This is a genomic window from Parasphingorhabdus sp. (assembly GCF_039982395.1).
In the GTDB taxonomy this organism is placed as follows: domain Bacteria; phylum Pseudomonadota; class Alphaproteobacteria; order Sphingomonadales; family Sphingomonadaceae; genus Parasphingorhabdus.
The window spans coordinates 57,672-115,342 of the sequence record NZ_JBDWYO010000007.1; the positions used below are offsets into that span (position 1 = coordinate 57,672).

The following is a 57,671-nucleotide window of genomic DNA, read 5'->3' on the forward strand; positions in this document are numbered from 1 at the left end:
CGAAGTCCTGGCCAGCGCCGAACGCGCCGCGCTGGAAATCGAATCGCGCAAATTTGCCGACCTGCAAGGCTATCAGGTGGACTGGGACAGTATCGGTCGACTCGATGATATGGCCTTCGTCAACGGCATCGCGCAAATTGCGCCTTTCGACGCAGCGTCAAAACAGGCCTTGCTGGAAGTCCAGGGCCTCGCCAACCGCGCCGAGCTGATTATCCAGCTGTTGCAGTTTTTCGGCCGGCAAGACGGCGACGATGACCGGGTCACCTTGCAGTGATGACCGAAACACACACGATCGATCCCGAGCTGTTGAAAATATTGGTCTGCCCGGTCACGCGCACGTCCCTTGCTTATAATGCGGAAGCGCAAGAACTAGTCAGCAAGGCCGCTGGTCTGGCCTATCCGATCCGCAATGGCATAGCGGTGATGCTGATCGAAGAGGCCCGCACATTGTAAAAAAGCCGGTTTAAGCGCTGGAATCACCAGAGCCTCGTCCGGCTTCAACCACAATATTTGGAGCACAATATAGCGATCGTTGGCTCCAGAAATTCGGAATCCAACGTGAAATCCAGAATCTTATCAACAATCGCCGGCCGAATGTTACCGTAACACACAATGTAACCCCATAATATCGCTACAAAAAACGTACATAGAGAGATAAGAAATCGGTTTTTACACCCAATTTGGATGTTCTTTTTTGCCAAATGTCACCCCGTATCTTATGATCAAGCCATGACCAGACCGCCGTGCGATCAGTTAAACGACAACGAGAAAGAAGCTCTGCGCTTGCTGTTGCTGGGCCATGACGCGAAGACCGCGGCCCGCGAAGTCGATGTAACTCCCAATATCATCAATGAACGTTTGCGTTCCGCGCGACAGAAGCTGCAGGTCACAAGCAGCAAGGCGGCGGCGCGCATGCTGGCTGATCACGAAGGCATTGCTCCCAAATTTGTTGTACCCAAGAATATTGGGATTGTTCCAAAGCCCAATTCCGACGCAGTTTACCCCTTGCCTGGACAACAGGCAGCGTCGCCGGACCAGGATAGGGTCAGGGAAATGCAAACGGCTTATCAGTCTTATGCCAATGCCCCCAACCCGCTCCTCTCGGTGCCGCTCCGCAAGCAGGGAGGAATGGGTAATGGTCTAAACAAGGGCGCAAGAATCTGGGCAATCGCCGACCTTTCGGTCAAGCTTGCCTTTGCATTCGCCTTTGTCTGTCTCGCAGCAATGCTGGTGAGCCGGTTCATCACCCAAATTTAATCTCTGTCAATTTTGACCACTAGTTGGTGCCGGTGTCGCCCGGTGCTTGGAGATTCGCATGTTGAATGAACGTATCAAAGCTGCCCGCCCTATCGTAAAAAAGCTGCACGAAGTCGAAAAATCCCTGAATCTAACCATGGTACAAATGGGCGAATTGATGAGCAATATTGCTGCCGCCCGACTTGCCCCTGGCACCCGCTTTTCCCTCGATTCAGGTATGGACGCTTCCGAAAAACTAATTGCCGCTGCAGCCAAAACAGCGCGCTGCTATCGCGAAGTGGTGGAAGCCCATGCGCATCTGGCAGAAGACCGTGACGATGCCGGACTTCGGGCGGTGAGCTGGGGTGATGTTTTTGAATGCCCACCCTCGGAAGCAACGGCAGATGAAGAAAAACCAAACCCGCTTCACGTTGTAAAAAGCGCATAGGCAATAGGGCAAGGGTTGACCGCACCCCTGTTATTTGGTCCGGTTATCCAATGTCCCGAATAGAATTTTTCTTCTCTCTCTTGCTGGTCGTTTGTCTCTATTCAGCCATCAAGGGAGGGCAACCCGAAAGACGGGCCGTGATGATCTTGATCATTGCAACGGCGATGACAATCATCGCGGCCTCTCCTTGGGATATTAGATTTGCCAACCCTGAAGTCGGCATTTTCCTTGTAGATTTAGCAATATTGGCAGCATTTCTCGTGCTGGCGGTATATGCAGAAAGATATTGGACCTTATGGATATGCGCGATGCAGGTCATTCAAGTTTTGTCGCATCTTCCGATAATATTCATCCCGGAACTGCTTCCCCAAGCCTATTTCATAATAGTGGCGATATGGGCCTATCCGATGCTGATGGTGTTGGCGCTCGGCACGTACCGCCACCAACAACGTCTTCGTCAGTTCGGGGCCGACAAATCCTGGAGCGACTTTTCCGTCTCGCAAAAATAGACGCCGCACCCGCAATCGCCGAAGAACTCATAAGAGAATTTGGTTCTCTCGGCGCCGTATTACACTCTTCCCCCCGAGCGTTCGAGACCAGCCCTGCCCGCGCCTTACTGTCATTGGTGCGCGAAGCGATGCTGGTCTCGGCCAGGGATGAGATGCTGGACCGCACCAACCTGTCCAAAGCCTCTGATGTCATCGAATATCTCGTCGTCGCCATGGCGCGGCTAACGGTGGAAGAGGTGCGAGTGTTGTTCCTCGATAGCAAAAACCGCCTCCTCAATGACGAGGTTGTCAGCAGAGGCACAATTTGCGAAGCGCCTATCTATCCCAGGGAAATCTTAAAACGCGCGCTGCAGCTCGACGCCACGGCGCTTATCCTTGCCCATAATCATCCATCGGGTGATCCGAAACCCAGCGAGACCGATATCGAGGCCACGCGAAGACTTACAAAAGCCGGCGCAGAACTCGGACTCACTGTCCACGATCACATCATCGTTGGCAAAGAAGGCTGGATCAGTCTTCGCGATTGGGCATCATTCGACTGACTGCCCATAGATCAATAGATCAGAAGCTCGCTTTCAAACCATCGACCACAAATTGTACGGCCAATGCGCCCAATAAGACGCCCAGTACGCGAGTGATGACCGCTTCGACCCTGCCGCCCAGCACCCGCATCAACGGCCCCGCGGCGAGCAAGCCAATCAACGTGAGCAACAACACCGCACCCAGAGCGCCCAGAATGATGAGGGCATTGTCGAGACCATCATGTTGCGATGTCAGCAGCATGACCGCGGCAATTGATCCCGGGCCAGCAATCATCGGCATGGCCATCGGGAAGATCGAGACATCCTCTATCTCGGGCTGTTCGATTATCTCCTGCGCCCGGTCTTCACGGCGTTCCGTGCGCTTCTCAAACACCATTTCAAGTGCAATGAGGAACAGCATGATACCACCGGCAATGCGGAAACTATCAAGACTGATGCCCAACGCACCCAGCATTTGTTCACCGAAAAGAGCGAAGCCCAGCAAGATGATCGAGGCAACCAAAATGGCCCGAATGGCCATGATCCGTCGATCCCGGTCGGGCACATTATTCGTGAGACTGCCGTAGATTGGCGCACAGCCCGGTGGATCGATCACCACGAAGAAGGTGACGAAGGCAGAGATGAAAAGCTCGATCATTTGGTGGGTGCAGCAATCCGATATTCATGAACGCGACTGAAACTGCCGTCATCATTTGCCAAATCGACATAGACGAGACGCGAGCCGTCGGTTTCAAAGGCCGCGTTCCAAACCAAGCTACCGTCTGCGGATGTGCTGCGTTTGCCCTTTGCGGTCAATCCAGTCGGCTGAGCAACATCAGCTACCCCTCTCTTCTTGCAGGATGCGACTTCGGTTTCGACATAGTCGGGTTCCGCGAGAGCTTTGTCGAGCGGGATGCCGTCATCAAATATCCATTTCCACTTCACATCTTTGTTCGGCTGGCGTTTGCCGAAATCTTCCTGATGCCAGATGGTGGTAAAATGACCGGTGGTGCCCTTTGCGCTTTGCCAAGCGCCGGTGGCGACACCGATGCTGCCATCGCAGGACATATAGATTTTGTGCGGCTGCCAATCGACCGCCTGCGCTGGATCCGCTTTGCCTTTCAGCCACTGCTGCGCGTTGACCAATGCGGGCGTGAACATGATCGCATCATCTGCTGCGGTTTCACGGAACGCGGTCCACTGACCCTCTTCCTGCGCCAGACGCGCGAAAGACAGTTCCGCTTTGACGATAGCGCTGGGATTGGCGACCGGTTTTCCGATCACCCGGTTATAGCGTTCGCGGTTGTTAAGACTGCCCCCGCCACTGGCGCAACCTGCCAGCAATATTGTAATTCCGATTGCGGCAAATATTCGCATTACAGACCCTTTGGTTTCTCCAGCCCGGCGCGCGCAGATGCAGCGACCAGAGTGTTACGCAGTAGCACTGCAATGGTCATCGGGCCAACCCCTCCTGGGACCGGCGTAATCGCGCGGACATGATCGAGCGCTTCGGCTGTCGCAACATCGCCGACGAGACGCCCTCTTTCCTTGCCCGGCTCGGGAGCAAGGCGGTTGATACCAACGTCAATCACCACGGCGCCCGGCTTCAGCCAGTCGCCCTTGACCATCTCGGCACGGCCGACAGCGGCGACCACAATATCGGCGCGACGTACGACATCGGGAAGATCCCGCGTGCGGCTGTGGGCCATGGTTACGGTGCAATTTTCGCTGAGCAGCAGCTGCGCCATCGGTTTGCCGACCAATATCGAACGGCCGACCACAACAGCATTCAAGCCGCTCAGGTCACCCAAACTATCTTTCAGCAGCATCAGGCTGCCAAGCGGCGTGCACGGGGTTAGCGCTTCTTCGCCATTGGCCAGCCGCCCGGCGTTGATCACATGGAGACCGTCGACATCTTTGTCCGGATCGATCGCCATGACGACGGCTTTTTCATCGAGACCATCGGGCAGAGGCAATTGCACCAATATGCCGTCTACGGTCTCGTCAGCGTTTAGTTGCTGCACCAAGGCGAGCAGATCGGCTTGCGCGACGTCGGCAGGCAGCCGGTGTTCGAAGCTTTTCATCCCGGCAGCGATGGTCGCTTTATGTTTGGACGCCACATAGACCTGACTGGCAGGATCTTCGCCCACCAGAACCACGGCCAGACCGGGCGCGCGGCCCGCTTGTTTCTGAAAAGAGGGAACCGCATCCTTGATGCGTTCGCGGAGACCGGCGGCGAATGCCTTGCCGTCGATAATCTGTGCTGTGGTCAAGTGAGGAGAGCCTGAGCCAGAGGAGGCAGAATCGCATCCTGCAGGATGATGATACCGATGATCACAACCATTGGAGTCAGGTCAATTGCGCCAAAATCCGGCATGATCTTGCGGATCGGACGATAGATGGGTGCCGTGAGCGCTTCAAGCGTCGTCCAGATGGCGTTGACAATATCATTTTGCAGATTGATCACGTTGAACGCGAGCAACCAACTCATGATTGCCTGCACAATGATGACGGTAATTGCTATGTTGAGCAAGATTGCGATGATCTGAAGAATTGCGAATGCCATGGACGGACCCTTTATCGATAATCTGATATAGCGGCTAGTGGTTTGTCACCGGCAACGTCAGAAATTTGCTGTACCATCAATATAACACAGCCTAGCAATTATTCAACCGGTTGGAAATCATCCTTGACCAGCGTACCCGCGCCTCTGCTGGTGAAAATCTCCAGCAGCATCGCATGCGGAATACGGCCATCGAGAACAACGGCGGCATCGACGCCTTCTTCCACCGCTTTCACACAGGTTTCCAGCTTTGGAATCATCCCGCCAGAGATGGTGCCTTCGTCCACCAGAGCCTGAATTTTTGTCGGATCGAGATCGGTCAACAACTCGCCATGCTTATCCAGCACACCCGGAACATCGGTAAGCAGGAACAAACGGGCCGCGCGCAAAGCGGAAGCCACCGCACCGGCCATTGTATCGGCGTTGATATTATAGGTGGCACCGTCATCACCCACGCCAATCGGCGCGATGACCGGGATCATGCCGGCGGCGGAAATCTTGTCGACCACGCTCCGATCCACCGCCTTGGGTTCTCCCACATAGCCGAGATCGATGATCCGCTCGATATTGCTATCGGGATCGCGCTCGGTGCGGCGCAATTTCGTTGCTTTGACAAAGCCGCCATCTTTTCCGGAAATGCCAATCGCGCTACCGCCCGCCTGTCCGATCCAGCTGACCAGCTCCTTGTTGATCGCGCCGGACAAAACCATCTCGGCAATTTCAGCGGTTTCCTTGGTGGTCACCCGCAAGCCATCGACAAATTTGCTTTCGACGCCGACCCGTTCGAGCATCGCGCCGATTTGCGGTCCGCCACCATGGACGACAACCGGGTTGATCCCGACCGCCTTCAACAGCACGATATCTTGCGCAAAATTCTTGGCCAAAGCGGCATCGCCCATCGCGTGGCCGCCATATTTGACGACAAAGGTCTTCCCCGCATAGCGCTGCATATAAGGCAGTGCGTCGGTGAGAGTCTCTGCTTTGGCAAGCATCGCTGGATCGGGTGCGTGATCGGTCATGAGCGCCTTTCAGTCTAGCCGCAGGGCAAAAGCAAGTATTTATTCAGCTTTTGGACAGTGCTTGTACTTTTGCAAGCGTTCCGGACACATGGCCGTCCGGTTTTGTTGCACTGTGAACGAAGACAATTTTGCCTTGCTGGTCGATAACATAGCTGGTCCGATTGGTCATTACGAGACCGGGAGCCATGCGAACCTGATAGCCATCGATGATCTTCTCATCTGCCCGGGCAACCGCGAATTTATCGCGGCATTCGGAGACAGAGAATTTTTTCAATCCCTCGATATCGTCACCTGACATGCCGATCACGGTGGCCCCGGCCGCAGTGAAGTCTGCGGTGGCTTCGGCAAACATATTGGCTTCGATCGTGCAACCTGCGGTAAAAACCTTTGGGAAGAAATAGAGCACGACCGGGCCGTCTTTCAGCTTGTCGGACAGCGAAAATTGAAAGGCCTCACCAGCAAGGGCGCCGGTTGTTGTGAAATCTGGCGCGCTGGCGCCAACCGCTAGCGGTTCGGCATTGTCGCTGCGCGTGTAGTAGACAAAGGCACCGCCACCGACGATAGCCACGGTCAGCAATATCAATATCCACTTGTTCATATATTCATTCCTGTTCGAGCTCTGCTTTCAAAGCGTAAAGCTGATCCAGCGCCTCTCTTGGGGATAAGGCATCCACGTCTATCTCCCCCAGCGCCACGCGCAGACTATCCGATTTTTCTTCGACATCCGCAAGGCTTGCCGCGAAGAGAGGCAAATCACCCAATCCAGCCGCAAGACCGCCGGTTTCCGCCTTGCCCGCTTCCAATTTGTCGAGAACGGACTTGGCCCGATTCAGGACCGGCTTAGGGATGCCAGCCAGTTTGGCCACAGCCAGACCATAGCTGCGGTCTGCCGGCCCTTTGGCCAGTTCGTGGAGCAGAACGAGGTCGCCCTTCCATTCACGCGCGCGCACATGGTGCAGCGACAAAGCGTCTAGCCGGTCCGCAAGCCGAGTCAGCTCGTGATAATGGGTCGCGAACAGGCAACGACAGCGATTGGTCTCGTGCACCGCCTCGACCACGGCCCAGGCCAGCGCGAGGCCATCATAGGTCGACGTACCCCGGCCCACTTCATCCAAGATAACGAAACTTTTCTCGGTCGCCTGTGACAGGATTGCCGCGGTTTCCACCATCTCGACCATGAAGGTTGATCGGCCCTGAGCAAGATTGTCAGACGCGCCAACCCGGCTGAACAAGCGGTCCACCAGACTGAGTTTTGCTGACGAGGCCGGCACAAAACCACCCGCCTGTGCAAGAATGACGATCAGCGCATTTTGTCGCAAAAAGGTCGACTTACCGCCCATATTGGGACCGGAAACCAACCACAATCGTTCGTCCTGCCGTAGCGTGCAATCATTGGCGACAAAGGGATCCCCTTTGGCCGACAGTGCGGCTTCGACAACCGGATGACGGCCGGCTTGAATATCCAGAATATTGCCATCGACGAATTCCGGCCGGGCCCACTGGCCTTCAGCCCCACGCTCGGCAAGCGCGGCGGCAACATCGATACGGGCCAGCGCGTCGGCACTTTCGCCAATCGCCTGTTTGCGGGCGAGCACCTTGTCGACCAGCTCTTCGAAATGCACGGCCTCGGCAGCCAGAGCATGCGCCCCGGCTTGCGACACCCGGACGGCTTCTTCGTGAAGATCGGTAGAATTGAAACGCACGACACCGGCAAGCGTTTGACGATGGGTAAAACCGGAATCTTCCGCCATCAGACCATCACCATGGCGGGCGGGCACTTCGATGAAATAGCCGAGCACCGCATTATGCTTGATCTTCAGCGTGTTGATGCCGGTTGCTTCGCGATAGCGCGCTTCCAGAGTCGCAATCGCCTTACGTCCATCGGAACCGGCGCTGCGCAGCTCGTCGAGCGCAGGATCGAAACCCTGGGCAATATAGCCGCCGTGGGTCATATCGGTCGGCGGCGCATCGACAAGCGCCTGGTCCAGCAAATCGACCAGCGCGGCATGCCCATCCAGCGCGGGCAGAATATTGTTCAGCAATTCGGGCAATGCAGCCATCGTGGTCAAACGCTCACGCAAAATCCGAGCACCGCTTAAGCCGTCGCGAATTTGGCCGAGATCCCGCGGGCTACCCCGTCCTGCCGATACCCGGCCCAAAGCCCGGCCAATATCCGGCAGCGCGCGAAGCTCCGTGCGCACATCATCGCGCACCGCCGAGCCTTCATGGAACCACTGCACCAGTCCCAGGCGCTGGTTGATTTGCTTTTCGTCGAACAGGGGCGCCGACAGATCGCGCGCCAACAACCGCGCACCAGCCGGTGTTACCGTGCGATCGATAGCGTGAAGCAGGCTGCCTTCGCGGGTGCCGGCCATGGTCCGGTCGATCTCGAGACTGGCACGAGTCGGGCCATCGATGGACAGAAACTCCCGCGTTTCCCGTCGCTTTGGCGGGTGAAGATATGGCGTATTGCCTTGAGAAACATGATCGACATAAGCAACCAGACCGCTTGCGGTCGCGAGTTCGGCTCTCGAAAATTCGCCCATGCCATCGAGCGTCGCCACCCCAAAATGGTCCTGCAGGCGCTTTTCCGCTCCGGTGCTTTCGAAATTGCCTTTGTCCCAGCTGGTTGCATTGGTCAGACGTGGCAACAGCGCTGGCGGACAAATGATTTCCGACGGAGCCAGCCGGGCCAGTTCCGCATCCAGCGCATCATCCGCAATCGTCGCCAGTTCAAAATTACCGGTCGAAATATCCACCGCTGCGAGTCCGATCTCGCCCTGCACCTGGGCCAGCGCGACCAGCATATTGTCGCTGCGGGCGTCGAGCAGGGTATCCTCTGTGAGCGTCCCGGCAGTTACATAACGGATGATATCCCGCGCCACCAAAGCCTTATAGCCGCCGCGGGCCTTTGCTTCTGCGGGCGTTTCGGTCTGTTCGGCGATCGCCACTTTGAAGCCGGCCCGGATCAGTTTTGCCAGATAGCTTTCCGCAGAATGGGCTGGCACTCCGCACATCGGGATCTGCTCTCCCGCATTTTTCCCGCGCGAGGTCAGAGCAATGTCGAGCGCCGCCGAGGCCTGTTTGGCATCTTCGAAAAAAAGCTCAAAAAAGTCACCCATGCGATAGAAAAGCAGGCAGTCATCCGCCTTTTCCTTGAGCGCAAAATATTGCTCCATCATCGGCGTGACTTTGGCCGGCGTCGACGCGGTGTCCATCGCCTTGCTTTTCACTTTGTCCTGAGTCCGGCTTGCCATGGCCGAGCGATAGCCGAGTGCAGCGATACTTAAAAGAGTTGCTGGCCATCCCGTTGAAATTTACTTGATATTGCGGCTCCGTGACAAAGCGAGTAGGTGTGTCATCGGGACGTGCACACCGATCGGCGCAATAGAGCCGACCCTAATATGCGGAGAAATGAATTGGCCGACAAGAACGACAATAATCTGGAGTTTTCCGAACGGGAAGCTCTACTTTTCCACTCCCATGGCCGTCCCGGAAAGATCGAGATAGTCGCCTCGAAACCGATGGCGACCCAACGCGATCTCAGTCTCGCTTATTCTCCGGGTGTCGCCGTTCCCGTTCGAGCGATTGCCGAAGACCCTTCAACAGCATATGACTATACCGCCAAAGGCAATCTGGTTGCCGTCATTTCCAACGGCACAGCGATCCTTGGCCTTGGCAGTCTGGGCGCACTGGCTTCCAAGCCGGTGATGGAAGGCAAGGCCGTCCTGTTCAAGCGTTTCGCCGATGTTGACGGGATCGATATCGAGCTCGACACCGAGGATACAGAAGCCTTTATCAATGCTGTCCAAATCATGGAGCCCAGCTTTGGTGGCATCAATCTGGAAGATATCGGCGCTCCTGCCTGCTTCATCATCGAGCAGACGTTGCGCGACCGGATGAACATCCCGGTCTTTCATGATGACCAACATGGCACCGCGATCATCGCCGCTGCCGGAATCATCAATGCCTGCCTGCTGACCGATCGCAAGATCGAAGACATTAAAGTCGTTGTGAACGGCGCCGGTGCTGCTGCCATTGCATGCGCTTCGCTGATAAAAAGCCTGGGCGTTCCGCATGACAATCTGACCATGTGCGACCGGAAGGGCGTGATCTATCGTGGTCGTGACGGGGTCGATCAGTGGAAATCAGCCCATGCGATTGATACAGATTCGCGCACATTGACCGAAGCACTGGCCGGTGCAGACGTTTTCCTTGGCCTGTCCGCAGCGGGCGCTCTGAAACCGGAAATGGTCAAAGACATGGCCGCCAAGCCGATTATTTTCGCAATGGCGAATCCGGATCCTGAAATTACACCGCCCGACGCCAAAGCGGCACGGCCCGATGCGATTGTGGCGACTGGCCGTTCCGACTATCCCAACCAGGTCAACAATGTCCTCGGCTTCCCGTTCATTTTCCGGGGCGCACTCGACGTGCGGGCAACCCGGATCAACGAAGAGATGAAAGTCGCGGCGGCACAAGCCATTGCCGAACTCGCTCGCGAGCAGGTGCCCGAAGAAGTAGCGATGGCCTATGGCGGCAGCGCTCCGACCTTCGGCGTAGATTACATCATTCCGGCTCCTTTCGATCCGCGATTGATGGACGTGGTTTCCGCAGCCGTTGCCAAGGCCGCAATGGATAGCGGTGTTGCCCAGAAACCGATTGAAGATCTCGACGCCTATCGTCAGGATTTGAAGGCGCGCCTCAATCCGACGACATCGGTACTGACGCAAGCCTATCAGGCCTGCCGCCTGTCGCCGAAACGCGTTATCTTTGCCGAAGCCGAAGAAGATGTCGTGCTGCGCGCGGCGATCCAGTTCCAGGACGGCGGCTATGGCACGCCGGTTCTGGTTGGTCGCGACGAACGCGTCCGGGCCAAACTTAAAGAACTGGGCGTAAGCGATCCGGAGAGCTTCGAAGTTCACAACAGCCGCAACAGCCCGTTGGTGCCCGACATGGTGAACATGTTGTATGAACGCCTCCACCGCCGCGGCTTCATGGAACGTGACATCAAGCGCATGGTCAACCAGGATCGGAATATTTTCGGTTCTGCGCTGCTTGCGATGGATCAGGGCGATGCGATGATCACCGGCGTCACCCGTCCCTATTCGCAGTCTTTCCGCGATGTTGCCAAAGTGATTGATGTCGAAAAAGGCCGCACCGCGTTCGGCATTCACGTCATGGTTGGCCAGCATCACACCGTTTTCATGGCGGATACCACGGTCAACGAACGGCCCTCTGCGCATGAACTCGCGGATATTGCGGAACAAACCGCTGCCGTTGCCCGCAAAATGGGACACGAGCCGCGTGTCGCCTTCCTCAGCTATTCAACCTTTGGTAATCCCGAAGGACGCTGGCTTGATAATCTTCGGGAAGCTGTGGCGCTGCTCGATGAACGGCGCGTCCCTTTCGAATATGAAGGCGAAATGGCACCGGATGTCGCGTTGAATCCGAAATTGATGGCCAACTATCCCTTTAGCCGTCTGTCACAGCCCGCAAATGTGCTGGTCATGCCAGGTCTGCAATCGGCCAATCTATCAGCCAAATTGCTGCGCGAATTGGGTGGTGATTCGGTTATCGGACCGATGCTGGTCGGCTTGGAAAAATCAGTGCAGATTGCGACCATGGCGTCCACAGCATCGGAGCTGGTCACGCTGGCGGTGCTCGCGGGTAGCGGCATAGCCAAATAAGGCTGCCACTGGGTAGATTGAAGTTAGATTTAGCCTGGGCCCAAAAAGCCCGGGCTAAATATTATGAACGTTACGGCCTTGTGGGGTCGTTGCTTCGGCCTTGCGCCCCTGGTGCACCCACCGCGCCAATATTGCCGAACAATTCTTCAAAGAAAGAACGGTCACGGCCCAATGTCGGCGTTTTGTCTCCCTCGGGGCTGATGCTGGCCACCAGCTCCAATCCCGTGCGATCGACCGCGGTCACATTTCCGGCGGCATCAAATTGCACGCGCATGACTTGCTGATCGCGGGGACGTGGATTTCTGAAACCATATTGGCGGGTATCGCGCGACAGATAATACCAAGTATTTTCGTCAAACTGGCCAGTGAAGGTCGGACGCCCCAACGAGGCCTCAACCGACCGGCGATTGTCGATGCCGGCCTGCACAGCAGACATCAGCACTTCATCGGCAATATAGCCCTGATGACCGCTAACCTGGGTGCAACCTGACACCGCCAAAGCGCCAGCCATTAGCCCAAGCCACAAGCTCTGTTTTTTGATATTGCTGAACATCGCACTCATTCTCCACTATATAGCCAGCACCGCACCGGTGCCTAACTAGTCATCGCCCATTGCATCTCACGCGATAAATATCAATATGCCCTGTATCTAGACTTAACAATCGACCCGATCGTCCATAAACTTGCGATCCAACCAGCGGAACCAGCAATGTCATTTTTCAACAAGATATTTTCTCGGGAAAAACCCAATCTCGAAATGCGCCCCCTATATGAAGCGATTGTGCGCGAAGGGCGACAGCTTGCCTGGTATGAAGAGGGTCAGGTTCCGGACAGTCTGGATGGCCGATTCGATATGATTGCTGCCATATTTTCCATGGTCATGATTCGGCTGGAGAAAGATCAGCAGCTGGAACAGAAAGTTGCATGGCTCACAGAGATTTTCATCAGCGATATGGACGGGCAATTGCGGCAGATCGGTATAGGCGACATGATTGTTGGCAAGCATGTTGGGCGCATGATGGGTGCTCTTGGCGGCCGGGTTGGTGCCTATCGCGAGGCGCTGCAAGGTGGAGCGGACCTTGAGGATGCAATATTGCGCAACATATTTCGCGGTGAAAAGCCCGACGATTCCGCGCTGACCTTCATTGCCCAGAGGCTGTCCGCTTATCATACAGCCTTGCAAGCTCATGATTCGAACAAGATTGTCACGGGCAACCTCCCCGAAAACGGATCGATTGCCCAATGAGCCTTCCCGAATTTTCTCATATCGTCAAACTGTCGGAAATCGGTGCCAAGCCCAAGACGGGCACGCTCGTCGCCGACGAAGAAGAGCGCCAGGCCCTTTGCAAAAGATTTGATCTGCCAAAAATTGCTAGCCTGACAGCGCAATATAGGCTGACCGGCGGTGATCGTGGCTTTGCCTTCACCGGCCAGCTCGAATCCGACTTGCAGCAAAGCTGCGCGATCACCGGCGAAGCCTTCCCGATCCAGGTCCGCGAAAAATTTGATATCCTGTTCATTGCCAGGGCAGATCCTGACGATCTCGAGGAAGAGATTGAATTGACCGAGGAAGAATGCGACGTCGTTGAATATGAGAATGCCCAGATCGATCTCGGCGAAGCCATAGCGCAGACGCTTTACCTCGCTCTAGAACCCTTCCCGCGCGGTCCCAATGCCGATGATGTTGCCCGCAAAAAGGGCCTGAAATCGGAAGAGGAAGCTGGTCCCTTCGGCGCCTTGGCGGCGCTAAAGGGCAAGCTCGGCTAGCCTTGCTCTTCGTCGGGATGATATCCCGCCGCGTTGGTCAAACGCTTCTGAAGCCCGTTCAACCGCTGCTTGCTGGTGATTTTTCCACCCAGCAAATCGGTCAGATAGAATGTGTCGACCGCCCGCTCCCCATAAGTGGCGATATGGGCACTGTGCACGGTCACTTTCGATTCAAACAGGGCATAGGCCAAAGCATTGAGCAAAGCCGGACGATCCTGCGCGTTGACTTCCACTACGGTAAACCGGTTGGAGGCATCATTGTCGACCAAGGCAAAGGGCGTGATCGCAAAGGCCCCAGCCCGCGAATGGGCCAGTGGCCGGGCGTCCAGTTTTTTGGAAAGCTTGGTCCGGTTTGCGAGCGCATCCTCAACCGACTGTTTGAGACGGTCCAGCTGATCCGCCTCCGAGAAAGGCTTGCCATATTGGTCTTGAACCAGAAAATTATCCAGCGCCATGCCATCGCGCGTGGTGTGGATACGCGCGTCAATGATATTGCCACCAGAGACATGAATGCCGCCGGCAATCCGGTAGAATAGTCCCGGGTGGTCAGCGGCGTAGACAGTGATCAAGGTTGCGCCGCGTTCCGGATAGACGTCAGCGAAAATCGCTAGATCGGTATCCCCTGCATCCAGCACAAGTCTGGCATTTTGCGCAATAATATCATCCGGTTCGGCAATCCAATAGGCATCGGTGAAGCGCTTCGCGAGCTTCTTGAATTCTGCTGTCGGAAGGGTCAACGCCTCGGCCAAGATCGCTTTTTTCTCGTCGATCCGTTCTTTCCGCCCGCGCTGCTTATGCCCGAGCAGCAGCATTTCCTGCGACGCTTCGAACAGATCGGACAGCAGTTGCCGTTTCCAGCTGTTCCAGACGCCCGGCCCGACCGCGCGAATATCCACGACCGTCAGCAACAAAAGCTGGCGAAGACGCTCGACGCTTTTTACCTGACTGGCAAAATCCTGAATGGTTTTAAAATCGGACAGATCGCGTTTGAAGGCAACCGCAGACATCTGAAGATGGTTGCGGACCAGCCATGCAACCAGCTCTGTCTCATGGGGTTTCAGGCCCAGTCGCGGGCACAGTTTCATAGCCACTTCGGCGCCCAAGACGCTGTGATCACCGCCCCGGCCCTTTGCAATATCATGCAGCAGAGTGGCGACGAATACGACTTTCCGGTTCTTCAGCTTTTGCATCGTCGCGGTGCTGTTGGGATGGTCGTCGATAAGATCACCCTTGCCGATGCGGGCGAGCAGACCGATGGCGCGAATGCTATGTTCGTCAACGGTATAGTGGTGATACATGTCGAACTGCATTTGCGCCACGACACGACCGAAATCAGGAATGAACCGCCCAAAAATCGCGGCCTCGTTCATCCAGCGCAGCACCAGTTCGGGATCGCGCGGCGAGCACAGCACATCGAGAAACAGCTTGTTCGCACGCGCATCTTTGCGGACTTTATTGTCGATCAGCTTGGCATCACGCCGCGCCGCCCGCATCGCCAGTGGATGGATTTCCAGCTCGTGCTTGTCCGCCAGCCAGAATATTTCCATCAGGCGGATCGGATCTTCCGCGAAAAATGTTTCATCCGGCAAGGCCAGGCGACCGCGATCGAGCACAAAGCCTTTGAGCTTCTTGGGTTTGCGGGTCAGCGATGGCAGAAAACGGCGCACGCCGGCATTATGCGTCTCGTCGAGATGGGCAAGAAACACACCGGTCAGATTGCCGACCACTTTTGCGTTCAGGAAATAATATTGCATGAATCTTTCGACCGCGGATTTGCCGGGCCGATCGGCAAAGCGCATCCGCTGGGCCACTTCGCTTTGCAGGTCAAAGGTCAGCCGGTCCTCTGCGCGACCAGTCAAGTCATGCATATGGCAGCGCACCGCCCACAGGAAATTGGCAGCCTTGCGAAAACGTTTAAACTCGTCAGCCGTTAACAGGCCGACATCCACGAGATCCTGGGCAGAGGCCACCCGGTGAATATATTTGCCGATCCAGTAGAGGGTCTGTAGATCGCGCATGCCCCCTTTGCCTTCTTTGACATTGGGTTCCACGACGTAGCGGCTATCGCCCATTTTCTTGTGCCGGGCATCGCGTTCGGCCAGTTTTTCGGCGACAAAAACACTGTCGGTACCGGCCACGACTTCATTGAAAAAACGGTGCTTGGACTCTTCATAGACGCCGGTATCACCCCAGATATAGCGGCCCTCCAAAAGCGCTGTCCGGATTGAAAGATCGCCTTTCGCCATGCGCACCATCTCGTCGATCGAGCGGCTGCTTTGTCCGACTTTCAAACCAAGATCCCACAGCCAGTAGAGCATCGCTTCCACAGCCTGCTCGGTCCAGCTTGTCGCTTTGTGCGGCGTCAGAAAGGCGATATCCACATCGCTGTGGGGCGCCATTTCACCCCGGCCATAGCCGCCAACGGCCATCACCGAGATACGCTCACCCGAAGACGGATTGCTCACCGGATATTGGTGATAGACCGCAATATCGTGGATCAACCGCACCAGTTGATCGACCAGAAAAGACTGTGCTGCAGCCATTTCGTGACCCGCAGAGGGTTTTTTCAACAAACGCCTGCTTATTTCCGCCCGCCCGTCAGCCAATGCGTCCTGCAACAGTGGCAGGATCAAGGGCCGGGCCTTGGTCATGCCATGCTCGGCAATAAGAGCTTCAACCTTCTCAGCCAATGCCCGGCGATCAATGATATCGCGCTGCCGGACAATCCGCTTTCCCGGATCAGCCGGCGCGGCCGGAATATTGGCGCTTATGTTCATCCGGTTGCAGCCAATTCATCCCGATGCTTTTTCGCGAGCACGATTTTTGCGATTTTTGCGGTACCAAGCTTGGGCAGCGGTTCCGCATATTCAAAAATATGAACCGGCATTTTAAACGGCGCCAGCTTGTCTTTCAGAAAATCGAGCAACGCATCTTGCGGCAGGCTGTGTCCATCCTTCACATGATAGACCAGCGCCGGGACTTCGCCAAAACGTTCATCCGGAACGCCGAAAATGCAGGCTTCTGCGACGGCAGGATTCGAGTAAACCGCGGCCTCCACTTCCTGACAGCTGATATTTTCGCCACCGCGAATGATGATTTCTTTCTTGCGGTCGACAATGAACAAATAGCCTTCGGGATCCAGATAGCCAATATCGCCTGTGCGGAAATATCCGTCATCGGTGAACGCTTCTTTGGTTGCTTCTTCATTGCCCCAATAGCCGGTAAAATTGGCAGCGGTGCGGATGCAGACTTCACCACGCTCGCCTTGCGCCATTTTTTTGCCGTCATCGTCGAGAATAGCGACATCAACAATCGGCGGCGTTTCGCGGCCGGTGCTGTCTGGTTTGGCGAGATAATTTTCATTCTGGTTAGAGCAGCCCACACCATTGGTTTCGGTCAAGCCATAGCCAATGACCGGATAGCCATCGCCCATTTTCTCTTTGATCCGTTTGACATGCTCGACAGGACGCGGGGCGCCGCCAGCGGCCATAGTGACACAGCTGCTCAGATCATATTTGTCAAAATTGGGGTGTGAATAGACTTCCATGCTCATCAGCGGCACGCCGACAAAATAGGTTACGCGTTCTTTCTCGATCAGGCGCATCGCCTCTTCGGCATCCCATTTGTTGAGAAACACCAGCTTCCGCCCGATGGCATAGCTGACCAGCACCAGCGGAACGGATGCAGTGACGTGGAACAATGGCACACAGACCATGGCAGTGGGTTGTCCATCGGGCATCGTGCCTGCCTTGGTCATGATGTTGACCAGCACCAGCACCGTACCAACAAAGCTCATCGCGCCCTGAACCACCGAGCGATGTTCGGCATAGGCGCCTTTGGATTTCCCCGTGGACCCAGAGGTGAATAGGATCGTTGCATTGTCTTCCGGCGCCATCTGCGGCAGCGGCGTTTCAGCACCGCCGCCTTTGGCGATCAGCGCTTTCAAGCCCTCCAGTGGAGCCACGTCATGATCGAATATCAAGACCTGGGCGCCGTGATCGCGTCCGGTTTCGGTGATTCTCTTGGCCCGCTGCGCATCCGCAACGACCATGGCGCAACTGACATCTTCAATACCGTCGACCAGCTCGTCGCCCTGCCACCAGCCGTTGAGCTTGGTCGAGACACAGCCAGCCATCGTAATCGCCATGTCGAGAATGACCCAATTGGCTGAATTGCGGGCAGCGATTCCGATACGGTCACCTTTTTGAACACCGTAACCTTCGACCAATCCGCCAGCAAGAACCCGCGCAGCAGCATAGGTTTGGCCAAAGGTCAGGCGAATATCGCCATCGATCAGAAACTCCTTGTCCTTATGCTCGTTGCAGAAATAGGCGAGGAAATCGGACACATTCTGGGGCGCATTTTTAAAGATCGGCATATCGACGCCATATTTATGGACCTTGTCGAGCTCGAGCATCTGCCCCGGCTGCGTCAGCTCCGCCAACGTTTTATCAATTACAAGATCCAGTTCAGAGGTCGCCATTATTCAAGTCTCCCGTTGTTCCCTCTTGGTAAAGGGGATTTTCCCTTTATATGGACAGGAAACCACGTGGGGAAAAGAGTTGATTGATATTATATTGGCCGATGCGGCACAGTTTACGCAATTTACGGAGCTAGGCCTCTCTCCCAATGCGCTGGACCTAGGCTTTTTCCAGCTTAAATGGTATTCGCTGGCCTATCTGGCCGGCATTCTGATCGGCTATTGGTATCTTACCAAATTGGTCGATCAGCCCGGTTCACCCATGGCCCGGCGCCATGCTGATGATATGATCTTCTGGGCGACCCTCGGAATCATCGTCGGCGGCCGATTGGGCTATGTATTTTTCTACAATCCAGAGATTCTGCTGGAGCCCATCAAGATATTGCAGGTCTGGAATGGCGGCATGTCGCTCCACGGTGGCACCATCGGTGTGGTCCTGGCCTTATGGTGGACCGCGAGAAGAGAAAAGCTCAATTTTCTGCGCATGTGCGACTATGTCGCTTGCGTTATCCCGTTCGGTTTATTCTTTGGCCGCCTCGCCAATTTCGTCAATGGCGAGCTTTGGGGTCGCGAAACAGATGTCGCTTGGGCAATTGTCTTTCCAATGGGCGGAGAGATCGCGCGCCATCCCAGCCAGCTTTACGAGGCTGGTCTTGAAGGCCTCCTCTATTTCGTCATCCTGTCGCTCTTGTTCTGGAAAACCGATGCCCGCTATCAACCGGGCAAGCTGGTTGGCACCGGATTGCTGGTCTATGGCTTCAGCCGGTTTACCGTTGAATTTTTCCGCCAGCCGGATGCCCAGCTCACCTGGCTGGTCGAACAATCGGGTTTCAGCATGGGCCAATGGCTCACCGTGCCGATGATCCTGCTCGGCGCATGGCTGGTGTTTACCGCAAAGGGCCGGCGCGAACGCGTCGAACCGGTGGCCGGAGACAAGAGCATTGCCTAACGGCACCACAGCGGACTCTCCGAGCGCAGCGCATATCATCGCCGACAAGATCGACCGTGAAGGTCCGATCGCGCTGGGTGATTATATGGCGATCGCCAACAACCATTATTACGCCAGCAAGGACCCCTTGGGCGAAGAGGGAGACTTTGTCACGGCTCCGGAAATCAGCCAGATGTTCGGCGAGATCGTCGGCATATGGCTTGTAGATCTATGGCTTCGCAAGGGTTCGCCTAGCCGTTGCCACTATATCGAACTGGGGCCGGGACGCGGTACATTAGCCAGCGACGCCCTGCGGTCCATGGCCAAGTTCGGTTGTCATCCAACCGTCCATTTCGTCGAGACCAGCCCGGTTCTCAAAGCCAAGCAGGCAGAACTGCATCCGGATGCGATATGGCATGACAATATTGCGGATCTGCCGGATGACGGACCCTTGCTGATCGTCGCCAACGAATTTTTCGATGCCCTGCCGATTGAACAATTTGTCTCAACCGCCAACGGTTGGCGGCGGCATTTGGTTGCCCGCGACCGCAGCAAATTTATCGCGGTGCCTAGCGAAGAGACCGTGGAAGAACGGATCGGCAGCACCACCAGCGGGTTTCCGGAAGGCACTATATTGGAACGGTCACCGGTCAGCGTCGAAATGACTGGCAGCCTCTCCAATTGCATTGCCAAACAGGGCGGAACCTTGCTGATCATCGACTATGGCTATGCGCGACCGGGCACCGGCAGCACGCTTCAGGCCGTCAAAGATCATATGCCGCTAAGCCCATTTGACAGCCCCGGCACTTCTGACCTGACCGCCCATGTCGATTTTCACACGCTGGCGAATATCGCCCGCACGCGCATGCTGGCGGTGCATGGTCCCGCAGAACAGGGCCAGTGGCTGAAATCATTGGGCATTGATCAACGCGCCGAGACATTGATGGCGGCGGCACCGAAAGAAGCCGATGCGATCCGCTCCGCGCATCAACGGCTGACCCATGCCGAAGAAATGGGATGCCTGTTTCGGGTCATGGCGGTCAACGCGATCGACTGGCCGGAGCCAGAAGGATTTAGCTACGGCGAGGAATAGCAGGTTTTGCTAGGCCGCTAGCCTATCCATTCGGCGACTTCGGCAGCCACCTTGTTGGCAGCCTCGTTCAAACCTTCCCCGACGGGGCCGGGTTCCGCTGCAAAAACGCTTTGCCTGGCTTCGAACCGTTTTTTCTCAACCGGCTGATCCTTGGTCATTTTGACCGCGTCATAGGTGACGACCACCGTCAGGCTCGGCCCATCAAGGCCAAAGTTGACCAGTTCGCCGGTAATATAGGTTTGCGCCTTGCCGCCTGCTTCTGTCGCGCTCAAAACCAGCCGGTTGTTCCGGGCAGCGATGGTCTCGCCCAGCAAATCGCGAAACAAGCGTGCGGGCTTGTCGACCCAGATGGCATCCTTCAAATAGGCAATGCCGGTGCTGGTGGTTTGCACCGGCACCCGAATAGTATTCAACTTTTGCGGCGTGGCAGGCAGCGCAACCACCAATGACCCGGCTTGCGGACCGGTTTGCATCGCGCCAGCCGAAATTTTCTGATCGGCCGACAGCGAGATCAGGGACGGCGGCGGTTCGGAAGCACCAAAACTGACACAGGCGCTAAGCGCGGCGGTTGCGGCCAGCAGGCCAACGACTTTCAAAGGTCGAAATCTGCGCATCATATCTGCCCCTTCATTGCCCTGGCTCATAATCTGGAAGCGCCGGAGCGGATAGTAAAGCCCCCGCCCCGCCTTGATCCAATCGTTCGGTTACCGTCGTCATAGATTTGGTCAATGCCTGCATATCTGCCACCAATTGATCGACTTCCGGCAATGTCTTGTTCGAGAATCGTTCCGCGCCCGGCTGTGCATTTTTCAACACCCCTTCCAGCGCGCGCAGGCTCTTGTCCGCAGCATCCAGTGTATTGGCGAGGTTCTTGGCCACCGGTTGGCCATTGCTGGTGAGGAAGCTATTCGCATTGTCGGCGAGAAGAGAAAGCTTGTCCGCGGTCTGGCCAGCATTGATGATGGCTTTCCGGGAATCTTCCATCAGGGCATTCAGGCCCGGTGCCTGCTGCGCGAGGCTGCCGGTCAGCCGGTCCGTGTTGCTCAATATGCCGGTGATCGACTTCTGGTTTTCATCGGACAATAGCAAGGTCAGCCGGTCTGTCAGGGTTGCCAGTCGCTCCACGACCAAAGGCGCGCTGTTGAGCAATTCACCCAACGCCCCGGGCTTGGTCGGAATGACCGGCACGCCTTCTGGACCCAGATCGGTGATCGGCGGCGCGCCCTTTTTTGCTCCGTCGAGCTGGATATTGGGCGGCGCAGTAAAGCTGACGCTCTGGATAGTGGCAGTGGTACCGGCCAATATCGGCGTGTCTTCGCTGACCGCAATCCGGACCCGTACAAAATTCGGGTCTTTCTTCCACAGTTCGACCTTCGTCACCTGCCCCGACGGGACACCGGCAAAGGTCACGCCAGTCCCCGATGCCAGTCCCCCGACGGACTGGGCAAAAAAGATATCAAATTCCTTGGTTGCTCCATCGCCAAAACGGACGATCCAGACCAGGAAGGCTGCTACAAGGGCGAGCATTGCCAAAGTGACAACACCGACAAGAATATGGTTGGAACGTGTTTCCATCTACTTCACCTCTATGACGAGCGGTGCCGCCAGCTGCAAGAATTCTCTGATCCGGCTAGACATTCTCATGCTGGCCCCTTGTTCCCGGCCGAAGCCATCCGGCCTCGCGGGCCGTTGAAATATTCCTGTATCCATGGATGATCGAGCGCGAGCAATTCGTCGATCGTTCCAACCGCAATCACACGCCGGTCCGCGAGCACGGCCACCCGGTCGCAAATGGCATGCAGCGTATCCAGATCATGGGTGATCAGGAACACTGTGAGCCCCAAAGTCTGTTGCAATTCCTTGATCAGATTGTCGAACGCCGCCGCACCGATCGGATCGAGACCTGCAGTGGGTTCATCCAGAAACAACAGCTCCGGATCGAGCGCCAGCGCCCGGGCAATCCCTGCCCGTTTGCGCATCCCGCCAGACAGTTCCGAAGGATATTTGGGAGCGGCATCCGCCGGCAGTCCGGACAGACACACCTTGTATTTCGCCACTTCTCGCCGGAAGTCCCGATCCATATCGGGATAGAATTCACGAATGGGAACCATCACATTTTCCGCAACCGTCAACGTGGAAAACAACGCGCCGCCTTGAAACAAGACGCCCCAACGCTTGCGAATTTCTATGGTTTTGGCATCCGACTTACCCAAGATCTGTTCGCCGAAAACATTGATTTCACCCTCGTCCGGGCTCTGCAACCCAATGATCGAGCGCATCAGCACGGACTTTCCAGTGCCGGAGCCACCCACCACACCGATAATCTCGCCGCGATTGACTTCGAGATCGAGGTCTTCGTGCACCACCTGCTCGCCGAAGCTGTTGCGCAGGCCCCGGACGCTGACAATCGGGCCTTCATAATCAGGGTCATAAGCGATGGGTTGCGGTTCGAGCATCAATTCCATCCGATCCAGGTGAAGAAGACCGCAAAGAAAGCATCCAGCACGATGACAAGAAAGATCGCCTGAACAACCGCTGCGGTTGTGCGCTTGCCGACATCCTCGGCATTGCCTTTAACCTGCATGCCTTGATAGCAGCCGGTAATCGCGATGATCGCACCAAAGACCGGTGCCTTGACCAGGCCGACATATACGTCGGTGAGCGGAACAACCTCGCGAATGCGGGAGAAAAATGTGGCTGGTGGAATATCCAGTTCAACCCAGCTCAGAATTCCACCACCAATGATCGCCACGACCGATGCATAGAAGCCGAGCAATGGCAGCATGAACACGGCGGCGATGAAGCGGGGCAGTACGAGTGCCTCCACCGGAGACACGCCGATCGTCCGCATAGCATCAATTTCTTCGGTCAGTTTCATCGTGCCCAATTGTGCGGCAAAAGCCGATCCAGACCGTCCAGCGACCATGATCGCGGTCATCAGCACGCCCAGTTCGCGCAAGGTCAGACGTCCAACCAGATTGACCGTAAACACTTCCGCTCCGAATTGGCGCAGTTGCACCGCGCCTTGTTGCGCAATCACCAAGCCAATGAGAAAGCTCATCAAACCGATAATGCCGAGCGAGCGAACGCCGACCACATCAAAACGCTGGATCACGGCATTCCAGCGGATTTGACTGGGGTGCCGGATCAACCGGAACAATCCGGTCATGATGGCGCCGAAAAAGCCGATCAAGCCCGTTAAAGTGGTAAAGGCAAGGGTTGTCGCTTCGCCGATATCACCCAATATGCGCATCACGGGATGGATCGGTTCCGGACGGATATCCGTTGGCTGATCGGCACCAGCAACGGCAGCGATCAATCGCTGCGCTTCGTCATCCGCTCCAACAATTTCGGCGTCGAGGTCGCGGGCCGTGCGATGAATTAGCCAGGCACCAACCGTGTCTACATAGCCGGTATCGGATATATCCAGCCGCTTGGCTTCACAGAAATAATCCTGCAACCGTTCCGGCAAATCGCCGATACTGGCAATCGAGAGGTCGCCAGAAAAACGCAGCACAATTGCTCCGTCTTCGGCCGTCTCTTCGACAAAATCGCTGGGTATCGACATCGTGTCTATTGGTGACCGATATTTCGGCAAAGCTCAAGAGTTTAAACGGTGCAAATATTTGGTGCTTTTACACGCGGGCTGCTATGGACCGCGCAAACGGGAAGTTCGGGACGGCATGCAGAAAATATCGCTTTACGACATGGACCGCACGATCACCGTGCGCGGAACCTATACGCCCTTTCTGTTGCATATGGTTTTTTCCCGGGCACCGTGGCGTCTTATCTTTCTGCCATTATTGCCCTTCTGCTTCGTCGCTTATGGCCTCAAATTGATCAGCCGCGGCAAATTAAAAACCCTTAATCAGAGGATGTTGCTCGGCGGCGCTCCGAAACTCGCAGACTTGCAGCCCCATATTGAACGGTTCGCGGAGAAGGTCCTGCAATCCAATCGCCACCAAAAAGCCATTGATCAGATCGAAGCGGATCGCGCCGATGGCCGAACCTTGGTGCTGGTGACCGCATCCTACGAACTATACGCCGAGGCCATCGCCCGCCGCCTTCAATTCGATCACACCATTGGTACACAGCTGGAAGTGGATACAGCGGGTTGCGTGCGACCAAAAATCCTGGGCGAGAATTGCTATGATGACGCGAAAATCGCGCGCATCGAAGCGCTTTTCACACAGCAGGGATGGCAGCGGACCGAAGCCGAAGTGCGCGCTTATTCAGACCATGTCAGCGACAAGGCGATGCTCGAATTGGCCGATGAAGCAATCGCAACCACGCCGACGCCGAAATTGCGCCGCCTCGCGGAAGCCCGGGGCTGGAAAATCGTCGACTGGCGCTGAGACACTCGCTCCGCCGCATGGACGGAGCGAATATCTAAACGGCTGCCAGTGCCTGATCAAAATCGGCGATCAGATCATCGGGGTCTTCAACACCAATGGAGATGCGCACCAAATTGTCGGTAATCCCCAGCGCTGCGCGGCGCTCATCGGGCACCGAGATATGGGTCATGGCCGCCGGCAAGCTCGCCAGCGTTTCCGTCCCACCCAGGCTGACTGCCAGCTTGGCAATTTTCATCGCGTCGAGAAAGCGGAAGGCTTCGGCTTCGCCGCCTTTTATGAACACGGAGAAGGTTGAACCGGCGCCGCTGCAATGACGGTCGTAAATATCCTTCTGGCTCTCATCCTCGATAAAACCAAGATAGCCGAGCCCTTCAACCTTCGGATGATCGCGCAAGAAGGCGCAGACTTTTTCTGCATTTTCTCCAGCACGGGTCATCCGCAGTTCCAGCGTTTCTAGGCTGCGCATCAACATCCACGCCGTATTCGGGTCGCAGATGGTGCCGATGGTGTTCCGGATCGCGCGGATCGGGTCCATATGGGCTTTGCTGCCCAGCACGCCACCAGCGACGAGATCGCTGTGCCCGCCGACATATTTGGTCAGACTGTAGATCACGATGTCCGCCCCATGTTTCAGCGGCTGCTGCCAGATTGGGCCAAGGAAAGTATTGTCGATCGCAATCGGTGGCGCATTGTCATCACCGAACACCTGCTGGCGCGCGGCCGCGACGCCTTCGATATCAACCAGCGCATTGGTCGGATTGGCCGGGCTTTCGAGATAGATGATTGCCACTTTGCCGCCATTGGTCGCGGCCTGTTCTTTCGCCTGTTCCAGCATTGTGGCGACCTCGGCCGGCGCCGCACCTGCCGGGAAATCCAGAAAAGTCACGCCGAAACGGCCCAATATCTTGTTGATCAGAGTCTCGGTCGCAGCATAGAGCGGCCCGCTGTGGACCACGACATCGCCCTGATTGACATTGGCGAGCAAGACCGTCGCAATCGCCGACATTCCGCTGGAGAAAACCAGTGCATCCTCGGCCTCGTCCCAGACGCTGAGCCGGTCTTCCAATATTTCCTGATTGGGGCCGTTGAAGCGCGAATAGACAAGCCCGTCAGAACCGCCAGGGCGCTTGCCGGTAATGCCTTCAAAGAAGCGTTTGCCGGCAGCAGCATTTTCGAATGCGAAAGTGGACGTAAGAAAGACCGGCGGCTTGAGCGCGCCTTCCGAGAGCGCCGGATCATAGCCGTGCCCCATCATCAAAGTGGCTGGCTTTAGCTTGCGTCCACCAATTTCTTCAATCGGAGCCTTGGGCATCCGGCGCGTGACTGGCACTGCTGCCGTTGGATCATCCTGCTTTGCCATGTTCAATTTCTCCACACCTGTTGAGTTTGGAGAATATCATGCCCGAAAAACTAACTGGTTACAACTGAAACCATCCAGATACAGCCGATGATAATAGGGATGCCGGCGAGATCGAGCAGGAAGCCGGACTTTAGCATTTTTGGCAATTCGATATGGCCCGTCGACCAGGCAATAGCATTGGGCCCCGTACCAGAAGGCAGCATGAAACCCCAGCTGGCCGCCATCGCAGCAGGCACAGCCAGCAGCACCGGATCGACACCGGTCGCGAGAATCAGGCTGGCAACCACTGGCATGATCCCGCTCGCGGTTGCCACATTGGATGCAAATTCTGTCACCAATATAACCAGCGCAACCAAAGCGACAGCAATCACCAACACCGGAACCGATCGCAGCGGCTCTAGTGCGCCGCCGAGCCAATCGGCCAATCCGGATTCAATGATACCAGCGGCGAGCGCCAGTCCGCCCCCAAACATCATGATAACGCCCCACGGCGCCCGGTCCGCTTCGTCCCAATTCAGCAGGCGTCGGCCCGTGCCATCCGGCAGCATGAACAGCAACAAGCCGCCGACAATCGCAACACTGCCATCATGCAAGGCGCCTGCGGGAAATATTGTTTTGATTTGTGGCAGGAACAACCACCCCAACACGACTATCGCGACGACCGGTACAAGGCGTTTTTCCGGCAGGCTCCAAGGCCCCGGAGAACCAATCGCCAGCTTCGCTTTGACACCATCAAAACTGTGCCGCCCAACCTTTTGAACGACTATGAGAATAGCAGCCAGAACGGGAATACCAACAATGACAATCGGCAGGCCGAATTTCAGCCAGCTGAGAAAATCCAGATTCATGCCCAATGTCTTGTTGATCAGACCAGCGGCAATCGCATTGGTCGGACTTCCCACCAAGGTTCCCAATCCGCCTATCGAGGCAGCAAAGGCCACCCCCATGACTAGCGCTCCCGCGAAGCCTTCGGTTTCCCCATCCCGCACACCGCCAGCGACCAGCACCGCCACTGCGATGGGGATCATGATCAACGTCGACGACGTATTGGAAATCAACATGCTAAGCAGCGCGGTGGCGATCATGAAGGCGAATAATATGCCCCAGGCGCTCTTTCCGGACATCCCGATAATCGCCAGTGCCAGACGCCGGTGCAGGCCGACCCGTTCGATCGCCAATGCGAGAAAGGCACCGCCGAGAATGAGAAACAGGATCGGCGAATAATATTGGCTTGCGGCCTCCTTGGTCGTCATCACATCCATCATCGGCAAGGCCAGGAACGGCAGCAATGCAGTTGCGGTCAAAGGCACCGCCTGGGTCATCCACCAGATGGCCATCAGCAATGTCAGGGCGGCAACATGCCAGGCTCCGGGCGACATCGACTGCGGGGTCGGCAAAAGCAGCATGCCGACAAAGACGATCAACCCTGCGAACAATCCGATGCGCTGCGCGTTCATGTCATGCGCCTTTCAAGCCGATCAACGAAATCTGGCGACCATAGCCTGCTTCGCCGCGGTGACAGGACCGCCGATAGCTGAAATAGCGATCCTCTTGCGCATAAGTGTCCAAGCCGAGCTTTTCGATTGAACCCACGTCCGATGCCTGCAGCCTGGCCGCGACATAGTCCTCGATGGCGAATTGAAAATGATTGGGTTTGCCCACGGCGAAAAAGCGGTCATTGCCCGCATCGGCGTTGAGAAACCGGTCGCGAAAGGCGGCATCAACCTCATAGCTGCCCTGCGCGATGCAGGGGCCGATGGCACAGGAAATATTCTTGCGGTTCGCGCCCAGCGCTTCCATCGCCGTGATGACATTGTCTGTCACTCCCGCGATCGCGCCCTTCCAGCCGGCATGGGCCGCCCCGATGACATTGGCTTTCGGGTCGTGGAACAGCACCGGCACGCAGTCCGCCGTCAATATGCCCAGCAACAAATCGGGTTGATCCGTGACCATCGCATCGGCTTCCGGACGCTCGTCCAGCGGACCGGATATCGTCACAACGTTCGCGCTGTGGATTTGATAGACCGTCACCAACTCGCCGCCCGGCATCAGACTTTCGAGAGCCCGGCGTCGGTTTTCGACTATGGTTTCGCGATCATCATCGCTGCCCAGGCCGATATTCAATCCGGCATAAATGCCTTCGGAAGCGCCCCCTGCCCGGCCTAGGAAGCCGTGCGTCGCTCCATCGAGCAGCGAGGAAGTCGCGATATCAAGCAAGGCTTTTGTGCACCTGTTCTGCGACATCTTTGGACAAGTCCGGTTGCGCCGCTATTTTCTCCAGTGCCAATCGCATCAGCTCCGAGCGCTTCCGTTCAAACCGCCGCCATCGACCGAGCGGCGGGATGAAACGCGCCGCGGTCTGGGGGTTCTGCTTATCCAGCGCGATCACCATATCGGCAATCATCTGATAGCCTTTACCCGAGGGATCATGGAAGCGGACTGCGTTACCGGTGAACGCACCGTAAAGCGCCCGCACCCGATTGGGATTGGACAGAGTGAAATCAGGATGGCGCGACAGGCCATCGACGCGCTTGAGCGTATCGGAACGCTGCGACATCACCTGCAGGCTGAACCATTTGTCGAGCACCAGCGGGTTGCCTTTGAATCGCTTGTAGAAATCATCAAACGCAATGGCGCGCTCGTCGCATTCAAGGTGCGACAAGATACCAAGCGCGCCTTGCATGGCGGTCATATTGTCCGCTTCCCGATATTGTTCGAAAGCAAGCTCAGCGGCATCTTCGGTGAACGACGCAGCCAGATAAGCCAATGTGACATTCCGCAATTTGCGTTTCGCCCGCGCTTCCACGTCGAGCGAGAATTCGCCCGGCCAGCAACTCTTGTAGAGTTTGCGAAACTGCTTTTCGAACTGCACGCCGATTTTCCCGCGCAACTTCTCGCGTTCCTCATGGATGGCCTGCGGGTCGACCTCGACCATCTGGTCGCCAAGAAAGGCCTCGCTGGGCAGCGATATCAGTTCGGCCAGAAAGGCAGGATCAATCGTCGTGTCGGCAAGGATCTTCGCCACTGCATGCAAGATGATATCCCGGTCGACCGGGCTGCCCGAAACCTTGGCGGTCAAATAGCCCGTCATCAGCTGTTGCATGGCCTCGAACCGGGCAAAGGGATCATCATCATGGGCCGACAGAAACGCCAGTTCCTCGGCGGTCTGGTTGCTGTCCAAGATGATCGGCGCGGAAAAACCGCGGTTGATCGACAGGATGGGGTGTTCCGTATAGCCTTCGAGAACAAAGCTCTGCTCTGCCTTTTCCAGAAGCAGCAATTGCTCCCCTTGATGCGCGCCGGTTTCCGGATCAAGCAATGCGGTTCGCAAAGGAATGAGCAATTCCGAAGCTTTCGCCTTTTCGCCATTTTGCGCGATCTTCTGTTCGAGCTGAAGCGTCGCGGTGCCGGTTTGTGGATCATGCGACAGCTTGGCCGTCACGCGCGGCGTGCCCGGCGTTTCATACCATTTGCGGAACTGTTTGAGATCGATGTCGCCGCCCGCTTCCATCGCGGTGACAAAATCCTCACAGGTCGCCGCTTCGCCATCATGCCGATCGAAATAGAGATCGGTGCCTTTGCGGAACCGGTCCGGCCCCATCAAAGTCGCCATCATCCGGATGATTTCCGCGCCCTTATTATAGACGGTGGCGGTGTAGAAATTGGAAATTTCCTGATAGCTTTCCGGCCGGATCGGATGGGCCAAGGGCCCCGCATCCTCGGGGAATTGTGCCGCCCGCAATATCCGTACATCCTCGATCCGCTTCAAGGCAGCAGAGCCCATATCGGCGGAGAAGCTCTGATCCCGGTAAACCGTAAAGCCTTCTTTCAAACTGAGCTGGAACCAGTCGCGGCAAGTGACGCGGTTGCCCGACCAATTGTGAAAATATTCATGCGCAACCACGCCTTCAATGCCATCAAAATCGCCGTCTGTGGCGACTTCAGGATCGGCGAGAATATAGCGCGAATTGAAGATATTGAGGCCCTTATTCTCCATTGCACCCATGTTGAAATCGCTAACCGCCACAATGTTGAACAAGCCTAGGTCATATTCGCGTCCATAGGTTTCTTCGTCCCAGCGCATCGAATCTTTAAGCGCCTGCATCGCGTGACCGGTCCGATCGAGATCGCCATCGCGCACCCAGATATTGAGCTCGACAGGCTTGCCCGAACAGGTTGTGAAGCTGTCATTATTGGCGACCAGATCACCCGCGACCAACGCAAAAAGATAGCTTGGTTTGGGCCAAGGGTCATTCCACTGAACCCAGTGACGGCCCTGGTCGCTTTCGCCCTCAGCGGCTTTGTCGCCATTGCATAGCAGCACCGGGAATTTCGCCTTATCGGCCTCCATCCGCACTTGATAACGGCTCAGCACATCGGGACGGTCGGGCGCGAAGGTGATCCGGCGAAAGCCTTCCGCCTCGCATTGGGTGCACAGCATATCGTTGGAGGCATAGAGCCCCATCAATTGGGTGTTGGTCGAAGGGTCCAGTTCGACTTCGATCTCGACGCTATGCGCCGCTCCGGTCAACGGCAGAACAAGGTCGCCCTCGACAAGGGTCCAGTCGGTGAAGGCGGCGCCGTCCACTTTGACCGCGGTCGGGGTGATATCATCGCCCTGCAGCACCAATGGTTCGCCCGGCTTTGCGCTTTTCGAACGCCGAACATCCAGCTTCGAACGGACCCGTGTCCGCGTCAGATCCAGATCGAAGTCAAGCTCAACCTCTGGAATGAACCAGGCCGGCGGACGGTAATCCTCGCGGCGGATGGTGGCCGGATCGGCGGGAGCCGGAGCGGCATCGGCCATTTCGGAATTTGAGGTTTTCTGAACATCTAACATGGCATTGCCATAAGAGCCATTTGCACCCCGCGCAATTGCGTTTATGGCTTAGCCAACAGGGGAATAAGACATGTCCAGAATATTGATGGTCCTAATCGCTGCTTTGCTGATCACCGGCTTGCCGACAGAATCGATACTCGCGCAGAACAGCAGTCCCGCATTTGATGTCGAACAGGCCAGTCGCGCCTATATCGACAGCTTGCAAGGCGCCGAACTCGAAAAATCCAACAATTATTTCGAAGGTGGCTACTGGTTGATCCTCTGGGGTGCATTGATCGGCATATTGGCCGACTTCCTGATCCTCCAATCGCGCTTCTCTGCCCGCTTCCGGGATTGGGCCGAACGGGTAACCGCGCGCAGATGGCTGCAACCCGGATTGTATGCGCTTCCATATGTTCTCGCGGGTTTCCTGCTCACCCTGCCCTGGACAATCTACACCAGCTTTTTCCGGGAACAGAAATATGGCCTGATGAGCCAGGACTTTGGTAGCTGGTTTGGCGAACAGATGATCGGAATTGTGATCTCGTTGATCATATTCCCATTGCTCATCATGGCGATTTTTGCGGTCATCCGGCGCGCGCCGAAAATGTGGTGGATCTGGGGAACGGGTGTTATCTCGATCTTCCTGTTTATCGGAATGCTGCTCGGGCCGGTGTTCATCACCCCTTTGTTCAACGAATATAGCGACATGCCGGAAGGCCCCATGCGGGACAAAATAGTCGCGATGGCGGCGGAATATGATATTCCGGCCGAAAATATCTATGTTTTCGACCAGTCCAAACAGCATAAGAGAATCTCGGCCAATGTCTCGGGCGTCGGGCCGACGATCCGAATTTCACTGAACGACAATCTGCTCGAGCGTACCGATCCCGAAGAAGTCGAAGCCGTCATGGGGCATGAACTGGGTCATTATGTCCTTGGCCATACTTGGCGAACCATCTTGATATTGGGCCTCATCATGGCCGTTGGACTGTTTATCACCGCCCGCTTCGCTCCCCACCTGATCGAGCGCCATGGCGAAAAATGGGGTGTGCGGAGCATATCCGATCCAGCCGTCATTCCGATACTCAGCTTGATCCTGACGCTCTATTTCTTTGCTGCAACCCCGGCGCTCAATAGCCTGATCCGGATCAACGAAAGCGACGCCGATCAATTCGGCCTCGACACCGCGAAACAACCGGATGGATTTGCCAAAGTGGCCATGCGTTTGTCCGAATATCGCAAGATCGAACCGGGCCCGATAGAAGAAATGCTCTTTTTCGATCATCCATCCGGCGCCACCCGCGTCCGCATGGCGATGCAATGGAAAGCCGACAATGTGGCTAATCCAACAATGATCACCCCCGGTGATCTGGAAAAAGAATAGCGCGATGCCCCATATGCTGATCTTCGGGATGGGTTATACCGCCGCCCGGCTAGCGCATCGCCTGTGCGCCGAGGGCTGGACCGTGACCGGCACCCGCCGGGAAGCGCAGGGTGGCGCCATAGCCTTTGACGACGAGCCGTCTGTGCTAGCGGCGCTTGCCGATGCAACGCATATTCTATCCTCTGTCCCTCCCGCTCGCGACGGCAGCGAACCGGTGCTGGATCGTTATGGAGAAGCGATCCAAGCCGCATCACTGCAATGGAGCGGTTATCTGTCTTCCACCGGCGTCTATGGCGACGTGGCCGGCGCTTGGGTGGATGAAAGCGCGCCCATCGGATCGGGTCGCCGCAAGGCCCGCAGTGAAGCCGACGCCCGCTGGCAGACATTGCGCAGCGATATGTGCGTCTTCCGTTTGCCCGGCATATATGGTCCGGGCCGCAGTCCGTTGACCCGGGTTCGTGCGGGCAGCGCCAAACGGATCGATGTGCCGGGACAGCTGTTCAGCCGCATCCATGTTGATGACATTGTCTCAGCCGTCATCGCCTCGTTCAAAAGCCCGGCTGGCGTCTATAATATCGCCGATGATCTTCCCGCGCCGCAGCATCTGGTCATTGCCCATGCGGCAAGGCTCATAGGTTTGGATGTGCCGCCATTGCTATCCCTGGAAGACGCCGACCTGTCCAAAACCGCGATGGGTTTTTACGAGGAAAGCCGCAAGGTTACCAATGGCAAAGCCAAAAGAATGCTGGACTGGGAACCACAATATCCGGATTATAAGACGGGGTTACAGTCGCTGCTGGATTGATGATCAGGCGGAAACGCGTGGCGACTTGGGCTTGCGCGCCTGCAGCGCCACCAACAATCCGGCCATAGCCAATATCGCGCCGCCAGCGGCTAGCCAGGTCCAGACATATCCCTCGAACATCGTCGACAGGATCATCGCCACTACGGGCACCAGCACGCTGGAATAGGCTGCCTTGCCCGGACCAATCTCCCGGATCATCGAAAAATAGAGCGGGAAGGTAACCACCGACCCGATGACCCCGAGATAGAATATACCGCCCCAATAAGCCGCGCGCGTTTCATAGACCGGCGGCCCGACGGTGATCCAGGAAAGCACGACGTTGATCAGCGCGCCAAAGAGCATTGCCCAGGCCAGGATCGTGATCATCGGATAGGATTTGAGACGCTCCCCCGCCTGCATGACATTGGCAATCGATGCCGACAATATGCCGCCAAAAGCCAGCAACGCACCGATCAACACCTCTTCCAGACTGGCCGGAGACATTCGATATTCCTGCCAGAAGAGCAACGCGATACCGACTCCGGCAATGGCAGAACCGCCGAGAAAGGATGGAGATATCCGGTGGCCCAGGAAAATGCGTCCCAAGAGGGCATTGGGAACCATCAACAGCGCGAACAAGACCGCGACCAATCCTGAAGTGATGAACAGTTCCGCGTTGTAAACGAAATTGAAATTGAAGCTGAACTGGAAGAGCCCAAGGATCGCTGCAAATATATAGCCGGTCCGGTCCAGCCGGAATGGCAAGCGCCGAACGGCCACCAATATGAACATCGCAACAGCGGCGATGATGAAGCGGTAACTGACAGACCAGCTGGGCGGCACTTCAGAAATTTGGTCCTTGATGACAAGCCATGTCGATCCCCAGATCAGGGACACCAACAGAAACGGGATCAGGATGCGCGGGGTCAGAAGACTGGGTTCGCTGCCCTCTTCTGCGGTCATAGAGCCGCAATCGCCTCGGCAAGCGGTCGAATATCATCGGCGCTCTGGTTCCAGCTAGTGACCAGCCGCGCCTGCCCCTCGCCCCAGTCGTAAAAATCAAAACCTAGGCCGCGCAGATGCGCCGCTTCGTCGGCGGACAATGTGATGAAAATTTCATTGGCTTCCACCGGATGGAGCAAGCGATCACCCGCAGCCTTAGCAATGATCTGAGCGCCAGCATTGGCCGCTCGGGCATTGTCCAGCCACAGGTCATTGTCGAGCATCGCCAAGATCTGGGCCGCAAGATACCGCCCCTTGGATTGCAAATGCCCAGCCCGTTTGCGCCGATAATGCGTGTCGGCAGCCAATTCTCGATCAAAAAATACCAGCGCCTCGGCGCTCATCCCGCCATTTTTCACAAAGCCGAAGCTTAACGCATCGACACCGGCCTTCCACGTCAGATCGGCGGGCGAACAGCCTAATGTCGCAACCGCATTGGCAAATCGCGCACCGTCCATATGCAGGCCAAGCCCGCGCGCCTTGCAGACCTTGGCCAGTCCGGCGACTTCATCGGGGTGATAGACCCTGCCATATTCGCTGGCATTGGTGATCGATACAGCGGCCGGCTGCACCTGATGGACATCGTCGCGGATGGCGGCGCAATAGGTTTCTACGCTTGCGGGCGAGAGCTTTGCGCCGGCCCCATCGAGCAGCATCAGCTTTGCGCCGCCGGTAAAAAACCCGGGCGCACCAGCCTCGTCTTGTTCGATATGCGCTTCCTGGTGACAGATCACGCCTTGATGCGGCTGGCACATAGCGGCAAGCGCCAGAGAATTGGCCGCCGTTCCGGTCGCCACCCACATGGCTTCGACTTCGGTTTCGAACAATTCAGAAAAAGCGCCATTCAACTGTCCGCTCAGCCCGTCGCCATCATAAGCCGTGTCCTGCACATTGGCCGCGGCAAGCGCTTCCAAGAGCTTTGGGTGCACAGACGCTGCATTGTCGGAGAAAAATCGCATAAGCTGCGCATGGCTCAGACATTCTAGCGCGTCAAGATGGCTAGGATCCAGATACCCCAACAATATTGTCGTCGCTGTCGCGATCGATATATTTATTATAGGGATCTACGCCGGCAAATTCCGGACGGGTCTTGGTCAGGATGGTGATCTTCTGATTTCCGGACGTGACCCTATGGCGCTTCCTGGACAGCACATCCTTGCTATCAAAAGCCCCCGCATCCGGCCTGGTGCTGAACAGACCAACATCGATGGTGTCATCGAGATCGGCTTCGGTTTCCTTCCCCAGACCATCGGCATAATATTTTGCCGCGGAGAGAGTGATCGTGGTTTCAAATTGACCATCAGCGCGTTTCTTCACGGCTGCGTCACTCACCTTAAAGTCGTAGATGGTGATCTTTTCCAGCAAATCGACAACCAATTGCCGCTCTGCATCATCGCGCGCCAGTGACTTGAACCCGTCCACCAGATCGGTCGATATCGCATAGGGAGGGCCCTTGAACTTATAGCGGTCCAGAAGCGCAGAAAGCATCACATTCACGCGGTCTTCACCCAGCCGGTCCTGCAACAGATACATCACCACCGCACCCTTGCGATAATGGATATAGCCCTGGTCTTCGACCTTGTTCAGCGGCAATTCCTCCAACGCTTCATTGCCCCGGGCATTGAGGTAATTGTCGAGTTCATATTTCAGGAAACGACGGATCTTATCCTCGCCATAGACCTGCTTCATCACCATCAGCGCCGAATATTGCGCCATGGTTTCCACCAGCAGAGTCCCGCCCTGCATATTGGCACTGATCAGCTGATGCGCCCAATATTGATGGCCGATTTCATGGGCCGTCACATAGGTTACATAGTCAATTTCTTCCGGATCGGTGATATTCGCCAAAAAGCCAATCCGCTCGGAATAAGGCACGGTTCCGGCAAAGGCCTGCGCGAAGCTGGCATAGCCAGGAAACTCGATAATCCGTGCATAGTCGAACTGATAAGGCCCGAAATTCTTCTGATAATAAGCCAAAGATGTCTCGGTCGCATCGAGCATGGTTTGAACGTTATAACCATGCTGATCGTGATAATAGACCGCCATGTCGACGCCATTGGCGCTGCGTTCTTCGACCGCATATTTCGCCGACTGAACCGAGAAGAAAGCCAATATGGGATTGGTTGAGACAAATCTCGCAATCCGGCGATCACCCTTGATCTCATCAGACACTTTGCTGCCCGGTGCAATCGGGGTTTGATCCTTGCTGGTGCTCACCGTGATATCGGACATCACCCAATCGACATTGCCGACATAATTTTGCTCGCGAGCACTTTCATCACCAAGCTTTGGCAGCCGCAGTTCAGAAGGAAGGCCATATTTGCGCCTCGTGGTCCGTTCGGACAGCAATCCGCTGCGATTCATTCCCAATTGTGGCGCAAATTCGCTGTTATTCAGGAACGTGCCGTTCCGCACCAAACGGACGTCGTTATTGCGTGCACGAAATCCTTGAGAATGGCGAACAGACTCAAAGGCGATAGTCCGTTTTTCACCGACGGCCATCGGCGTATCCAGCCGGTAAATCCGATATTTAAACGCCTCGTCGTTCATCTCCAACTTCGCGCCCGGAACGTCGATGGATGTGATCTGAATGTCAGGGTCCTGAAAGCGAATATGCAGCACTTCAACCGGCGCACCGGTATCGTTCAATATGTCGGCCGACCCGGACACAGTCATCTTTCTGTCCTCGGGAAAAATATCGATGTTCATCTTGAAGCTCGTAAAAGCCGGTTGCTTCACCGTTTCATATTTGAGATATTTCTTCTCGTAATCCGCTTGCCGTTTCTCCAGATCATCGGGCGCGAGATAGGCGTTCATCACATTGGTATTCTGATAAATGTGCAACCCCGTTGCTGCCGTTATTGCCACCAAGATAGCAAGCAAACCGCCAGCGGGACTGACCAGCCGCCGCGGCAATTGCTTTAAGCGCGGCATCAGGCTTGTCTCGGTACCGCGCCGCCAGATGAAATGGGCAAGCAAGGCCAATATCGCTGCAAACGCGCCCCAATAGAGCCGCAACCACCATGCGCCAGCACCGCCGACCATGTCACCGTTCATATCAGAAAGCGCGACTGGCACGCCTTTGCCAAAGAGGTAGAGTGGATGATTCCAGCCGATGATGTTGAAGGTAATCGTCGCCACCATGTAGAGGACCATGATGCCCCAGCCGATATATTTGTTGGGACTGAGCGACTGGACAAAGACGGACAAGATACCCAGCGTCACCATTTCGATCGTGCCGGGCAAAAGATACCAGCTCAGATATTTGTCGAGCTCTAGATCGGTATATCCTCTGACCAGCTGAATCAATATGCCGGACAACATCGACATGAGCAATGCGACCAAAAGCACACCAACCACCGCTATGGTTTTCGGCACCATATAGGCCCAATTGGGCAAGGAGGTGGAATCTATGATCTCGTGCATTTTCCGGTCACGATCACGCCAAACCAGCTCGCCGCCATAAAAGATCGCCAGGATCATCGGGAATAGCGTAAAGCCGCCTTCCAAGATGCCGGCCACATAGAATGTCCTGGGGTAAGCGGGCGTGCCATAAGGCACAGTGTTGAACACCAGGGCAATGCCGGAAGAAAACAGCCCAATAAAAATGATGATAAAAAAAGCAGGGCTTTTGAAAATTTGCGACATTTCGAACCGCGTTCGCGTCACCAGTCGTGCCCAAGCGGAACCACTCTGATTTGAGGAAGGCAGGCTTTCCACCCGCACTGGTTTTTGCTTGGCAAGGGCAGCCGCCTTCTTCTGCTGTTTCTTCAACTTCCGTTTGGAAGCGCCGCGCTCGGCAAAGCTGAATCGCGAATAGGCAAAAGCCAAGGCGGCCAAGGCCACGGTGATCCAGATCAATCGATTGGCCAGCAGAACCCCGCCAAAGGGCGCCATCATGCTATTGCTTTCGGTCGCCGTCCAATAGCGGGTGACATATTCATATGCTCCGCCACCAAAGGGTTCTGCATAGGCACTGAACAACAACATGCTGGGGTCAAATTCTGTCATCGCGCTGAAAATCAGATAGAGCACCAGAAAGGTAATCACGCCGACATAGCTATACATCATCGATCTTGTGACGGTGGCGACGGCGAAGAAGATACAGGACGTCAGGAATATCGACGGAACAGCCAATAGGAAATAAGCATAGAGATAGTGGTCCAGCCGATTAGGCCCGATGGTTTCGGGGTCCACCCAAGGCATGTAGCTACCCAGGAAAATAGCCAAAGGCACCGTTAAAAAGGCAATGGCTGATATACCGAAAGCGCCGGTAAATCGCCCGATGAGATAGTCAAACTTGCTGACGCGGGTCGACCGCACCATCGGCCCGAAACCGCTGTCATCATCTCGCACAATGACATTGGCGACAAAGGCCGTCGTCACGAACATGAAGAAAATCGACAATATGATTGTCGTCTCGGCCAGCGCCGACGGACTGTTGGCGTTGATATTCCCGCCATCACCAATGCGCACATTTTCCGATGTCGCGGCACCAAAAGTGAGCAGGAAAAAGACGGTTGTTACCACCCAGAAAACCGGGTTCCGGAACTGATAGCGCAATTCAAACGCAGCGATCTTAGCGAACATATTATTCTCCCGCCTAAGCCGCATTGGCTTGATTAGCGCCATTCTTGCGGGCTTCCGTGAGGGTAGAGAAATACACATCCTCCAGCCCCCCGTTCACCGCCATGAACCCGTCCTTGGGATCGCTGGAACTGAGAATATTTATGACCGTTGATCCCGCGAACAGGCGGGTAGCGATGACTTCATATTTGGCCTGATAGGCCTTGAGTTCCTCGCGCTTGATCGTTTTGGACCAGATCGTGCCGCTGGTCTTCTCGATCAAATCCAGTGGCGCGCCCTCCAGTTCGATCCGGCCGTTCGCAATGACGGCCATTTGCGGGCAAAGATCTGATACGTCCTCGACAATATGGGTCGACAGGATGATCACGACATTCTCGCCTATTTCCGCGAGCAGGTTGAGAAAGCGGTTGCGCTCTTCAGGGTCAAGGCCGGCCGTCGGTTCATCGACGATGATCAGCTTGGGGTTGCCGATAAGCGCTTGAGCAATACCGAAACGCTGCCGCATGCCGCCGGAAAATCCGGCAATCGCCTTCTTACGGACATCCCAGAGATTGGTCTGGCTCAGCAACGTTTCGACCGTTGCCTTGCGATCCGCCGCAGCAGAAATACCCTTCAAGACCGCCATATGGTCGAGCATATCATAGGCCGAAACGCGGGGATAAACACCGAAATCCTGAGGCAAATAGCCAAGTGTTTCGCGCAATTTCTCGGGCTCCGCCAATATGTCGAGATCACCAAAGTGGATGGAGCCCGCAGTCGGGGTTTGCAAAGTCGCAACTGTCCGCATCAATGTTGATTTGCCCGCGCCATTGGGACCCAGCAATCCGAACATGCCCTTGGGGATAGACAGGCTGACATCGTCCAGCGCCTTTGTCCCGTTGGAGTAGACATGCGTCACATTTTTGAGTTCCAACATTTACACATTCCTGTTTTCAAATTTGGTCATATGGAGGTGTGTTATCCGAATAACTCACTTGGTGCAACGTAGAATTTTGGAATGATGGACAATCAGGCTCAGAAGACTGAAGACAGACGCCATTTTCCCGTGATTTCACCATTGGCCTGTTTGGCGAAACGAGACCAGCTGGGGCTCTCAAAAAAACAGGAACATGCCTACCGGTTTGGCACCGCAAAGCATGTTTTCAAGCTCCAACAATCAGGTCCTTCCAAGCCAACTTGCGGTCTGGGGTCTGCTATTCCTTGGCCGGTGGTTCGGCTCCTTCGGTCAGATACCAAGGCGCGGCGCCATATTCGCTCGGCGCAATACCAAAAAGCCAGCCAAAAGCATCTCTCGCACTATGGTGATAGATGGTACTGTGCGAATCTTCTTTGCGGCGATCGACATAATTCACCGTCAAGCCCTTCGGAGAGGTCTGCTGCAAAGCAAGGAGCATTTCATCGAGGCCTTTTTGCATCGTGCCGCCCTCGTCCGCCATAGTGACATAAAGCCGCCGGTCAGATGGTTTGTGCTTTGCCAACATCGATTTGGCATTTTTTGCTAGAAACCGGTCGTCCCACCATAGGCTGGGAGAGATGCTCACATAGTCATCGAACATATCCGGATTGCGCAACAAAACTTCCATCACGAACAGCCCCGCTAGCGACTCCCCCATCACAATCTTCCGACCGGTTTTGTAATTGGCCTCGATCAGCGGCATCACTTCGGTTTCGATGTGACGACGAAAATCCTCTCCATCCGCGGTTTGCCATGACGCGAATTCGGACTGATAGCGTGGATCGGTGGCCTTATAACTTATTTCCGGGCGGCGATTGTGCGTCTTGATTCCGACGACGATCATGGGCTGACGCTCTGCGTTGACCAAAGGCAATTGCGCCAATCCGGCAATATGGAAATAGTCTTGATCCGTGCCACCATCGATTAGATAAAGAACCGGAAGAGGCTGATCGAATATCTCTTTGCCCCAATCAGGAAGCTTTGGGACATAGACATTGATTTCTCGCAACTCGCCATAAATCTCGGAAGAAACCAAATGTTGCTCGCCAAAGGATATGGGCGTTGGTTCCTTCGCTTCGGCGGTTGCCCCCTCGCATAAGACGGGAAAAGCCATTAAGATGAGGGCGGCGGAAAACGCATAAAATATTTTCATATTTGATATCTGACGAAACCAATTGCCGCAGTCAATGTTCATATTTGGTGGCGAATTATCGCATTATCTATATTGAGCTTCGGTATCGCCAGCCTCTTGGCCACTGCATCCCGAAACCGGACTTTATTTGAACTCTTTTTCTACAATCGCACCCACTCTGCTCATAAACTCCATTCCCTTGACAATCTCGTCATCGGTTAATTCGTCGGAGATCGATTTGATGAATGTCTCGGTTCTTTCCATCATGTCATTCACTGTGGACTGACCTTTTTTCGTTAGCCGGATGATTTTTTCCCGCCCCGAGGTTTTGCTTTCCTTGATAGAGATGAGATTGAGATCCTTGTCCGCCATCGCCCGCAAGACTTTGGATATTGCCGGGCTGCCTAGTTCATACCATTCACCAATCAACCGTTCGATAGTCTTGCGATGAATAGTATGGCCCTCCTGTCCCTTGGAATGAATGATCCACAAAATCACGGTTTGATGGCGCGTTAGCTTTGGTCCGCTTAGATGTTTCTCAACGGCCATCCCAACCGAATAGTGGAACGGGTAAAATAGCTTGAGGAAATTCTTCGGAGCGGAGTCCCTTTTGATAGGATAGTCTATGCCGAAGTTGGACTGCTGTTTCACTCGATACTCCATCGCCGGGTTTCATCGTTCATCAATCGCTTAACTCGATGAACGAATAGCGATCGAAAGTCTAATTTTCTTGTTTGAAATTTCGATTTCTCAATCTCAAAACGCGCTGATGCGCCCCGAGGGCGTTCAACATACCTGCATTGCAGGTGCAATTAAATATCTTTATATCAATAGCTTAGAATAATAATGCCGATGTTTTCATGAGGTCGGTTGACAAAATAATTTCTCAATCTTTAATATGTCTAGAAGAAATAGTGTCCTAAAGACATTAAATAGAAATAGGGATTGAGGATTGATGAAACCCGCATTTGGCGTAGACCAGTTGAGTCGCCCGGAGGTAATCCGCAACCCTTATCCCTATTATGATCTGCTGCGCGATCAATCGCCGGTTTTCGGCTATCGGGACTTCCCTCCGGGAACAATGCCGGGAGTAGATGAGCCCAAGCCGTCATGGGTTGTCTTGAATTTCGACGATGTTGCGGCGGTTGCCTGGGATCATGACAGTTTCTCATCCCGGGATAGCTTGCAGGAGGAATCGTCCGCGCCATCGTTGATGCTGGTCAATCATGATCGGCCGGAACATACGCGGCTTCGCAAAATTGCGGCCAAGGCTTTTCAACCGTCGTCCATCAAATCGCTGGCTCCCGCTGTCGATGCATTGGCTGCCAACTGCATGGATGACTTCTTTGTCACCGATCAGCCGGTGGATGTCATGGCTGACTATTGCGCGATGTTGCCCAGCAGAGTGATGGCGTATCTTTTCGGGATGCCCGCAGAGATGGATCGTGATGTCAACAATTGGGCCACCGGGTTCATGTTGTCTGCCGACATAAGTCCTCAGGAACGGCAGGCCTATAATGTGCAAGCCATGACGTTCTTTGAACAGCACGTCAAAAAACAGATCGACCTGATCGAAAAGGGTGAGGAGCCGCCGGGCCCCTTGATCAACGCATTCATTCGGACGGAGGTCGACGGAGATCGTTTGTCCTATGAAGAAATTGTCCGTTTTTGCATGACAGCGACCGTGGCTGGAGCCGAGACAACATCTTTCTATCTCGGCAATCTGATCGCGGTCTTCGCCGACTTTCCCGAAATTTGGCAGACCTTCGTTGACGATCCAAAGCAATTTGATGCAATCTATAAGGAAACCCTGCGCTTCCACGGACCACCCCAGCGTCTGTTTCGGGTTGCGACCCGTGACATCACAATCGGGTCTGCTGATATCAAGCGCGGTGATTGGGTGGCCTGCTTTTTCGGAGCCGCCAATTATGACCCGGACACTTTCCCGGATCCCTATACATTTCAACTGAACCGCAAAAATGCCAACCGACAGATGAGCTTCGGATACGGCATTCATCGCTGTCTGGGTGCGCCTCTAGCACAGTTAGAGGCTGAATCGACCGCTCGTATACTGCGTTATCGATACGCGCAAATCGAGCGAGCGGGAGACGCTGTCTGGCAGGATGTCAGTCTGTTGAACCACGGCCTTGCCAGCAACCCCGTGATCTTCCGGGGTCGGACTTAGCGGCCAAGAAAATTTCCAATCAACAAACATCAGCGACCGAAAGCTGAGCCAGGGAGGACCAAATGGATTTGAACAACAAGAAGCGAGCAACATTGGCAACAGCCAGTTTACTCGCGATCATGACGGTATCGGCACCAGCGCTTGCACAGCAAGATACGAGTGATCAGGCGCAAGAAAGCACGGGCGATGTCATCATTGTCACCGCCAATCGCCGCAACCAATCCATTCAAGATGTGCCCTTGTCGATCACCGCCTTCGACGGCGACGAGCTCGACAATCGGTCGATTACCTCCATCGAACAGGTTGGCGCGATTGCACCCGGCGTCCAGATTTCAACCTATCAGGGGGACACGTCAATCTTCATCCGCGGCATCGGCACGCCATCGATCATCGCCGGCACTGACAGTTCCACTGCGACCTATATTGACGGAGTCTATATCAGTCGACCGGCCGCCATTGGTCCCCAATTTTTTGATATTGACCGTATCGAGGTTTTGCGCGGACCGCAGGGCACGCTGTATGGACGCAACGCCACCGGTGGAGCCGTCAATATTGTCACCAATCGTCCAACCGACGTTCTGGAAGGCAATCTGCAGATGACGGTTGGCAACTATGATCGTTTCCGTTTTGCCGGAGCATTGAGTGGGCCATTAAACGGTGCCATTCGCGCCCGTTTGGCGTTCCAGTGGGAAGATCGCGGCGGATATGCAACCGTGACCCGGCCCGACAACAGCACCGAACGTGTCGAAGACAAGGAGGACTATTCTGTCCGGCTTACGGTGGAGGCAGACCTCTCTCCCGACGCAACCCTGACATTGAACGGCGACTATTATCGCGCGAATGACAAGGCCAACGCCTATTTTTACGCCAGTGCAGGCTATGGTGATGAAATCCCGGGCTGGTATAATAGCCGGGAAGGTGCGCAAACTCTTGCCTATTTCGCGATCAAAAATGCGGGACGCGTATCTCAGGCCGCTTCCCGCGACATTTTTGCGGATACAGAATATTTCAACAAGGTCGAAAACTGGGGCCTTGGCGCGACGCTCGACTGGGATATTGCCGACTATAATTTAAAAGTGATCGGAAGCTTCCGCGATACCAATCCGATCTCCCAAAACGAATTTGACCTGTCCGATACCTATAATAATTATGTCGGGCGTGAAGAAGACCATTGGCAATGGAGCGGCGAAGTGCAGCTGAGCTCGCCAGCCGACAAGCCCTTTTCATGGATTGCCGGCGCTTATTATTTCGAAGAACGCAATATCATCGACAATGATATTTTTGGCGACTTCTGGGAACCCATCCTGATCCAGGGTTTGACCGATCTACAAGCAGCCAATGTCATTCCAACCTTCCCTATTGATTTTCCGGCGACCGACTTGTGCTGCGAATTGCATCTCAGCGGCGAACAGGAAACCAAGGCCTGGGCTGCCTATCTCGATACGCAATGGGATGTTTCGGACCAGATCACTATCCGGCTCGGCGGACGCTACAGTGAAGAAACGCGCAATGGCCGTCAAAATTTTGACTTGGTGATACTACCGGACATTCGGGTGGGACCCAATGTCGCTCTATTCCCGAACGCAGTGTCGGAAGACCCCAATATTTTGACGCCCGATCCGTTCGGCTTCAACATCGGTCCGGTCAATGGGCCGTCCACTTTCCGCGCCTTCACGCCCAAGCTGGGTATCGACTTCAAGCCAAATGACGACATCCTGATTTACGCTTCGATGCAGCGCGGCTTCAAAAGCGGCGGCTATAATATTGGCAGCAGTCAGCGCGACCCGTTCGAGCCAGAAAAAATCTGGTCCTATGAAATTGGCGCACGCACCGAATTGCTTGACCGGGCGCTGCTGCTCAACGCATCGGCATTCTGGTATGACTATACCAATTTGCAAGCGCAGGACAGCGTCGGCAATCAGCCACTCATCCGCAATGTCGGCAAAGCCCGCGTGCGCGGATTTGAAGTGGAAACAGTGGCACGGCCGACCGACTTTTTCCGGCTAGAAGGCGCGCTGACCTATGTTGACGCGCAATTTACCGAAGGAACGCTGACCGAAAGCCTGCGACCCGCTCCGCTGACACAGCCGGCTGGCTCTTTGCAGACCGATCTTGACGGTTTGCGGCTGCCGCGCGCGCCGCGCTGGAAGTTCAGCATTGCGGGCCAGGTAGAACAACCGGTTGGTGAAGCAGGCAATATCACCGCCCGTGCGGAATATCACTGGCAGAGCAAAATCTACTTCACCGTGTTCAATATCGATGCGGCCTCGCAGGATAGCTACGGCCTGCTCCGCGCCAGCCTTGGCTTCACCAGCGCCGACGACAAATGGAGCGTCCGCCTGTTTGGCGATAATCTGACCGGCAAGACCTATTTCACCAACCAGATCCTCACCGGAGGATTTTACGGCGCCGAATTTGTCGGACCGCTCGGCGCACCGCGAACCTATGGCGTTGATCTGCGGTTCAATTTCTAAGGCAAAAGTCAAAAAAATAGAACGGGAGAATATCGATGATTGCCCCAATTGATGTAACCAAAAATGTCTTTGAAGCCTTTGGCGCCCATGATGTCGATACGATCGTCAAATGGCTGCACCCGGATGTCCGGATCGAATTTTATGGGCCCGACATCATTCCTTACGCCGGGACCTATTGCGGCCTCGATCATGGCCGCCGGTTTTTTGATACGGTTTTGTCGTCAATCGACATCCACCAGTTCGATCCGGAAGAGTTTATTTGCGAAGGGGACAAAGTGGTCGTGACCGGTCATTTGCGGCTCACCACCAAAGCAACCGGTAAGTTGATAGAATCGGACTTTGTCCATGTGATTACCGTGGCTGATGAAAAATGGCTGCTGTTCAGAGATTTCATGAACACGTTTGAAGCAGCCGAAGCGTTTTCCTGACATGGCGCACGCACGCGATACCGCAATAGAGAGTTCCTCTGGCATCACCCATTGCAGCATTTGCGAGCAGGTATGCGGCTTAATTGTGACCCAGTCAAACGGGCGCGTGACCTCTATCAAGCCTGACAAGAACAACCCGTACAGCTGGCGGGACTATTGCATAAAGGGCGCGAGTGCCGGTGATCATCGCGACCATCCGCTTCGGATTACCAAGCCGATGAAACGGGTTGGCGATCGATATGTCGAGACGTCCTATGAGGAAGCGATCGATCAAATTTCAGCCAAGCTGAAGCGCCTGATTGCCCAATATGGACCAGATACATTGGGCCTCTATTCCGGCAATCCCGGTGCTCTGTCTTTCTCATCCTACGGGTTTAGCGATGCATTGCTTGACGCTTTGGGGTCGCGATCAAAATTCATGATCGGTTCGATTGATCATAATGCGCTGATGGTCGCAGCGCGTGAAATGCATGGCAGCGAAGCGGTTATCTTGCTGCCCGACGTCGATGCTTGCGACTATTTTCTGCTGATCGGTGCCAACCCGGCGGTTAGCAAGATGAGCTGGCTCGGCAAAGTATCCGACGGGTGGACCCGGTTGCGCAAGCGGTTGCAAGGCGGCGCCAGGTTAACAGTTGTCGATCCACGTCGGACCGAAACAGCGGCGCATGCCACCGATCACCTCGCACCCAGACCTGGCACAGATTGGGCTTTGTTGCTGGCGATGATTACTGTCATCGTCGAAGAGGATTTGGTTCGCCTCGACCATGACGACCTTATCGACAATGCTGATCAGCTCTTTGCTTTGGCGCGCCAGCAAAACGTTGCGAGTCTCGCGGCCTATTGCGATGTGCCTGAAGCGGAAGTGAGACAGATTGCCTGTGATTTCGCTCGTGCACCGACCGCCATGGCGATTACCCGCACCGGCACAGCGCAAGGGCTGGGAGGAACGCTGGCCGAATGGCTGACTACGGCATTGAATATGATCACCGGACGGATCGATGTCTCTGGCGGCCGGTTCATGCCGGCCTGGCCCTATTCATTCCCGTTGACCGATCGGGCGACACCCAAGGCCGGGCCACCGCGGCCAAGCCGCGTACGCGGGCTGATGCCGGTCGGAGGAGGATATTCTCTGGCAGAGCTTCCGGGCGAAATCGAGACGCCGGGAGAAGGCCAGATTCGGGCGCTGCTAATCAATGGTGGAAACCCGGTTGTGTCCGGGCCTCAAGGGCAAGCGTTAGACAGGGCGCTGGGCAAGCTCGATTTGTTTATCGCCGTCGATCTTCTGCAGAGGGAGAGTCATCGACTGGCCGATTGGTTGATTCCGGCCTCTCATTTTCTTGAGCGGGACGAGGTGCATCCCTATCTGCATTCGTTCAATGACGAGCCTTATATACAGGCCAGTCGTGCGGTCATGCCGACTCCAGACGCTATGATTCCGGATTGGCTTTTCCTAAGGCGGTTGACCGAAGCGATGGGCGTGGAACCATTTGAAGGCGCCATCAAGACACCGGATGATCTCGCCAATCTGATGATGCAGCCGGCAGGGTTGACCGCAGATGACGTGCGCGCGCATCCGCATGGATTGATGTTGGGCGAACGGACAATGGGCCATTATTGGGATTATCTCAGAACATCGGGCATCAAGGCTGACCTGTGCCCATCCAATCTCCTTTTGCTGCTGCAGCAGCGCCTGGAAACGATGGCCAAAGATGCGCATGGGAATATGTTCACCATCATTTCGCGCCGACAAAATAGCATGATGAACAGTTGGCTATCCGATACAACGGGCGCGCATAAACGGCCGGAAGGTCTGGATACGATAGGCTTGTGCCAGGCGGATATTGACCGGCTAGGCTTGCCGATTGGTGAAAGGGTCAAGGTTCAATCGAAGGTAGCGGCGCTATCGCTTGTGCTGGAACTTGACGAAACTGTCCGTCCGGGCGTGGCCATGATCGAACACGGCTGGGGCAGCCGCATATTCTCTCCACTGGATGGTGACGTGGCCTGGCGCCAAGGCAGTCTGCGCAATATATTGGTCGACAATAGCACCCTCGACCCCCTCAGCGGTACGCCAAGACTGAACGGGATGCCGGTTTCCATTGAGTCAATCTAGACTTCGTTGACATGCAACAGAACCGCCCCGCTATAGGGCCCAGACGACCTCGAGAATTTTACCAATCATGAGGTCATGACAATCAATACAGTCCAAATTGCGGCCTAAGATAGTCATTCCTGACGGGACTCATCTCCCTCCATCCGAAGCCATCTGGTCGCCAAATTAAGTCAATTTTGAGTTTCAAGCGTCCGCTTTTGCGCCCAAAGCGGACATTAGCGTGTGGCGACTATATCCCGAAAGCGGACATTGAAACTAATCAGCATTCGTTTACGAGATAGTCGTATCACAACTCAAAACACAGCAAGCGGTGCTACCGATCGATACACAGGCTCTAGCCCGCCGAGTATGGATGGAAAAAGGCGAGCGCTGAAAAAAGCGCAAGAAGCGTCACTCTTTTTGACAGTTCAAGCACCTATTATGAACAATAAACGCCTTAATTTTTGAAACTGCTTTCCCATCAGTGTTACTCATGATTTCGATCAAGGGTCTTTTGCCGCAGTTTGAACAAACCACAAAAAAACCAACTGAGAAAATCCCTATGTAAGCTATGAATCCATAAATCGCCGACTCTATGCTTGGATGGATAATACTTGCTAACACGACAATGAGCCAAAAAAATAGTCGCTAGAACAGGGAACAATGATAGTATTCTTTTCATGCTATTCACAACTATAGAGTTCGGGCGTAATTGGAAGTGAATGTTCCCCGTCAGCGCCTATGTCACATAAGTGAGTTTGTAGATTAAGGAGTGTTTTGGTTTCATCGTAATGACCGCGGGGAATGAAGATGAGATCAAAACACTCAGCAAGCTAGAGCCATGTCTGGTTGGCATAGCCGACGTTAGCTTAATGTCTACTATATCCCGAAAGCGGACATTAGGAAGCCTTTTAAATCGTTGGCTAGATTAGAGTCCTAAAATTCACTATCTCAACTATGGTTTTTGAAAAAGGGAACTATTTTGACGAAAATTTCAACGCCATGGAAAAAGAGCCGGACCTATGGAGATATTCACGGCGGCAGAATGCGGAGAAAGTTCTCCGACAATATTTTCAAAAGGGCACATTCTATCTCCCGCCCCGACCCAGATGATGTTCTTCCAATCTTGATGGAAGAAAACCCATCGCGGGATTTCTTTTTCCCAATTTCCGGTGAAGAGGCAATTGCAGCTTTAAAGGCGCTTCCGAAAAAAGATTATGATGGCATAACCCACGTTTGGCTTCGGCGATTAAAAAAAGCGGACCACATTGAAAATATCCAACCATTAGCATGGTTTACCGCTGGCAGCGGGGTTAGAATGATTACCTTGTACCCATGGGCAAAAGATATGATGTTATCTTATGGTGGAAAACGCCCTTCAAACCGGCAAATCAATGAAGCAAAAAGATACGGCGCGATAATACAGAAAAATGGCAATGATTGGGTTTCCAAATGGACTTTGGAAGGTTTGAGGAAATTCTACATTCAAGGTATTCTCTACCATGAGGTCGGCCATCACATAGATTTCTGTTATCGGCATTTTAGCGCCGCAAATAACAAAGAAGTTGAGGAATTTGCCGATCAATACGCGTATGCGAAAACGGCAAATGCGACGCACATATACAACAAACTCAGTGATAGTTAGCGCATCTAAGAAACCAAACTTCTAGTGTCCGCTTTTGCGCCCATAGCGGGCATTAGCCCTGTGACCTGAATATCCCGAAAGCGGACATTAGGTTTCGCTATTTTTGGGCGGCAGCGATTAGGTGGCAACTGGATGGTGTCGAAGGCCTTACCTCAAAACTGCCACTAGCTCGTTTAAACCTTCTGATGCATCTTCCCAGAATGGGGGTGGCCCATCGGCATGACGGATTTTCAATTCATTAAATACAGGCTCGGCATAAGGTGACTGGAGCCGCTTCAGCCATGATGTTATCGGTATATCCGACCGCGACGCACCGCACAGAACGCTATCTACTTCGCAACTGACCCAATCGTCGTCCTCATTTTGCAAGTCGTAGGCCAACGTCTGTTCAAACCATGCATCAATAAATTCTTCAACGGCTTGCTTTTCTGATGTTGACCACGCTTGCCAGTTCGCCAACTTCAGTTTTCCCAGCACGATTTGGGTGTCAGGAACTTCACCAAGAACATCGAAAGCGGTCAATTCGAATATACGAGGCATCAGGTAACGAAAATCTCGCTCTCCACCAACTGTAAGAAATGCGCCAGTGATATATCGCCATAGCTGTTCACCGGTCAGCTGTCTTAGTGGCGTCGTCAGCAGCACATCGACACCGCGTGTATCAATGCAACATGGGCAACCTTCGATCATAGGCGGTATAGGAGCAGCGAACTCGCTATAAAGTGCGTCTGTGGCGGCCTTCAAACGCGCAGCCGTCAAGGGTTGTGAAGTCTCGTTCATATTCCTCATATATGCAGTCATCCGATAGGTATCGCAACATCCGCTTTTGCGCCCATAGCGGGCACTAGAATTCTGACTGCTTTATCCCGAAAGCGGACGTTCCAAGACTGTATCTTCTATCTCTTCATTCTACATTTTATGATCTTATAACGCCTTGCATATTTGTAAAAACCTTCCGCCAAACTAGCAAATTGGACCCGACGGAAATTCGGTTTTTCAGCCTGATCTCGAAATAGATCATAGGTGAGATCAAATTCTCGATCATCGGCGATATAATATCTGTAAAGGCTGTCATGCTTGTGAGGTACCAACTTGCGGTTGTTTCTTACAAATGCCAGCTGCCCTTGCTTTAAGAATATAGCGGCTTTGGATTGTCCTTTTGGAAAATTGATCCTGTTGAATCCGGGCTTTAGTGTTTTCCAACCCCAGCTGCGCAGAGTGTGCCCTTTGGCGGTAGCATATGCGACCGATATTGGCCGCTTACATGTGTTCTCAACGGTAACATAATAGAGGATTGGTCGCCCGTCATTAGATGGCCATCCAGTCATTGGTCGAGATGATCTTTTGGGTTTTGATTGCCGTGTCGGCGCAGGTGTTGGTCGTTCCACTCTTGGCTGTGGTGGCGAATATGCTGGCCCCTCATTGATAGACGCGGCGCTAGCACAGAGCTGATATTGTTGCGTGCAATAGCCGTGCGAATAACATCCACCTGATGCGGCCGGGCAGCTGCCTTGCATGCTGATGCGCGTTGGTTTGCGCCCGCACGCTTTGATTACAGCTCTATCCTGATAATTTTGAACATCACTCGCACTGGGGCTAAGACGAGCGTTGAGATTGCGACCGAACCGCGGCAAAGTGCTCAGTCGGCGGTTCTTGCAGTTTTCATATCTTCTAACGATATTGGCCCTGCATTGCCCCGTCCGCTTCTGCTCATAGCTCTCATTTGCTTTGCAACGATTGGAGTCAATTTCGCAACTGTCCCGGGCGATGCGGCATTGGTTTTCTGCTTCACCGATCGTTTGAAGCAACATGGCGGGGATTTGAGTAGATGCCTTGGCGCTGTTATCGGTTGAAGGCGCAGGCAAGAAAACGGACATTATCATCAGCATTATTGCGACAAACCCACTTGCGATATAGCCTTTGCTGCCCATCTTCCTGATCCTTATCTTATATTCTGTGACGATAGCCCTAGAAGTTCAGTCTGTGCGTTTTCAATATTTCGGAAACCGGCTCATTGTCAGAAAACTGCTCAACATAACTAGCATGTTGCGCCTTTGCTTCGTCGCACCCTGCTGTGTTCCAGCTATCGGTTACCTGCTTGTTGCGCTTCGGGTTACCGCTGGCTTCGCCCGCAAGATGGCGGCAAATCTCGAGCCGCTCAAAATGCAGAACCAGACCATAAGGCAACCGGTTTGACTTATGGCCAAGCTTTTCCATGTCGGCTACGAAAAAGCCTTTCGGGCTTGCCGAGTATTGACGGCCTTCAGGGCTGGCGGTTCGCCAAGCCGGATATTCAACGCGCTGATGGGGCGCGGCCTTGATGCTTGTCACCGCGCTCCCTTCGATAAAGGTAAAGATGATTTCTCCCCGCTTGCCGGAGGACCAAAACCCATCCGTCAAATGCATCGCCACTCCGGGTTCTTTTATCGAGCTCAGCAGGAAAAAAAGATCAGCTCCCGGGTTGGCCATCACCATCACCCGGTAATTTTGATCCATGCCGGCATAGAGAATATTCTTACCCGTCAAACAGTCTAGATTTGTTGATTTTTGTTGCAGTCTGTTGATGTGGGATAGTGTCGCCTTGGGTGTTTTTGCCGGATCGCCTGCGGTGCCGGGGTTTACGAAATGCAGTTCAAAAACAGCCTCGTTGCTTGCCGGTTCAATTAGCCAGTAACTTGTCTGGCCCCCTTCAGCACCTGCTTTGCTCAACCTCAATTTGGTTGATGCAACCTCTGGATCCGCCGTCGGATTGATAAGGTCAACTGTGCTATCACCATTGTCACTGAAGGCCATCAACTCATCGTGATTTTCCCCGATGCACATGCTGTCAACCGATCTATATTGGGAAAGATCATCCGTGTTCATCCGTATCATGTTGAAGCCATTTTCGGTTGTTGGAAGGCCTTGGGCCAAAGATGGAACCGGTGCAAACAGCAGGGCTGTCGCCAATATCATACTCGTCCTCTTGAAACATATACGCATGCTTGACCTCCAAACTGGTCTTCTAAAAAAACCTCACCTCATATTGCCGGACCGGCAATTTTGAAAAAGCAGTGGCTAGTTGAAATTAAATCTATTCTCAGCGCCCGGATTTAGCCGAAATTCAAAAGTCTCTGCCAACCATTGATCCGGCGCCGTACACGCCATTCTATCTGCACTCAGATAATCAAAGTCAGACGGGTGCATACAGAATGCGTAGTCGCCTTTCCCCCAATTCACTCCATCGGATGTTGCGTGCAGAAACACCGTGCCGTCATAGGGACCACCATTGCGATAATGCGGAAACTCTATGCGTTCACAGCTACCGCGAGGCAAAGAAATCCAACCTTGCGCGCGCCAGTTTTTCGGACGCTTCCGTTCTCCCCAATCATGCCATACCCAGGCGGCGTAGATAGTGTCTGTGCGCGATCGGTTGCACATGCTGAGCGCAGTATATTGGGCTTCGCCTCTTCCGTTACCGGTCGATGGAGGGCCTGGCGGCGGTTGGCGGGATGGCTGTGCGTGCCGTGCATTGTCCCGCCCGCAGTGCAGCGTTCTGCCGTGTAAATGATAGAGCGAAGTCCCGCGCAGCTTGCGGCAGGCCTCTGCATAGCCAAGGGGTTTGAACGTAGCGGGCGTTACAGTACCATACCCATATTTCGAGGGAATATAGCATCCCCATTTGTTGCGTTTGGGATTCCACTTTGCACCAATTTTGCCCTGCAAGCCTCTGAGCAAACCGGTTCGATATCTACCGTCACAAAATTTCGACAGATCGATTTTTGATCCTCCGGCCCTGGCAGGTTCGGGGAGCCATATCCCGGACATTGCCAAACAAACTGAAAACATCAGCGTGCCGATAGCCGTGCGGTGGAGAGACAGAGCAATCATCTGTGATCGTTCCTTCCACACGCAACGCGGCCTTCTCCGTGCCAGTGGAAATCGGATCTGCCCGTGGTGAAACGGCACAGCTCGTTCAGGTTGATCCAGAACGTTCTGCCTTTGACGGATGTGTTGACCCCCATAGAGTTTGCTTCCCGGCATTCCATACGCTTTGTTCGATTGTTATAGCCATAGCTCCACCGCGGCTTGATCCCTCTCAGCGCACCAGTCCGGTATTTTGCCTCGCAATAGCCGCGATACTGCGGTGTCACCCCGCTGGCTGCGGCAGTTGTGGACCATGAGGAAGCGATCATGAAGGAACCGAACATAGCTCCCGTGGCAACAATTTTCGAAAGTCTTCTCATCGATGGTTCTCCTTTGCCGAATTGATTACGATCAATGCCTTATCTGCACTTTCGTTTGTTGAGACCGAGAAGTGTGGAGACGCCCTTGCAGGTCGATTTGCCGATATTTCCGACGGTTTTTTTGACCTGCGTCGACGCATATTGAGGATCGGATACGAACCGAGCGCCATCCTGCGACGATTTTATGACCGTTTCCCCAACATAGCGGACGGCATTGGTACCGGTTTGGGCGACCCCTGCTGCGGCGCGATTCACGTTGCCCGGAATTCTTCTGGGATCGCGAATGGATTGGCCGACGCCGTGGGCTGCGCCGTAGAGATTATGCCCGAACCGCTCTGTCGCGCCCGCCGCGGCAACGACGGGGTCATCACCATTGGCAAAGACTTGCGCTTGGCCGACAGTCATGGCGACGCCATATTCGCCTATTCCAGCATTATGCCCACCAAAGGCCTCGGCGCCCATATCGACAGCCGATATTCTGTTCTGCAAGGATGTAGCCGCATAGCCACTCTTTGCGGTCCCTTTTGACCGGTTAGCCCTTCTCATGAGCCGCGCACCCTGGCCGCGGACTGGCTCCCGTCCTGCACCAGTATAGCCATCATATCGATATTGAGCATGCGTGCTATGGTTCCGGGAGCCAGCAGCTGTCTCTTCGATTACCGGGCGAAAACCATTGCGCCGTCCGCGCGTAATCTGCGCTTGCCGCCCACGTTGCTGCAGATCCCGGCGCTCGTTGGGTGTTAAGTCAAATTCATCGCCTATTTGATGTCCGGGCCGTGCCCGCCGGGCATCATAGCCTCGCTGTTCAAGCTTGGACAGATCGCCGTTGGCAGCAAGGTCACCAACATGTCGGCGATAGACCGGCCCGTTGAAATCAGGATTGGAGGGCCGCCGGATATTTCGTCTCTGGTCACGTGAATGATGGTCTGGCCGTTCCGATGCGGCTGTTCCGCTGTTTTTCTTTTCGAAAAAGGCGTTGAAATCTTCTGCCTGCGCCAACGCCGGCTGCCCCCCCGCAACAGCGGTTACTGCCAATGCCACGGACAACCCAGTGCGTAATCCGATCTTCCTCATGCTCGTACTCCCCGCTTTAGGCGACGAAATATTCATGTGGAAAAGTGGCCAGCAAGCCCATAGTGGAATCACACTATATTTCGCAGAAAGCCGTTCATCTGAAGTTCATTGGAATTTCGAAAAATCACTTTCTTTCATAAACTTATGTGACCATATGCTAGAATATGTCAGTCAGGGGTTCAGCGATACAGACCACTGAATTCCTCCTTGCGCGAACAATTGGATCTGCTGTCGAATATCGCGCTTCTTTTTTTGCTGCTGGTTTTAGAACCCATCAAATGGCTCGAAATAGTGCAATCACACCATTTGGCTGCCATCTACAATGGGTTAGATCAAGCGCATCTTTGCAAGCCTCTTGTTGTTATAAGGAATGATCTGATGCCAGCTTTGCAACAGACTGTCGCAGGATTAGCGTTCGTGCTGATGAGTTTGACTAGCCCTACGCCTGACCCACCGAAGGACAGTCTGGCTCCGGTCTTCCGCACGGATCAAGTCCCCACGAAATATGTGTGTGACGGAGACTTTCCTCTCCAGGTGAGATGGATGTCTATTGACGCCAACCAATTGATTTCCGTTTCGCACCCCACCATCAGAGGCCCTCAACAAACTCGGACATTACTCCTTCCCCTATCCCAAAGTGGGAGCGGCGAACGCTATGCCACGGACCTTGCCAGTTTCCATATCAAAGGCGGTCAGGCCGCTTTTACATCGATAGAGACTGCGTTCTCCGACAATTTTCGTTTTCTAAACTGCCGCAAAGTACATTAGGCATCGGCCAAATTGAGCCGGATTTTGGTGTCACAGACTATCATCGACTTTTTGCTACGGGAATTTCGGACAGTCTCCAGCACGCACCAGCTTCTCTTTGACAATAGTCGAGCCGGAGGCCTTCGGTTTGGGATATCGAATGCGCAATTCCAAGGCCCAATCCATGTGGCCCGTGATCCTCATCGAACGCCTGTTCGCTTTGCATGCTGGTGCATTTTTTTATGATTTCGGGCGGAACTCCCCCGCCATTATCGGCGACCTCTATCCAGGCCCGTCCATCCATGATTCCTGCTTCCACACCGATGTGGGTTGCCCCTGAATGTTTGATCGCATTGTCGACGAGGTTCGACAAAATTCTATGAATCGCAACCGAGGGTATCGCAAGCACAAGATCACTTTGGCAAATTTCGAGAGCGCAGCCGTTGTTCAATGCCTCCTCGACAAACATTTGTTCCAGCGTCAACAGATGCTCGCCCAGCGCTGTTTCCTGACGGCTTTGGACATCCTCGGCTTTTCTCTTGGCGGTTGCCACAGCACCTTCCTCGTCGAGTGTTGTGGCCGAAAGCAACTGATCGATATAGTCGACACTCCATTCTAGCGCCCGGTGAAGCTCCCGGTTTTTCGGATCAACACCAGACAGAGCGCCTCGCAGCGAAACCAGTGGTTGGCGTAAATCATGCCGCGTTTCGGAAAGACTTCGTCGCGCACGCGTGATTTCCGCAAGCGCGACATTGCGATCAACATGCGCCTGCGCCAGCCGGTTGGCGATGTCGCTGCTTTGCATGGCAGCCGCGAGCTCTTGCTGCTTTGAGGCGTCCCGCTCCTGCATGATACCGCGGACCTGGCTGATGATCGCTGCGCCGAAAACCAGACAATCCAGTGTCAGCAGAAAAAGAGCGGCGGTGTCGAACTGATCATTGAGTCTGGCAACATCCGGAAATCCGGCGCGTATTGTAAGCAGGATATATGCAAGCAAAATGCAGAAACCCAATGCGAATAGACCAGCACCTTTGACGTTTTCACGAAGCGCCGTCCAAACAAAATAACCCACTATAGCCAGAAAAACCGTACCGGTTGCGACCATTATGATTGTTGTGACCGGTAGCTGGAAAACCGCACCAATGAGCGAATTGATGACGGTTGCTGCAACGACAAAAAGTGCAAAGCGGAACATACGAGGCGCATTTTGCGATGCACTCGTAAAACCGGTCGCAAAGAAAAAATAGAATAGGCACCAGGAGAGCCGCAAGATGCGCTTTATTCCATCGTGATGAATCGAGAAAAAGTCCGGTAAATATGGCGTGGCATAACCATAAGTATGAATGTTCAGCAGGATCAGTGTGAAAGTGTACAGCGAGAATAGTGCGATGAGATGCGACCGCATCAACAACGCGAAACCGGTGGCCAGCACAACTGCAAATAGTGTTGAACCGAAATACAGACCATGCACTGCCGTAACCATTTGGCGTTTGGCAATAAATTGATCTTCCGAAACCAGACTGATCGGAAAGGCGCGGTCGTCAATCGCAACATGGATATCAATATCAAGCCGTATCGAGCCGCTTTTGGTTATAACGACCGGGCGGGATGACAGCTGGAGGTTTTGACTGCTCAGTGTTTCGGCGTCCTTGAACCGTTGTCGGGATTGAAGAAGAATTTCTTTCTCACCTTGATCGTTCAAGCTTATCAGTATCTCTGCTCGTGCGGCCTCCTCAGTCATGACCCTGAAAAGAACAGGTTGCTCGCCGCTATTTTTGAGTTGCACACTGAATCGGATATGTTCGGTCTGGTCGTTCTGTTTCCTGAAAACTGGCTTTGAATTTGACTGGATGTCGTCGATCGTCGTGAGATTTGCGAGATCAATCACTCTTGGATTGGCTTTTGCCGCATCACTCATCATGGCCAGAGAAAGGAAGGTCAGTAGGACCAGAAGCGGCTTATTGGATCGACCAAGTCGCTTGATTTGAATAGTAGTTACAAGCTGGTTGAAAATCTCGAGCACGCTGTTCATATTGCCACGGCCGATCGGAGTGGTGCTGAAAAGCCGTCGGAAAAAGGCTTGGTTGGGGGAAAATGGACACGGTTTACTCGCAAAATCCATTGCGGATCGTCATCGGAGATGATCACGCTATTGTTCGTGCGGG

51 protein-coding genes (2 of these 51 cut by a window edge) are annotated in these 57,671 nt (G+C 54.5%); 21 read left to right on the forward strand and 30 right to left on the reverse strand.

The annotated features are described in order from the left end of the window. From ABJV08_RS15970 to radC, 6 genes are all read left to right on the forward strand, one after another. On the forward strand, positions 1-274 hold the 3' portion of the coding sequence (locus ABJV08_RS15970; protein WP_348039937.1) for an LON peptidase substrate-binding domain-containing protein. It extends 347 nt beyond the left edge of the window; the window shows 274 of its 621 coding nt (coding positions 348-621); its start codon lies off the left edge, out of view; the stop codon is at positions 272-274. After that, the gene (locus tag ABJV08_RS15975) at positions 274-453 is read left to right on the forward strand and encodes a Trm112 family protein (RefSeq protein ID WP_348039938.1); all 180 of its coding nucleotides are present in this window, start codon (positions 274-276) and stop codon (positions 451-453) included. Before ABJV08_RS15970 ends, ABJV08_RS15975 begins: the two co-directional genes overlap by 1 nt. 276 nt (positions 454-729) lie before the next feature. Continuing rightward, positions 730-1,257 carry a hypothetical protein gene (locus ABJV08_RS15980; protein ID WP_348039939.1) on the forward strand — a complete coding sequence of 176 codons (528 nt, stop codon included), beginning with the start codon at positions 730-732 and terminating at the stop codon, positions 1,255-1,257. Between the two features lie 58 nt (positions 1,258-1,315). Beyond that, complete coding sequence (locus ABJV08_RS15985; protein ID WP_348039940.1) at positions 1,316-1,684, forward strand: hypothetical protein; 369 nt, start codon at positions 1,316-1,318, stop codon at positions 1,682-1,684. Between the two features lie 50 nt (positions 1,685-1,734). Further along, the gene (locus ABJV08_RS15990; protein WP_348039941.1) at positions 1,735-2,193 is read left to right on the forward strand and encodes a hypothetical protein; all 459 of its coding nucleotides are present in this window, start codon (positions 1,735-1,737) and stop codon (positions 2,191-2,193) included. Then, positions 2,079-2,735 (forward strand): DNA repair protein RadC, encoded by a 657-nt coding sequence (gene radC, locus ABJV08_RS15995; protein ID WP_348039942.1) that lies wholly within the window; start codon positions 2,079-2,081, stop codon positions 2,733-2,735. The genes ABJV08_RS15990 and radC overlap by 115 nt, the downstream gene beginning before the upstream one ends. Positions 2,736-2,754: 19 nt before the next feature. On the opposite strand, the gene ABJV08_RS16000 is transcribed toward radC, so the two are convergent. The 7 genes from ABJV08_RS16000 to mutS all read right to left on the reverse strand — a co-directional run bounded on the left by ABJV08_RS16000 (position 2,755) and on the right by mutS (position 9,478). After that, the gene (locus tag ABJV08_RS16000; protein WP_348039943.1) at positions 2,755-3,372 is read right to left on the reverse strand and encodes a MarC family protein; all 618 of its coding nucleotides are present in this window, start codon (positions 3,370-3,372) and stop codon (positions 2,755-2,757) included. Then, entirely contained in the window at positions 3,369-4,091 is a 723-nt protein-coding gene (locus ABJV08_RS16005) for a hypothetical protein (RefSeq protein WP_348039944.1), read from the reverse strand. Before ABJV08_RS16005 ends, ABJV08_RS16000 begins: the two co-directional genes overlap by 4 nt. Further along, a complete protein-coding gene (gene folD, locus ABJV08_RS16010; protein ID WP_348039945.1) occupies positions 4,091-4,987 on the reverse strand; it encodes a bifunctional methylenetetrahydrofolate dehydrogenase/methenyltetrahydrofolate cyclohydrolase FolD in 897 nt (298 codons plus the stop codon). Before folD ends, ABJV08_RS16005 begins: the two co-directional genes overlap by 1 nt. After that, positions 4,984-5,280, reverse strand: a complete 297-nt coding sequence (locus ABJV08_RS16015; protein WP_348039946.1) for a YggT family protein — start codon at positions 5,278-5,280, stop codon at positions 4,984-4,986. Before ABJV08_RS16015 ends, folD begins: the two co-directional genes overlap by 4 nt. Before the next feature lie 98 nt (positions 5,281-5,378). Continuing rightward, a complete protein-coding gene (gene argB, locus ABJV08_RS16020) occupies positions 5,379-6,296 on the reverse strand; it encodes an acetylglutamate kinase (protein ID WP_348039947.1) in 918 nt (305 codons plus the stop codon). Positions 6,297-6,339: 43 nt separating this feature from the next. Next, on the reverse strand, positions 6,340-6,894 hold the full coding sequence (locus ABJV08_RS16025) for a peroxiredoxin (protein WP_348039948.1): 555 nt from the start codon (positions 6,892-6,894) through the stop codon (positions 6,340-6,342). A 4-nt stretch (positions 6,895-6,898) separates the two neighbouring features. After that, positions 6,899-9,478, reverse strand: a complete 2,580-nt coding sequence (gene mutS / locus ABJV08_RS16030; RefSeq protein ID WP_348116117.1) for a DNA mismatch repair protein MutS — start codon at positions 9,476-9,478, stop codon at positions 6,899-6,901. A 222-nt stretch (positions 9,479-9,700) separates the two neighbouring features. Here mutS and ABJV08_RS16035 point away from each other — a divergent pair, with 222 nt between their 5' ends. Then, a complete protein-coding gene (locus ABJV08_RS16035; protein ID WP_348039950.1) occupies positions 9,701-11,986 on the forward strand; it encodes an NADP-dependent malic enzyme in 2,286 nt (761 codons plus the stop codon). A gap of 70 nt (positions 11,987-12,056) precedes the next feature. Here ABJV08_RS16035 and bamE read toward each other — a convergent pair whose 3' ends face one another. After that, a complete protein-coding gene (bamE, locus tag ABJV08_RS16040; protein ID WP_348040199.1) occupies positions 12,057-12,497 on the reverse strand; it encodes an outer membrane protein assembly factor BamE in 441 nt (146 codons plus the stop codon). 198 nt (positions 12,498-12,695) lie between these two features. Between bamE and ABJV08_RS16045 the strand changes: the two genes are divergently transcribed. Further along, positions 12,696-13,232 (forward strand): ubiquinol-cytochrome C chaperone family protein, encoded by a 537-nt coding sequence (locus ABJV08_RS16045; RefSeq protein WP_348039951.1) that lies wholly within the window; start codon positions 12,696-12,698, stop codon positions 13,230-13,232. After that, on the forward strand, positions 13,229-13,753 hold the full coding sequence (locus tag ABJV08_RS16050; RefSeq protein ID WP_348039952.1) for a YceD family protein: 525 nt from the start codon (positions 13,229-13,231) through the stop codon (positions 13,751-13,753). Before ABJV08_RS16045 ends, ABJV08_RS16050 begins: the two co-directional genes overlap by 4 nt. On the opposite strand, the gene ABJV08_RS16055 is transcribed toward ABJV08_RS16050, so the two are convergent. Further along, the gene (locus ABJV08_RS16055) at positions 13,750-16,530 is read right to left on the reverse strand and encodes a [protein-PII] uridylyltransferase (protein ID WP_348039953.1); all 2,781 of its coding nucleotides are present in this window, start codon (positions 16,528-16,530) and stop codon (positions 13,750-13,752) included. The two genes, ABJV08_RS16050 and ABJV08_RS16055, sit on opposite strands and share 4 nt — an antisense overlap. Continuing rightward, positions 16,527-18,236, reverse strand: a complete 1,710-nt coding sequence (locus tag ABJV08_RS16060; protein ID WP_348039954.1) for a class I adenylate-forming enzyme family protein — start codon at positions 18,234-18,236, stop codon at positions 16,527-16,529. The genes ABJV08_RS16055 and ABJV08_RS16060 overlap by 4 nt, the downstream gene beginning before the upstream one ends. Before the next feature lie 79 nt (positions 18,237-18,315). On the opposite strand from ABJV08_RS16060, the gene lgt reads away from it, so the two are divergent. Next, positions 18,316-19,182 carry a prolipoprotein diacylglyceryl transferase gene (lgt, locus tag ABJV08_RS16065; RefSeq protein ID WP_348039955.1) on the forward strand — a complete coding sequence of 289 codons (867 nt, stop codon included), beginning with the start codon at positions 18,316-18,318 and terminating at the stop codon, positions 19,180-19,182. After that, positions 19,175-20,254 carry an SAM-dependent methyltransferase gene (locus tag ABJV08_RS16070; protein WP_348039956.1) on the forward strand — a complete coding sequence of 360 codons (1,080 nt, stop codon included), beginning with the start codon at positions 19,175-19,177 and terminating at the stop codon, positions 20,252-20,254. The genes lgt and ABJV08_RS16070 overlap by 8 nt, the downstream gene beginning before the upstream one ends. A 17-nt stretch (positions 20,255-20,271) precedes the next feature. On the opposite strand, the gene ABJV08_RS16075 is transcribed toward ABJV08_RS16070, so the two are convergent. The 4 genes from ABJV08_RS16075 to ABJV08_RS16090 form a co-directional block, all read right to left on the reverse strand. Beyond that, on the reverse strand, positions 20,272-20,871 hold the full coding sequence (locus tag ABJV08_RS16075; protein WP_348039957.1) for an ABC-type transport auxiliary lipoprotein family protein: 600 nt from the start codon (positions 20,869-20,871) through the stop codon (positions 20,272-20,274). 10 nt (positions 20,872-20,881) lie between these two features. Then, positions 20,882-21,829, reverse strand: coding sequence for an MlaD family protein (locus ABJV08_RS16080; protein WP_348039958.1), 948 nt, complete (start codon positions 21,827-21,829; stop codon positions 20,882-20,884). 65 nt (positions 21,830-21,894) lie between these two features. Then, complete coding sequence (locus ABJV08_RS16085) at positions 21,895-22,710, reverse strand: ABC transporter ATP-binding protein (RefSeq protein ID WP_348039959.1); 816 nt, start codon at positions 22,708-22,710, stop codon at positions 21,895-21,897. After that, positions 22,710-23,822 carry an ABC transporter permease gene (locus ABJV08_RS16090; RefSeq protein ID WP_348039960.1) on the reverse strand — a complete coding sequence of 371 codons (1,113 nt, stop codon included), beginning with the start codon at positions 23,820-23,822 and terminating at the stop codon, positions 22,710-22,712. The genes ABJV08_RS16085 and ABJV08_RS16090 overlap by 1 nt, the downstream gene beginning before the upstream one ends. 115 nt (positions 23,823-23,937) lie before the next feature. Between ABJV08_RS16090 and ABJV08_RS16095 the strand changes: the two genes are divergently transcribed. Continuing rightward, complete coding sequence (locus ABJV08_RS16095) at positions 23,938-24,609, forward strand: HAD-IB family hydrolase (RefSeq protein WP_348039961.1); 672 nt, start codon at positions 23,938-23,940, stop codon at positions 24,607-24,609. 34 nt (positions 24,610-24,643) lie between these two features. On the opposite strand, the gene ABJV08_RS16100 is transcribed toward ABJV08_RS16095, so the two are convergent. The 4 genes from ABJV08_RS16100 to pepN form a co-directional block, all read right to left on the reverse strand. Further along, the gene (locus ABJV08_RS16100; protein WP_348040201.1) at positions 24,644-25,921 is read right to left on the reverse strand and encodes a cystathionine gamma-synthase family protein; all 1,278 of its coding nucleotides are present in this window, start codon (positions 25,919-25,921) and stop codon (positions 24,644-24,646) included. Between the two features lie 98 nt (positions 25,922-26,019). Continuing rightward, complete coding sequence (locus ABJV08_RS16105) at positions 26,020-27,426, reverse strand: DASS family sodium-coupled anion symporter (protein WP_348039962.1); 1,407 nt, start codon at positions 27,424-27,426, stop codon at positions 26,020-26,022. 1 nt (position 27,427) lies between these two features. Next, positions 27,428-28,213 (reverse strand): peptidoglycan editing factor PgeF, encoded by a 786-nt coding sequence (gene pgeF, locus ABJV08_RS16110; protein ID WP_348039963.1) that lies wholly within the window; start codon positions 28,211-28,213, stop codon positions 27,428-27,430. Continuing rightward, positions 28,179-30,776: an aminopeptidase N gene (gene pepN, locus ABJV08_RS16115; RefSeq protein ID WP_348040203.1), complete on the reverse strand. Its 2,598-nt coding sequence runs from the start codon at positions 30,774-30,776 to the stop codon at positions 28,179-28,181. Before pepN ends, pgeF begins: the two co-directional genes overlap by 35 nt. 103 nt (positions 30,777-30,879) lie before the next feature. Between pepN and ABJV08_RS16120 the strand changes: the two genes are divergently transcribed. After that, complete coding sequence (locus ABJV08_RS16120; RefSeq protein ID WP_348039964.1) at positions 30,880-32,175, forward strand: M48 family metallopeptidase; 1,296 nt, start codon at positions 30,880-30,882, stop codon at positions 32,173-32,175. A 4-nt stretch (positions 32,176-32,179) separates the two neighbouring features. Further along, complete coding sequence (locus ABJV08_RS16125; protein ID WP_348039965.1) at positions 32,180-32,980, forward strand: SDR family oxidoreductase; 801 nt, start codon at positions 32,180-32,182, stop codon at positions 32,978-32,980. Positions 32,981-32,983: 3 nt separating this feature from the next. Here ABJV08_RS16125 and ABJV08_RS16130 read toward each other — a convergent pair whose 3' ends face one another. From ABJV08_RS16130 to ABJV08_RS16155, 6 genes are all read right to left on the reverse strand, one after another. Beyond that, complete coding sequence (locus tag ABJV08_RS16130; protein WP_348039966.1) at positions 32,984-33,922, reverse strand: EamA family transporter; 939 nt, start codon at positions 33,920-33,922, stop codon at positions 32,984-32,986. Then, positions 33,919-34,920 (reverse strand): low specificity L-threonine aldolase, encoded by a 1,002-nt coding sequence (locus tag ABJV08_RS16135; RefSeq protein ID WP_348039967.1) that lies wholly within the window; start codon positions 34,918-34,920, stop codon positions 33,919-33,921. The genes ABJV08_RS16130 and ABJV08_RS16135 overlap by 4 nt, the downstream gene beginning before the upstream one ends. 40 nt (positions 34,921-34,960) lie before the next feature. After that, positions 34,961-38,551, reverse strand: a complete 3,591-nt coding sequence (locus ABJV08_RS16140) for a M1 family aminopeptidase (RefSeq protein WP_348039968.1) — start codon at positions 38,549-38,551, stop codon at positions 34,961-34,963. Positions 38,552-38,564: 13 nt separating this feature from the next. Further along, positions 38,565-39,464: an ABC transporter ATP-binding protein gene (locus tag ABJV08_RS16145; protein WP_348039969.1), complete on the reverse strand. Its 900-nt coding sequence runs from the start codon at positions 39,462-39,464 to the stop codon at positions 38,565-38,567. A 277-nt stretch (positions 39,465-39,741) separates the two neighbouring features. Beyond that, a complete protein-coding gene (locus ABJV08_RS16150; RefSeq protein WP_348039970.1) occupies positions 39,742-40,656 on the reverse strand; it encodes an alpha/beta hydrolase-fold protein in 915 nt (304 codons plus the stop codon). A 123-nt stretch (positions 40,657-40,779) separates the two neighbouring features. After that, complete coding sequence (locus tag ABJV08_RS16155; protein ID WP_348039971.1) at positions 40,780-41,286, reverse strand: winged helix DNA-binding protein; 507 nt, start codon at positions 41,284-41,286, stop codon at positions 40,780-40,782. Positions 41,287-41,590: 304 nt separating this feature from the next. Between ABJV08_RS16155 and ABJV08_RS16160 the strand changes: the two genes are divergently transcribed. The 5 genes from ABJV08_RS16160 to ABJV08_RS16180 all read left to right on the forward strand — a co-directional run bounded on the left by ABJV08_RS16160 (position 41,591) and on the right by ABJV08_RS16180 (position 49,459). Beyond that, a complete protein-coding gene (locus ABJV08_RS16160; protein WP_348039972.1) occupies positions 41,591-42,820 on the forward strand; it encodes a cytochrome P450 in 1,230 nt (409 codons plus the stop codon). 62 nt (positions 42,821-42,882) lie between these two features. Next, complete coding sequence (locus ABJV08_RS16165) at positions 42,883-45,294, forward strand: TonB-dependent receptor (protein WP_348039973.1); 2,412 nt, start codon at positions 42,883-42,885, stop codon at positions 45,292-45,294. A 35-nt stretch (positions 45,295-45,329) separates the two neighbouring features. Then, positions 45,330-45,722 carry a nuclear transport factor 2 family protein gene (locus ABJV08_RS16170; protein ID WP_348039974.1) on the forward strand — a complete coding sequence of 131 codons (393 nt, stop codon included), beginning with the start codon at positions 45,330-45,332 and terminating at the stop codon, positions 45,720-45,722. Between the two features lies 1 nt (position 45,723). After that, positions 45,724-47,835, forward strand: coding sequence for a molybdopterin-dependent oxidoreductase (locus ABJV08_RS16175; RefSeq protein ID WP_348039975.1), 2,112 nt, complete (start codon positions 45,724-45,726; stop codon positions 47,833-47,835). A gap of 961 nt (positions 47,836-48,796) precedes the next feature. Continuing rightward, the gene (locus ABJV08_RS16180; protein ID WP_348039976.1) at positions 48,797-49,459 is read left to right on the forward strand and encodes a hypothetical protein; all 663 of its coding nucleotides are present in this window, start codon (positions 48,797-48,799) and stop codon (positions 49,457-49,459) included. A 147-nt stretch (positions 49,460-49,606) separates the two neighbouring features. Here the strand turns inward: ABJV08_RS16180 and ABJV08_RS16185 are convergent, their stop codons facing one another. The 5 genes from ABJV08_RS16185 to ABJV08_RS16205 all read right to left on the reverse strand — a co-directional run bounded on the left by ABJV08_RS16185 (position 49,607) and on the right by ABJV08_RS16205 (position 54,759). Further along, positions 49,607-50,239 (reverse strand): hypothetical protein, encoded by a 633-nt coding sequence (locus tag ABJV08_RS16185; protein WP_348039977.1) that lies wholly within the window; start codon positions 50,237-50,239, stop codon positions 49,607-49,609. A 1,188-nt stretch (positions 50,240-51,427) separates the two neighbouring features. After that, on the reverse strand, positions 51,428-52,441 hold the full coding sequence (locus tag ABJV08_RS16190) for a hypothetical protein (protein ID WP_348039978.1): 1,014 nt from the start codon (positions 52,439-52,441) through the stop codon (positions 51,428-51,430). A 75-nt stretch (positions 52,442-52,516) separates the two neighbouring features. After that, entirely contained in the window at positions 52,517-53,329 is an 813-nt protein-coding gene (locus ABJV08_RS16195) for a DUF1036 domain-containing protein (protein WP_348039979.1), read from the reverse strand. Continuing rightward, on the reverse strand, positions 53,326-53,685 hold the full coding sequence (locus ABJV08_RS16200) for a hypothetical protein (RefSeq protein ID WP_348039980.1): 360 nt from the start codon (positions 53,683-53,685) through the stop codon (positions 53,326-53,328). Before ABJV08_RS16200 ends, ABJV08_RS16195 begins: the two co-directional genes overlap by 4 nt. A gap of 39 nt (positions 53,686-53,724) precedes the next feature. Beyond that, a complete protein-coding gene (locus tag ABJV08_RS16205) occupies positions 53,725-54,759 on the reverse strand; it encodes a hypothetical protein (RefSeq protein ID WP_348039981.1) in 1,035 nt (344 codons plus the stop codon). Positions 54,760-54,966: 207 nt separating this feature from the next. Here ABJV08_RS16205 and ABJV08_RS16210 point away from each other — a divergent pair, with 207 nt between their 5' ends. Continuing rightward, on the forward strand, positions 54,967-55,527 hold the full coding sequence (locus tag ABJV08_RS16210) for a hypothetical protein (RefSeq protein WP_348039982.1): 561 nt from the start codon (positions 54,967-54,969) through the stop codon (positions 55,525-55,527). A gap of 40 nt (positions 55,528-55,567) precedes the next feature. Here the strand turns inward: ABJV08_RS16210 and ABJV08_RS16215 are convergent, their stop codons facing one another. Then, positions 55,568-57,538 carry an ATP-binding protein gene (locus ABJV08_RS16215; RefSeq protein ID WP_348052751.1) on the reverse strand — a complete coding sequence of 657 codons (1,971 nt, stop codon included), beginning with the start codon at positions 57,536-57,538 and terminating at the stop codon, positions 55,568-55,570. A 62-nt stretch (positions 57,539-57,600) separates the two neighbouring features. On the opposite strand from ABJV08_RS16215, the gene ABJV08_RS16220 reads away from it, so the two are divergent. Further along, on the forward strand, positions 57,601-57,671 hold the beginning of the coding sequence (locus tag ABJV08_RS16220) for a response regulator transcription factor (protein WP_348039984.1). It continues 619 nt past the right edge of the window; the window shows 71 of its 690 coding nt (coding positions 1-71); its start codon is at positions 57,601-57,603; the stop codon falls past the right edge of the window.

Bases quoted from the DNA above. Each gene is read 5' to 3' on its own strand.
- ABJV08_RS15975 (WP_348039938.1), top strand. From the start codon at position 274: ATGACCGAAACACACACGATCGATCCCGAGCTGTTGAAAATATTGGTC.
- ABJV08_RS15980 (WP_348039939.1), top strand. From the start codon at position 730: ATGACCAGACCGCCGTGCGATCAGTTAAACGACAACGAGAAAGAAGCT.
- ABJV08_RS15985 (WP_348039940.1), top strand. From the start codon at position 1,316: ATGTTGAATGAACGTATCAAAGCTGCCCGCCCTATCGTAAAAAAGCTG.
- ABJV08_RS15990 (WP_348039941.1), top strand. From the start codon at position 1,735: ATGTCCCGAATAGAATTTTTCTTCTCTCTCTTGCTGGTCGTTTGTCTC.
- radC (WP_348039942.1), top strand. From the start codon at position 2,079: ATGGGCCTATCCGATGCTGATGGTGTTGGCGCTCGGCACGTACCGCCA.
- ABJV08_RS16000 (WP_348039943.1), bottom strand. From the start codon at position 3,372: ATGATCGAGCTTTTCATCTCTGCCTTCGTCACCTTCTTCGTGGTGATC.
- ABJV08_RS16005 (WP_348039944.1), bottom strand. From the start codon at position 4,091: ATGCGAATATTTGCCGCAATCGGAATTACAATATTGCTGGCAGGTTGC.
- ABJV08_RS16015 (WP_348039946.1), bottom strand. From the start codon at position 5,280: ATGGCATTCGCAATTCTTCAGATCATCGCAATCTTGCTCAACATAGCA.
- argB (WP_348039947.1), bottom strand. From the start codon at position 6,296: ATGACCGATCACGCACCCGATCCAGCGATGCTTGCCAAAGCAGAGACT.
- ABJV08_RS16025 (WP_348039948.1), bottom strand. From the start codon at position 6,894: ATGAACAAGTGGATATTGATATTGCTGACCGTGGCTATCGTCGGTGGC.
- mutS (WP_348116117.1), bottom strand. From the start codon at position 9,478: ATGATGGAGCAATATTTTGCGCTCAAGGAAAAGGCGGATGACTGCCTG.
- ABJV08_RS16035 (WP_348039950.1), top strand. From the start codon at position 9,701: ATGCGGAGAAATGAATTGGCCGACAAGAACGACAATAATCTGGAGTTT.
- bamE (WP_348040199.1), bottom strand. From the start codon at position 12,497: ATGGCTGGCGCTTTGGCGGTGTCAGGTTGCACCCAGGTTAGCGGTCAT.
- ABJV08_RS16045 (WP_348039951.1), top strand. From the start codon at position 12,696: ATGTCATTTTTCAACAAGATATTTTCTCGGGAAAAACCCAATCTCGAA.
- ABJV08_RS16050 (WP_348039952.1), top strand. From the start codon at position 13,229: ATGAGCCTTCCCGAATTTTCTCATATCGTCAAACTGTCGGAAATCGGT.
- ABJV08_RS16055 (WP_348039953.1), bottom strand. From the start codon at position 16,530: ATGAACATAAGCGCCAATATTCCGGCCGCGCCGGCTGATCCGGGAAAG.
- ABJV08_RS16060 (WP_348039954.1), bottom strand. From the start codon at position 18,236: ATGGCGACCTCTGAACTGGATCTTGTAATTGATAAAACGTTGGCGGAG.
- ABJV08_RS16075 (WP_348039957.1), bottom strand. From the start codon at position 20,871: ATGATGCGCAGATTTCGACCTTTGAAAGTCGTTGGCCTGCTGGCCGCA.
- ABJV08_RS16080 (WP_348039958.1), bottom strand. From the start codon at position 21,829: ATGGAAACACGTTCCAACCATATTCTTGTCGGTGTTGTCACTTTGGCA.
- ABJV08_RS16085 (WP_348039959.1), bottom strand. From the start codon at position 22,710: ATGCTCGAACCGCAACCCATCGCTTATGACCCTGATTATGAAGGCCCG.
- ABJV08_RS16090 (WP_348039960.1), bottom strand. From the start codon at position 23,822: ATGTCGATACCCAGCGATTTTGTCGAAGAGACGGCCGAAGACGGAGCA.
- ABJV08_RS16095 (WP_348039961.1), top strand. From the start codon at position 23,938: ATGCAGAAAATATCGCTTTACGACATGGACCGCACGATCACCGTGCGC.
- ABJV08_RS16100 (WP_348040201.1), bottom strand. From the start codon at position 25,921: ATGCCCAAGGCTCCGATTGAAGAAATTGGTGGACGCAAGCTAAAGCCA.
- ABJV08_RS16105 (WP_348039962.1), bottom strand. From the start codon at position 27,426: ATGAACGCGCAGCGCATCGGATTGTTCGCAGGGTTGATCGTCTTTGTC.
- pgeF (WP_348039963.1), bottom strand. From the start codon at position 28,213: ATGTCGCAGAACAGGTGCACAAAAGCCTTGCTTGATATCGCGACTTCC.
- pepN (WP_348040203.1), bottom strand. From the start codon at position 30,776: ATGGCCGATGCCGCTCCGGCTCCCGCCGATCCGGCCACCATCCGCCGC.
- ABJV08_RS16120 (WP_348039964.1), top strand. From the start codon at position 30,880: ATGTCCAGAATATTGATGGTCCTAATCGCTGCTTTGCTGATCACCGGC.
- ABJV08_RS16125 (WP_348039965.1), top strand. From the start codon at position 32,180: ATGCCCCATATGCTGATCTTCGGGATGGGTTATACCGCCGCCCGGCTA.
- ABJV08_RS16130 (WP_348039966.1), bottom strand. From the start codon at position 33,922: ATGACCGCAGAAGAGGGCAGCGAACCCAGTCTTCTGACCCCGCGCATC.
- ABJV08_RS16135 (WP_348039967.1), bottom strand. From the start codon at position 34,920: ATGCGATTTTTCTCCGACAATGCAGCGTCTGTGCACCCAAAGCTCTTG.
- ABJV08_RS16140 (WP_348039968.1), bottom strand. From the start codon at position 38,551: ATGTTCGCTAAGATCGCTGCGTTTGAATTGCGCTATCAGTTCCGGAAC.
- ABJV08_RS16145 (WP_348039969.1), bottom strand. From the start codon at position 39,464: ATGTTGGAACTCAAAAATGTGACGCATGTCTACTCCAACGGGACAAAG.
- ABJV08_RS16150 (WP_348039970.1), bottom strand. From the start codon at position 40,656: ATGAAAATATTTTATGCGTTTTCCGCCGCCCTCATCTTAATGGCTTTT.
- ABJV08_RS16160 (WP_348039972.1), top strand. From the start codon at position 41,591: ATGAAACCCGCATTTGGCGTAGACCAGTTGAGTCGCCCGGAGGTAATC.
- ABJV08_RS16165 (WP_348039973.1), top strand. From the start codon at position 42,883: ATGGATTTGAACAACAAGAAGCGAGCAACATTGGCAACAGCCAGTTTA.
- ABJV08_RS16170 (WP_348039974.1), top strand. From the start codon at position 45,330: ATGATTGCCCCAATTGATGTAACCAAAAATGTCTTTGAAGCCTTTGGC.
- ABJV08_RS16175 (WP_348039975.1), top strand. From the start codon at position 45,724: ATGGCGCACGCACGCGATACCGCAATAGAGAGTTCCTCTGGCATCACC.
- ABJV08_RS16185 (WP_348039977.1), bottom strand. From the start codon at position 50,239: ATGAACGAGACTTCACAACCCTTGACGGCTGCGCGTTTGAAGGCCGCC.
- ABJV08_RS16190 (WP_348039978.1), bottom strand. From the start codon at position 52,441: ATGCGTATATGTTTCAAGAGGACGAGTATGATATTGGCGACAGCCCTG.
- ABJV08_RS16195 (WP_348039979.1), bottom strand. From the start codon at position 53,329: ATGATTGCTCTGTCTCTCCACCGCACGGCTATCGGCACGCTGATGTTT.
- ABJV08_RS16200 (WP_348039980.1), bottom strand. From the start codon at position 53,685: ATGAGAAGACTTTCGAAAATTGTTGCCACGGGAGCTATGTTCGGTTCC.
- ABJV08_RS16205 (WP_348039981.1), bottom strand. From the start codon at position 54,759: ATGAGGAAGATCGGATTACGCACTGGGTTGTCCGTGGCATTGGCAGTA.
- ABJV08_RS16215 (WP_348052751.1), bottom strand. From the start codon at position 57,538: ATGAACAGCGTGCTCGAGATTTTCAACCAGCTTGTAACTACTATTCAA.